This window comes from Dysosmobacter segnis, from assembly GCF_014297285.1.
Lineage (GTDB): Bacteria > Bacillota > Clostridia > Oscillospirales > Oscillospiraceae > Oscillibacter > Oscillibacter segnis.
In genome coordinates, this window is record NZ_JACOQI010000011.1 from 55,918 (window position 1) to 107,749 (window position 51,832).

The 51,832-nt window shown below is 53.6% G+C and carries 48 protein-coding genes (1 of these 48 cut by a window edge); 24 read left to right on the forward strand and 24 right to left on the reverse strand.

The window, feature by feature from the left end; translation table 11 throughout:
- Positions 1 to 454 carry the 3' end of an alkaline phosphatase family protein gene (locus H8Z83_RS11685; RefSeq protein ID WP_187015200.1) on the forward strand. It extends 1,115 nt beyond the left edge of the window, so the window shows 454 of its 1,569 coding nt (coding positions 1,116-1,569); the start codon falls outside the window, past its left edge; it ends in the stop codon at positions 452 to 454.
- A 249-nt stretch (positions 455 to 703) separates the two neighbouring features.
- Here H8Z83_RS11685 and H8Z83_RS11690 read toward each other — a convergent pair whose 3' ends face one another.
- The 9 genes from H8Z83_RS11690 to H8Z83_RS11730 all read right to left on the reverse strand — a co-directional run bounded on the left by H8Z83_RS11690 (position 704) and on the right by H8Z83_RS11730 (position 12,038).
- The gene (locus H8Z83_RS11690) at positions 704 to 1,450 is read right to left on the reverse strand and encodes an HAD family hydrolase (RefSeq protein WP_187015201.1); all 747 of its coding nucleotides are present in this window, start codon (positions 1,448 to 1,450) and stop codon (positions 704 to 706) included.
- A 49-nt stretch (positions 1,451 to 1,499) separates the two neighbouring features.
- Positions 1,500 to 2,006 (reverse strand): hypothetical protein, encoded by a 507-nt coding sequence (locus tag H8Z83_RS11695; RefSeq protein ID WP_187015202.1) that lies wholly within the window; start codon positions 2,004 to 2,006, stop codon positions 1,500 to 1,502.
- Between the two features lie 78 nt (positions 2,007 to 2,084).
- Positions 2,085 to 3,383 (reverse strand): type 2 periplasmic-binding domain-containing protein, encoded by a 1,299-nt coding sequence (locus H8Z83_RS11700; RefSeq protein WP_187015203.1) that lies wholly within the window; start codon positions 3,381 to 3,383, stop codon positions 2,085 to 2,087.
- Between the two features lie 73 nt (positions 3,384 to 3,456).
- Positions 3,457 to 4,578, reverse strand: coding sequence for an ABC transporter ATP-binding protein (locus tag H8Z83_RS11705; RefSeq protein WP_187015204.1), 1,122 nt, complete (start codon positions 4,576 to 4,578; stop codon positions 3,457 to 3,459).
- Positions 4,579 to 4,615: 37 nt separating this feature from the next.
- Positions 4,616 to 6,439, reverse strand: coding sequence for an ABC transporter permease (locus H8Z83_RS11710; protein ID WP_187015205.1), 1,824 nt, complete (start codon positions 6,437 to 6,439; stop codon positions 4,616 to 4,618).
- Between the two features lie 402 nt (positions 6,440 to 6,841).
- Positions 6,842 to 7,594, reverse strand: a complete 753-nt coding sequence (spo0A, locus tag H8Z83_RS11715) for a sporulation transcription factor Spo0A (protein WP_187015206.1) — start codon at positions 7,592 to 7,594, stop codon at positions 6,842 to 6,844.
- 207 nt (positions 7,595 to 7,801) lie between these two features.
- On the reverse strand, positions 7,802 to 8,170 hold the full coding sequence (locus H8Z83_RS11720; RefSeq protein WP_187015207.1) for a sigma-70 family RNA polymerase sigma factor: 369 nt from the start codon (positions 8,168 to 8,170) through the stop codon (positions 7,802 to 7,804).
- A gap of 7 nt (positions 8,171 to 8,177) precedes the next feature.
- Positions 8,178 to 9,887, reverse strand: coding sequence for a recombinase family protein (locus H8Z83_RS11725; RefSeq protein WP_187015208.1), 1,710 nt, complete (start codon positions 9,885 to 9,887; stop codon positions 8,178 to 8,180).
- A gap of 366 nt (positions 9,888 to 10,253) precedes the next feature.
- Entirely contained in the window at positions 10,254 to 12,038 is a 1,785-nt protein-coding gene (locus tag H8Z83_RS11730; protein ID WP_187015209.1) for a DUF6788 family protein, read from the reverse strand.
- 195 nt (positions 12,039 to 12,233) lie between these two features.
- On the opposite strand from H8Z83_RS11730, the gene H8Z83_RS11735 reads away from it, so the two are divergent.
- On the forward strand, positions 12,234 to 12,470 hold the full coding sequence (locus tag H8Z83_RS11735) for a hypothetical protein (protein WP_187015210.1): 237 nt from the start codon (positions 12,234 to 12,236) through the stop codon (positions 12,468 to 12,470).
- A gap of 25 nt (positions 12,471 to 12,495) precedes the next feature.
- Here H8Z83_RS11735 and H8Z83_RS11740 read toward each other — a convergent pair whose 3' ends face one another.
- The 3 genes from H8Z83_RS11740 to H8Z83_RS11750 form a co-directional block, all read right to left on the reverse strand.
- Positions 12,496 to 13,275: a hypothetical protein gene (locus H8Z83_RS11740; RefSeq protein WP_187015211.1), complete on the reverse strand. Its 780-nt coding sequence runs from the start codon at positions 13,273 to 13,275 to the stop codon at positions 12,496 to 12,498.
- A 172-nt stretch (positions 13,276 to 13,447) separates the two neighbouring features.
- Positions 13,448 to 17,758, reverse strand: a complete 4,311-nt coding sequence (locus H8Z83_RS11745; RefSeq protein WP_187015212.1) for an N-6 DNA methylase — start codon at positions 17,756 to 17,758, stop codon at positions 13,448 to 13,450.
- Between the two features lie 69 nt (positions 17,759 to 17,827).
- Positions 17,828 to 19,105 (reverse strand): ATP-binding protein, encoded by a 1,278-nt coding sequence (locus tag H8Z83_RS11750; RefSeq protein WP_187015213.1) that lies wholly within the window; start codon positions 19,103 to 19,105, stop codon positions 17,828 to 17,830.
- 547 nt (positions 19,106 to 19,652) lie between these two features.
- Here H8Z83_RS11750 and H8Z83_RS11755 point away from each other — a divergent pair.
- The 6 genes from H8Z83_RS11755 to H8Z83_RS11780 all read left to right on the forward strand — a co-directional run bounded on the left by H8Z83_RS11755 (position 19,653) and on the right by H8Z83_RS11780 (position 22,798).
- Positions 19,653 to 20,396: a hypothetical protein gene (locus H8Z83_RS11755; RefSeq protein WP_187015214.1), complete on the forward strand. Its 744-nt coding sequence runs from the start codon at positions 19,653 to 19,655 to the stop codon at positions 20,394 to 20,396.
- A gap of 480 nt (positions 20,397 to 20,876) precedes the next feature.
- A complete protein-coding gene (locus H8Z83_RS11760; protein WP_187015215.1) occupies positions 20,877 to 21,143 on the forward strand; it encodes a hypothetical protein in 267 nt (88 codons plus the stop codon).
- A 3-nt stretch (positions 21,144 to 21,146) separates the two neighbouring features.
- Positions 21,147 to 21,476, forward strand: a complete 330-nt coding sequence (locus H8Z83_RS11765; RefSeq protein ID WP_187015216.1) for a plasmid mobilization protein — start codon at positions 21,147 to 21,149, stop codon at positions 21,474 to 21,476.
- A 228-nt stretch (positions 21,477 to 21,704) separates the two neighbouring features.
- The gene (locus tag H8Z83_RS11770) at positions 21,705 to 22,091 is read left to right on the forward strand and encodes a replication initiator protein A (protein ID WP_187015217.1); all 387 of its coding nucleotides are present in this window, start codon (positions 21,705 to 21,707) and stop codon (positions 22,089 to 22,091) included.
- Complete coding sequence (locus tag H8Z83_RS11775; RefSeq protein ID WP_187015218.1) at positions 22,078 to 22,479, forward strand: cysteine-rich VLP protein; 402 nt, start codon at positions 22,078 to 22,080, stop codon at positions 22,477 to 22,479. The genes H8Z83_RS11770 and H8Z83_RS11775 overlap by 14 nt, the downstream gene beginning before the upstream one ends.
- Positions 22,480 to 22,621: 142 nt before the next feature.
- On the forward strand, positions 22,622 to 22,798 hold the full coding sequence (locus H8Z83_RS11780) for a hypothetical protein (protein WP_187015219.1): 177 nt from the start codon (positions 22,622 to 22,624) through the stop codon (positions 22,796 to 22,798).
- A gap of 129 nt (positions 22,799 to 22,927) precedes the next feature.
- Here H8Z83_RS11780 and H8Z83_RS11785 read toward each other — a convergent pair whose 3' ends face one another.
- The 3 genes from H8Z83_RS11785 to H8Z83_RS11795 are packed head-to-tail and all read right to left on the reverse strand — an operon-like array spanning position 22,928 to position 24,130.
- Entirely contained in the window at positions 22,928 to 23,131 is a 204-nt protein-coding gene (locus H8Z83_RS11785; RefSeq protein WP_187015220.1) for a type II toxin-antitoxin system Phd/YefM family antitoxin, read from the reverse strand.
- Positions 23,132 to 23,174: 43 nt separating this feature from the next.
- Complete coding sequence (locus H8Z83_RS11790) at positions 23,175 to 23,777, reverse strand: helix-turn-helix domain-containing protein (RefSeq protein WP_187015221.1); 603 nt, start codon at positions 23,775 to 23,777, stop codon at positions 23,175 to 23,177.
- On the reverse strand, positions 23,723 to 24,130 hold the full coding sequence (locus H8Z83_RS11795) for a sigma-70 family RNA polymerase sigma factor (protein ID WP_187015222.1): 408 nt from the start codon (positions 24,128 to 24,130) through the stop codon (positions 23,723 to 23,725). The genes H8Z83_RS11790 and H8Z83_RS11795 overlap by 55 nt, the downstream gene beginning before the upstream one ends.
- Before the next feature lie 447 nt (positions 24,131 to 24,577).
- Here H8Z83_RS11795 and H8Z83_RS11800 point away from each other — a divergent pair, with 447 nt between their 5' ends.
- The 8 genes from H8Z83_RS11800 to H8Z83_RS11835 all read left to right on the forward strand — a co-directional run bounded on the left by H8Z83_RS11800 (position 24,578) and on the right by H8Z83_RS11835 (position 32,956).
- Positions 24,578 to 25,534 carry an aldo/keto reductase gene (locus tag H8Z83_RS11800; RefSeq protein ID WP_187015223.1) on the forward strand — a complete coding sequence of 319 codons (957 nt, stop codon included), beginning with the start codon at positions 24,578 to 24,580 and terminating at the stop codon, positions 25,532 to 25,534.
- A gap of 506 nt (positions 25,535 to 26,040) precedes the next feature.
- Positions 26,041 to 27,063 carry a LacI family DNA-binding transcriptional regulator gene (locus tag H8Z83_RS11805; protein ID WP_187015224.1) on the forward strand — a complete coding sequence of 341 codons (1,023 nt, stop codon included), beginning with the start codon at positions 26,041 to 26,043 and terminating at the stop codon, positions 27,061 to 27,063.
- Positions 27,064 to 27,171: 108 nt separating this feature from the next.
- Entirely contained in the window at positions 27,172 to 27,696 is a 525-nt protein-coding gene (locus H8Z83_RS11810; RefSeq protein WP_187015225.1) for a tripartite tricarboxylate transporter TctB family protein, read from the forward strand.
- A gap of 94 nt (positions 27,697 to 27,790) precedes the next feature.
- Complete coding sequence (locus H8Z83_RS11815) at positions 27,791 to 28,810, forward strand: Bug family tripartite tricarboxylate transporter substrate binding protein (RefSeq protein ID WP_187015226.1); 1,020 nt, start codon at positions 27,791 to 27,793, stop codon at positions 28,808 to 28,810.
- Between the two features lie 118 nt (positions 28,811 to 28,928).
- Positions 28,929 to 30,416, forward strand: a complete 1,488-nt coding sequence (locus H8Z83_RS11820; RefSeq protein ID WP_243184972.1) for a tripartite tricarboxylate transporter permease — start codon at positions 28,929 to 28,931, stop codon at positions 30,414 to 30,416.
- A gap of 116 nt (positions 30,417 to 30,532) precedes the next feature.
- Positions 30,533 to 31,078, forward strand: a complete 546-nt coding sequence (locus tag H8Z83_RS11825; RefSeq protein WP_187015228.1) for a hypothetical protein — start codon at positions 30,533 to 30,535, stop codon at positions 31,076 to 31,078.
- 70 nt (positions 31,079 to 31,148) lie between these two features.
- Positions 31,149 to 32,150 carry a Gfo/Idh/MocA family protein gene (locus H8Z83_RS11830; protein WP_187015229.1) on the forward strand — a complete coding sequence of 334 codons (1,002 nt, stop codon included), beginning with the start codon at positions 31,149 to 31,151 and terminating at the stop codon, positions 32,148 to 32,150.
- A 38-nt stretch (positions 32,151 to 32,188) separates the two neighbouring features.
- Complete coding sequence (locus H8Z83_RS11835; protein WP_187015230.1) at positions 32,189 to 32,956, forward strand: SDR family NAD(P)-dependent oxidoreductase; 768 nt, start codon at positions 32,189 to 32,191, stop codon at positions 32,954 to 32,956.
- Between the two features lie 190 nt (positions 32,957 to 33,146).
- On the opposite strand, the gene H8Z83_RS11840 is transcribed toward H8Z83_RS11835, so the two are convergent.
- On the reverse strand, positions 33,147 to 33,290 hold the full coding sequence (locus H8Z83_RS11840) for a hypothetical protein (protein WP_187015231.1): 144 nt from the start codon (positions 33,288 to 33,290) through the stop codon (positions 33,147 to 33,149).
- A 156-nt stretch (positions 33,291 to 33,446) separates the two neighbouring features.
- Here H8Z83_RS11840 and H8Z83_RS11845 point away from each other — a divergent pair, with 156 nt between their 5' ends.
- Positions 33,447 to 33,698: a GIY-YIG nuclease family protein gene (locus H8Z83_RS11845; RefSeq protein WP_187015232.1), complete on the forward strand. Its 252-nt coding sequence runs from the start codon at positions 33,447 to 33,449 to the stop codon at positions 33,696 to 33,698.
- A complete protein-coding gene (locus H8Z83_RS11850) occupies positions 33,695 to 34,381 on the forward strand; it encodes a hypothetical protein (RefSeq protein WP_187015233.1) in 687 nt (228 codons plus the stop codon). The genes H8Z83_RS11845 and H8Z83_RS11850 overlap by 4 nt, the downstream gene beginning before the upstream one ends.
- A 93-nt stretch (positions 34,382 to 34,474) precedes the next feature.
- Here H8Z83_RS11850 and H8Z83_RS11855 read toward each other — a convergent pair whose 3' ends face one another.
- The 4 genes from H8Z83_RS11855 to secA form a co-directional block, all read right to left on the reverse strand.
- Positions 34,475 to 35,167 carry a helix-turn-helix transcriptional regulator gene (locus H8Z83_RS11855; protein ID WP_187015234.1) on the reverse strand — a complete coding sequence of 231 codons (693 nt, stop codon included), beginning with the start codon at positions 35,165 to 35,167 and terminating at the stop codon, positions 34,475 to 34,477.
- Between the two features lie 90 nt (positions 35,168 to 35,257).
- Positions 35,258 to 36,781 carry an ABC transporter substrate-binding protein gene (locus H8Z83_RS11860; RefSeq protein ID WP_187015235.1) on the reverse strand — a complete coding sequence of 508 codons (1,524 nt, stop codon included), beginning with the start codon at positions 36,779 to 36,781 and terminating at the stop codon, positions 35,258 to 35,260.
- Positions 36,778 to 37,590, reverse strand: a complete 813-nt coding sequence (gene pgeF, locus H8Z83_RS11865; RefSeq protein WP_187015236.1) for a peptidoglycan editing factor PgeF — start codon at positions 37,588 to 37,590, stop codon at positions 36,778 to 36,780. Before pgeF ends, H8Z83_RS11860 begins: the two co-directional genes overlap by 4 nt.
- Positions 37,591 to 37,743: 153 nt before the next feature.
- Positions 37,744 to 40,500, reverse strand: a complete 2,757-nt coding sequence (gene secA / locus H8Z83_RS11870; protein WP_187015237.1) for a preprotein translocase subunit SecA — start codon at positions 40,498 to 40,500, stop codon at positions 37,744 to 37,746.
- A 459-nt stretch (positions 40,501 to 40,959) separates the two neighbouring features.
- Here secA and H8Z83_RS11875 point away from each other — a divergent pair, with 459 nt between their 5' ends.
- Positions 40,960 to 42,564 carry an MBL fold metallo-hydrolase RNA specificity domain-containing protein gene (locus H8Z83_RS11875; protein ID WP_187015238.1) on the forward strand — a complete coding sequence of 535 codons (1,605 nt, stop codon included), beginning with the start codon at positions 40,960 to 40,962 and terminating at the stop codon, positions 42,562 to 42,564.
- 209 nt (positions 42,565 to 42,773) lie between these two features.
- Positions 42,774 to 44,393: a 23S rRNA (uracil(1939)-C(5))-methyltransferase RlmD gene (rlmD, locus tag H8Z83_RS11880; protein ID WP_187015239.1), complete on the forward strand. Its 1,620-nt coding sequence runs from the start codon at positions 42,774 to 42,776 to the stop codon at positions 44,391 to 44,393.
- A gap of 602 nt (positions 44,394 to 44,995) precedes the next feature.
- On the opposite strand, the gene H8Z83_RS11885 is transcribed toward rlmD, so the two are convergent.
- From H8Z83_RS11885 to H8Z83_RS11895, 4 genes are all read right to left on the reverse strand, one after another.
- On the reverse strand, positions 44,996 to 45,427 hold the full coding sequence (locus H8Z83_RS11885; protein ID WP_187015240.1) for a hypothetical protein: 432 nt from the start codon (positions 45,425 to 45,427) through the stop codon (positions 44,996 to 44,998).
- A 13-nt stretch (positions 45,428 to 45,440) separates the two neighbouring features.
- Complete coding sequence (locus H8Z83_RS19630; protein ID WP_243184965.1) at positions 45,441 to 46,016, reverse strand: recombinase family protein; 576 nt, start codon at positions 46,014 to 46,016, stop codon at positions 45,441 to 45,443.
- A 36-nt stretch (positions 46,017 to 46,052) separates the two neighbouring features.
- Positions 46,053 to 46,640: a recombinase family protein gene (locus tag H8Z83_RS19635; protein WP_243184966.1), complete on the reverse strand. Its 588-nt coding sequence runs from the start codon at positions 46,638 to 46,640 to the stop codon at positions 46,053 to 46,055.
- Between the two features lie 262 nt (positions 46,641 to 46,902).
- Positions 46,903 to 47,556 (reverse strand): hypothetical protein, encoded by a 654-nt coding sequence (locus H8Z83_RS11895; protein ID WP_243184970.1) that lies wholly within the window; start codon positions 47,554 to 47,556, stop codon positions 46,903 to 46,905.
- A gap of 39 nt (positions 47,557 to 47,595) precedes the next feature.
- Between H8Z83_RS11895 and H8Z83_RS11900 the strand changes: the two genes are divergently transcribed.
- The 4 genes from H8Z83_RS11900 to H8Z83_RS11915 all read left to right on the forward strand — a co-directional run bounded on the left by H8Z83_RS11900 (position 47,596) and on the right by H8Z83_RS11915 (position 51,750).
- A complete protein-coding gene (locus tag H8Z83_RS11900; RefSeq protein WP_187015241.1) occupies positions 47,596 to 48,279 on the forward strand; it encodes a response regulator transcription factor in 684 nt (227 codons plus the stop codon).
- Positions 48,276 to 49,337 (forward strand): HAMP domain-containing sensor histidine kinase, encoded by a 1,062-nt coding sequence (locus H8Z83_RS11905; protein ID WP_187015242.1) that lies wholly within the window; start codon positions 48,276 to 48,278, stop codon positions 49,335 to 49,337. The genes H8Z83_RS11900 and H8Z83_RS11905 overlap by 4 nt, the downstream gene beginning before the upstream one ends.
- A 90-nt stretch (positions 49,338 to 49,427) precedes the next feature.
- Positions 49,428 to 50,267 carry a glycosyltransferase family 8 protein gene (locus H8Z83_RS11910; RefSeq protein ID WP_187015243.1) on the forward strand — a complete coding sequence of 280 codons (840 nt, stop codon included), beginning with the start codon at positions 49,428 to 49,430 and terminating at the stop codon, positions 50,265 to 50,267.
- A 1,021-nt stretch (positions 50,268 to 51,288) separates the two neighbouring features.
- Positions 51,289 to 51,750: a hypothetical protein gene (locus tag H8Z83_RS11915; RefSeq protein ID WP_187015244.1), complete on the forward strand. Its 462-nt coding sequence runs from the start codon at positions 51,289 to 51,291 to the stop codon at positions 51,748 to 51,750.
- Positions 51,751 to 51,832 lie beyond the last annotated feature (82 nt).

Below are 51,832 nucleotides of genomic sequence, written 5' to 3' on the forward strand. Positions count from 1 at the left end.
AGGCCACTCCAATCTGGGCGCAGGCCGCTGCGTCATGCAGGATGACGTCCGTCTGGACGCCGCTGTGAAGGACGGCAGCTTCAAGAAGAATCCCATCTTCTTACAGGCCATCGAACACGCCAAAAAGAACGGCACGGCGCTGCATCTGCTGGCATATCTCACTTATAAATCCTCTCACGGCTGCATCGACTACCCGTTGGCCATCTGCGAAATGGCCCGGGATGCCGGACTGGATCAGGTATTCTTCCACATCATCTTTGACGGCCGCTCCACGGAACCCGGCTCCGCACCCAAGCTGCTGGCAGAGCTGGACGAAAAGCTGGATGCCATCGGCGTGGGCCGCATTGTGGATGGTGTGGGCCGCGGCGTGGCGCTAGACCGGGACAAGAACTATGACAAGGTGAAACGGGCCTATGACGCCATGGTGGACGGCGCAGGTACCCGGTATGAGTAAGCCTCCGGCATAAACCGCCCCCCAAAAAAAGAAAACCAAGAGAATGTTAAAAATCCCGCAGAGAGCAAATACTCTCTGCGGGATTTTTGCACGGGAAAAGTGCGAAAAAGCAACAAATCACGGAACAGACATCGAAAACGGGAATATTTGCGTTGGCGGACTGCTGATCTGCACCCCGACTGAAAGCCGCAAAAAGTGCCCGGACCGCCACAGCGGTCCGGGCCTTCTTGTCATACATCAAAACAGGGATCAGCGGGCGTCCTTCAGAATCGTGTAGACCTCATAAATGTCCTTCACGCTGTAAGTGGGCTTCACGTCCGCGGGAACATTGGTGTCCTTCAGCTTGGTGAGGTAGGAGTCGATGTGGAAGGTGGCGCCGAAGCCCATGCGGATGGGGCCGATGACGTCCCGGGAGAGGGTATCGCCCACATAGGCACAGCTGGCGGGGTCAGACTGGACCTGATGGAGGGAGACCAGAAAAATGTTGGGGTCTGGCTTGCGATATCCGGTGACGGAAGAAAGCGTCACATCCTGGAAGTAGTCCCGGATGCCGTAGTCTTTCAGAACGTCAAACACCTGATAGAGACTGGCTGTGTTGCTGATGACGCCCAGCTTCATACCCAGCCCCTTCAGCCCTTCCAGCATTTCCTTCACGTGGGGGCGGAGAGTACGGTGATAGTGGGTGATCTCCCACATGTGGGCCAGCTCCTCGGCGTAGGGACGCACAGAATCTTCATTCAGGCCGAAATCCGTCAAAACGAAGCTGCCCCAGATCTCCTCCGGCTTCAGCTCCCGCTGCCGGGGGTCCCGGTAAGCGCCGTAACGTTCCCAGCCGGCATTGATGCTCTGAGCCGTAGTTTCAAAGTCCATGTTCAGATCGATGCCGTGAGCGCGTAGAATATCCAGCACGCCCTGAATGGAAGAATGGCGGCTTTCATCGTCAACCCAGATGTCCTCCAGAGTGCCACCCATATCGAACAATACAGTATCTATCATAGTTTCACAGCCTTTTTTTAAAGTTGCATACATGGGAAAAAACGGTTATTCAGAGAGAGTTTCTGCGGCGAAGCAGCCACCAGGAGCTTCCAAAACCCATCAGCAGCGGCACAGGGACCATCATACCGAAGAGCTGGAGAAACAGGACCGACGCGCCGTGATCGCCCCGCAGCAGGAGCAGCATGGTCACCAGACTGGCGAGGGCCAGCAGCAAGAGCCAGCCGTATGCAGCCAGAACAGTCTGAGGGTGGCAGATCAGGTGGGTCAGCGCGCAGATTGCTGTCCCGATCAGGGCGGGGAGCAGCGCGCTGACCAGATTTTCTACCGCCCGGGGCGCAAGGGCAAGCCATGCGTGAATGGGATCGGTCAGCAGAAAGAAGGCCGCGCCGTAAACTGCCAGAAAGAGGATGGACAGGCAGAAGGAATTCAGCAGCAGCGTGCTTTTTACATGGCCGTTTTCCGTCAGCCGGAAGGCATCCCAAAAGGATTCCACCCGTCTGGCCTGTTCTTTTTCCCGTTCTGCCCGGCGCAGTTCTTTTTCAAAATCCTGGTTCATGTTATCTCCTATCTGAATGATTCAAAAGGCCCGGGCAGCGGCGGTTGCCGCCGCCCGGGAAAATCGCGGTGCTTGAATTTACTTCATCTTGGGGTTCTTGGACAGCCAGTAAGTCCACATATCCTGCACGTCGGGATAGATGTAATAGATGGCGCTGAGGTCGTTGGCGCGGGCGCCCAGTTCGCTGAGCTTTGCGGGGTTCTTCTTGTCCTCCACGTCGTCGCGGACGGGCCAGTTGCCTTCCTTCTTGAAGGGCTTCATACCTTCGCTCTGGCCGTCGGCACCGCCGGTGATGTAGCGGACGAACAGACGGGCGCCGGCGGGGCTGTTGGTGCCCTTGGCGATGAACAGGGACTCCAGATTCAGCAGGGCGGTGTAAGGCTCCAGATTCAGGCACCAGGCGATGTTGTAGCCGGATTCGTCACGGTTGCCGATCTTGCCGGCGGAGGCCAGGCACAGGGCGGGTTCGTCGGCGGTGGAGTTGTGGACGGCCAGCACCAGCTCATCACCGTCACCGATGAAGGTCATCTCGGCCTGAGAGAAGCGCCACAGGTACTCCACGCCGGCGTTCTTCTCGGGAACTTCAAAGTTGAAATCGGAGGCATCGTAGGTGTATTCCAGATCCTTGCCGTAGGTGTCCTTATAGGACTGCGCCATCTCGTCGGCGTTGTTGATGAAGCTGGCAAACAGGGACAGGTACGCGGACTCCTGACCGATCTCCTTGGTGAACAGGTGGTACTTCTGGGTGCCGTCGTCCTTCTTCTCAATGATCTCCCACCAGCTGTGGATGGGCTGTCCATCGGGGAAGGCGGCGGTGTTGTAGAACCACATGGACTGGGAGGCGTACAGAGGATAGCCATATTTCAGGTTTTCCTCGTCGATGTGAGAGCAGATGTCCTTGGGGAAATAAGGCTCCAGAATGTCCTGATTGTACCACTCGTGGAACACGTTGCCGTTGACATCCTTGGTCTGGAGCACGTCGGCGGTGATGTTGCCGGTGTCGTGCTCGATTTTGGCCTTGGAGAGCACCTCGTCGTTGTCCAGATCGAATACCACCAGATCAAGGCCGGGGTAGGTTTCCTCAAAGCTCTCCTCCACCTTCATCATCTTGGAGGAGGTGGCGTAGACGTTGATGGTGGTGTCCTCCGTCAGGGCTTCTTCATAAAGCTCGTCGTCGGTCTTTTCGCTCCAGTCGTCATAGTAGGGGCCGTAATAATTTTCACCGGTGTTAAGGTCATAGCCAAGGTGCAGGTCGCTGGCGGCAGCTTCGCTGCCGGACTGGGAATCGTCGGAGGGCTGGTCGGTGCTCTTGCCGCCGCAGGCGGCCAGACTCAGCACCATGGAAAGCGCGAGAAGCAGTGCAGAAAACTTCTTCATATTCATCGGGACTCCTTTCATATTTTGACCGCGCCGCAGACACGGCCGAGTGGGGGACCTATCAAAACACGGCTTATACCGCACGTTTGATCAACCGAGTGGTTTCCTTGTTGTAGATGTTGATCTTATCCTGATCGATAATGGCCCAGACCTTCTGATCCAGATCGTAGCGGATCTGGCCGATGTCCTTGGCCAGGAACTCGTCGGTGCCGGCCTTCAGGGTGGTGATGGTTTCAGAGCCGGCGGGCTGGTTGGCGTAAATGGTAACGGGAATGGCGCCCTCCACCGGCTGGGTGGAGATGGCAATCTGCTCGGGACGGATGGCCAGCACGCAGTCGAACTCGCCGCTCTTGGGGAATTCCTCACTGGTAAGGTGCTCGGCGGGGAAGGTGTGGCCGCCCAGATCGCTCTTAACCACCAGCTGGCCGTTGATAACCTCGGCCTTGCCGTCCAGCAGGTTGATGCGGGGATTGCCGATGAAGTCCGCCGCTTCCAGATCAATGGGGTTGTTGTACAGTTCCGTGGGGGTGGCCACCTGATTCAGCTCGCCGGCCTTGAACAGGGCGATCTTGGTGGACATGGTCAATGCCTCGGTCTGGTCGTGGGTCACATAGATGATGGTGGTGCCCAGTTCCTTATGGAGGCGCTGCAGCTCCGCACGCATATCAATGCGCAGCTTGGCGTCCAGGTTGGACAGCGGCTCGTCAAGCAGCAGCAGCTTGGGGCTGGAGGCTACGGCACGGGCGATGGCCACCCGCTGCTGCTGGCCGCCGGACAGCTCGGTGGGATAGCGGTCCTTGTACATGTCAATACGCATCATCCGCAGGGAGTCCATGACCCGGCGGTCGATCTCCGCCTTGCTCATCTTCTGGATCTTCAGGCCGAAGGCGATGTTGTCGTAGACCGTCATGTGGGGCCACAGGGCGTAGGACTGGAACACCAGATTCAGCCCCCGCTTGCTGGGCTCGGCGTAATAGGCGTCGTCTGCGTTGATCATCTCCACGCCGTCGATGGTCATGGTGCCGTTCTGGGGCTTTTCCAGTCCGGAAACCACACGCAGCGTGGTGGTCTTGCCGCAGCCGGAGGGCCCCAGCAGGGTCATGAAGTCGCCGTCCTCAATGGTGAGGTTGATGTCCCGCAGGACGTGGTTGCTGCCGTAAAATTTATCAATGTGCTTCAATTCAATGCGGCTCATATCATTTTTCCTTTCTGTTCTGTCACAATTCCGGGACTTACATACTCTTGTTGAGGTCTGCGCCGAAGCGGTTGGCCACGGTGTAGCACACCAGAATGAAGACCAGCACGCAGACGGATACCGCGTCGGACATCTGGTTGTAGCCCTCCTGCGAGTAGGTAAAGGCCAGATAGGACATGGTCTGGGTGGAGGGAGTCATCATGATGATGACCAGATCCAACTCCTTGGCAATGGAGATGAAGGTCAGCATGAAGCCGGAGATGAAGCCGTTTTTCGCCAGCGGCACGATGATGGAACTCATCCGCTTCCAGAAGCTGGCGCCGGCGATATCTGCCGCCTCCTCCAGCTCCACGCTGATGGAGAGCATATTGGCGGTACCGGACTTGCTGGCGAAGGGGAAGTGCTTGACCACCGAGGTCAGCACGATCAGGGTAAAGGTGCCGTACAGGGAGGGCATCAGTCCGCCGAAATGCGGCCGGGAGAACATGGAGAAATACATGGTGGAGAAAGCAATGCCGCTCATCAGGTAGGGCACGAACACCATCTGCTCCGTCAGGTCGCCGTACCACTTGCCACGGCCCCGGGAACTGATATAGCCCAGGAACTGGCCGCAGATGGCGGTGATGATGGAGCCGATGAGGGTCAGGCGGATGGTGTTCCAGAAGGCACTGAAGAACTTGGGATTCCGGAAGATGCCTTCGTAGTTGGTGTACTTGGCAATTTGGCCGGACTTGCCGATCCAGTTGTAGAGGGTCAGGTTATCCAGCCCGTAGCCGGCGCCGGTGGTGATCTGGAAGGTTTCCATAATCAGCACGAAGAAGGGCACCACCATGGCCAGGAAGAGGAATACCATCAAAAATGCCATCAGAGGCTTCTTGGCCTTGCCCAGAGGCATCAGCGTGGCGCGGCCGCCCTTGCCGCTGACGGTGGCGTAGGACTTCCGGACGCCCACGATCCGCTGGTTGGAGAAGATGATGACGGCAGCCAGCAGCACCAGCACGATGGACATGGCGTAGCCCACGGCCTGGGGACCCTGGTCGATGAAGTTGCGCATCTTGGTGGCCAGCGTATAGTAGCCGATGCGGTTGCCCAGGTTGGCGGGGACGCCGTATGTACCGATGGATTTGCTGATGGTCATGACGGTGGCAGACAGCACGGAGGGCAGGATCAGGGGCAGGGTGATGTGCCGCAGGATCTGGGCCTTGCTGGCGCCCTGGATCTCACCCATCTCCTCCAGCTCGGAGTTGATGGAGCGGAGCGCGCCGGAGACCATGATGTAGGAGAATGCGTAATAGTGCATGGACATGCACAGCACGATGGCAATGGGACCGTAGGCCAGCCAGTCGGGGATGGGGATGCCCATACCGGCCAGAAAGCCGTTGGCGCCGGAGGTGGAGTTGCGGAACATGGCCAGCCAGGCCAGCGCCTTGGTCCACGAAGGGATCATATAGGGCACGGTCACCAGCAGTCCCAGAATTTTCTTGCCGGGGATGTCTGTGCGGATCATCAGCCAGGCCAGCACGGAGCCAAGGGGGACCGATACCAGCACGGTGAAGAAGCCGCAGATAAAGGAGTTCTTCAGTGGCCCCCACAGCACGGCGCCGGACATGGTGCTGGCAAGGATGTATTTCCAGTAGTACAGGGTAAAGTCGCCCACGTGACCCTGGACCCGGCGCAGCTCGCCTTGAGCCAGCGTAAAGGTGCTGGAGATCATGGTCAGCAGAGGGATGATGATGAGGCAGAACAGGATGATGAGACTGACCAGCACCACCATGTTAAAGGGGTTTTTCAGCACATTCAGGATCAGGTTCTTTAAACGCCGCTTGGTCAGGGGTTTTCTGGGTAATCCATTTTTCGACACGATAACACCTCTTTCTGAAGTCTGCCGGGGATTGCAGGGACAGCAGATTGCTCTCTTTTCTCAGTTCTGTGCGCAGTCTGACCGGCGGTGTGCCGTCCTCCGGTCGCAAACGTTTGCACTTCCTTGCTACCATTATAAAGAATTCTTAACGGAATTGTCAAGGAGGATTATGGCTATTTTCCCATGATTTTTTTATTCAATTTCACGTACACTGTGTAAAGTGCACAAATAAAAAGGCCGACCTTTGGTTGTTATTTTTGGAGGAAGAAAAAACGAATTTGACGCGAAAACGTATACGTTTTCGTAAAATGAAACGAACACTCTGATGCTGTCGAATGAAAACGAACGCAAAAAAGGAGACAGGGCGAGCCTGTCTCCTTTTATATAGACTGTGAAAAGCTGTCAGGCTCTGAGAGCTTGATCATCCTCCAGAGTCAGCCGTTCTGCCAGCAGAGCAATGAATTCCGCATTGGAGGGCTTTCCACGCTGACTGCTGACGGTGCAGCCGAAGTATTTGGGGAGTGTCTCCGGCGAAGCCCGGTCCCAGGCGGTCTCTATGGCGCTGCGGATACATCGTTCTACTCGAAGGGCAGTGGTACCGTAACGCCGGGCGATCTCAGGATAGAGGATCTTGGTTACAGCCTTGTTCAGTACACTTGGATCGGCGGCGGTGATCAGGATCGCTTCCCGCAGATACTGGTAGCCGGAGATATTGGCAGGCATACCTGCATCATGAAGCATGTGGGTGACGCGGGCTTTCAGAGAGGGGCGGGTGGCTTTCGGCTTTTCCCAGAACAGGTTCCGCATCCGGTCCAACAGCGTGTCCATCCGAAAGGGTTTTGGCAGAAAATAGGCAGCGCCCAGCTCCGTTGCTTCCGCCAACGTCTGGTCGGAAACAAATGCGGAGGTCAGAATGGTCATGGGAGCGTAGCCAAGCTCCTGCAGCTCCCGCAGAGCGCTGAGACCGTCCAGCCCCGGCAGGATCACATCCATGATCAGAATATCCGGTTCCTGCTCCTGAACTTTTTCCAGAACTTCGTCACCGGTTTGAGCTACATCCACCCAAAATTCTCCTGTTTTTTCCATGGCTTCCCGCAGCAGAATGCGGAATTCCGTGCTGGTATCTGCCAGCAGCACCGTTCTGCGCTGTTCCATGTTCCCACAACTCCTTCCCAATAAGAATGTGCCCGCAGATATCACTGCGGGCATGATCTTGTGTGTATTGTCAAAATATCATAAAATTCCATGTTTTACAAGTTAAAAACTGGAAAACAGGCATAAAATATCCGCAAAGATTTTTGATGGATTGCTGAAAGTCCGCAATTTTTCCGGATGCGTCTCCGAAACTGGCCTGCGGTCCTGCTATTGACCGGCTCCGCTGCCCACAGGCTTTTCCAGTTCTGCCCGCAGCTTTTCCAATGCCCGCTTCTCAATACGCGATACATAGCTCCGGGAAATGCCGAATGTGGAGGCGATCTCCCGTTGGGTCAGGGGGACGGTGCCGCCAAGACCGTACCGCAGACGGATGACCTCTGATTCCCGCTGGGTCAGGCACTCCTTCACCAACCGCCGCAGGCGGAGGGCGCTGTCCCGGTCATAGAGGTCCTCCAGCATGGTGTCATCTACACCGATGACGTCCATTAGCTGTAGGGCATTGCCCTCCCGATCTGATTCGATGGTCTCCGACAGGGATACTTCTCCCTGCAATTTTTTCTGAGACCGGAAATACATTAAAATCTCATTCGCTATCCTCTCCTAACGGATACATAGGATGCTCTATGGGCGGCAAATCAACCTCTCCGTCTACCGTAAAAACGTAAACGTGGGCATTTTCTCCATCCCAGACCAGCTTTTTGACGATAGTGCGCAGAAGGCGGCGTTTTTCCTCCAGCGTGGCAGAATCCACCGCGCTGGCAAACGACTCGATCATTTCCTGATGGAAGGCAAACTCCTCATGGAGCATCCGGCTCTGCTCGGCGAGGGTTTCCAGCTCGGCAAGGCGCAGCTGCTGTGTCTCGCTCTCCTGATGGAGTGCGTCGATCTGCTCCATGACGTACTTCGCAGAGGTGTCGCTGGCAACGGACAGGGAGTCCACCAGCCGTTTGATGCGCTCTTCCGTCTCGGCATGCTTTTCCCGGAGCAGCGCAAGCTCTGCATCGTAACCCTCCTTGCTGCCGCTGATGACCTTCTTGGTCTGCGCCAGCAGCCGGGTAAGGGTCTCCTTGTCGGCGGATAGCTTGCGGATCTCTTCAATGATCTTGGCATCCAGTGTGTTGCCGTTGCAGTTTTTCATAGAGCAGACCGTACCGTGGCTGCGCTCCTTGGTGGAGCACATGTAGGTGTAGATCAGCTCACCGTCCGCTGTGCGGCGGTTGGTCAGCTTCGGGCGCATGTAATCGCCGCATTCGCCGCACCGTAAAAGGCCGGACAGCAGCGCCACATTGCTGCGGGGTCTGCGGTAGCTCTTGGATTTGTTGACATCCAACATAGCCTGCACCCGCACCCAATCGCTGCCTGCGATGATGCCCGGATGCTTGCCCACCGCCACGATCCATTCCTCCATCGGGCGGATCTGGTTTGCCTTGCCGGGGCGCTGGAGCGTGCGGTTGTACGCCATGACACCGTGCTCGCCGTCGAATTCCGAACGCTCGGCAAACAGGTCAACATTGTTTTCTTTCAGATACTGATACGCTGTCTCGTCGGCAATCATATAGACCGGGTTGGTGAGAATGGCCCGGATGGCAAAGCGGGTGAACTGCTTGCCACGCTTCGTGACACAGCGATGCTCCAACAGATACTGATCGGTCTTGCTGAGAGAGCCGGTTTCCATGAACACCTCGAAGATCGTCTTGACCAGCTGGATTTCCTCCGGAATGGGTTTGAGCTTGCAGGCCTTCTTCACCTTGCCGTCCACCGTCACGCTGGACAGGCTTTCCGAGGCGTAGCCCGTGGGTGTTGTGCCGCCCAGCCAGCGTCCGGTCTTGGACAGCTCGTGCATGTTGTCCCGGATGCGCTCAGCGATGGTCTCCCGCTCCAGCTGGGAGAACACGGACGCAATGTACATCATGGCGCGTCCCATGGGCGAAGACGTGTCGAACTGCTCGCGGATGGAGATGAAGTCGATGTGCCGGTCACCCAAATCCTCGATGAGCTTGGCAAAGTCGCCGATGTTGCGGCTGATGCGGTCGAGGCGGTAGACCACGATGGCGGCAAAGGCGATCTTCTGGGAGTCCTTCATCATTTTCTTGAACTGCGGGCGCTCCAGATTGCCGCCGGAAAAGCCCTCGTCCTCGTAGACCAGCACGTTTTCCGCCGCTTCCTCGCCAAAGTGCATGGCGATGTACTGGCGGCAAAGCTCGATCTGGTTCTCGATGCTCTCGCCCTTGCCGGTGAATTTGGACTTACGGGAGTAGATGACATATTGCTTCGGCGTATCTTTCGTTTTCATGGCGGCACCTCGCGTTATTCGTTAGGTTGGTAGATATATTATAACGGATCGGAATCCATTTGAAAAGGTACCCAAGGGAAGAATCTGAAAATTTCTGCGGATAGGCAGAGGTTTTCGCGCGCTGATCGTGCCAGTTCGGAGGGCATCACTCATGTGAACCGAGAAAATGATTGATGGAATGAGTGATGCATGCTATTTAGGACATTATTGTTTTCGTCATCGACTGCATTCGTACAGTCCCGCCGCACGATTTTTGCGCATTTCTACTTGTCATACGTCAAGTTTATTTTGCGTCACAGCTTGTCATATGACAAGCTGCATCATAAAAACCGCCGCCCCGAACAGAAAATTGGGGCGGCGGTTTTATCATGCAAGGCTTCTCAGATATTCTTCTACGTTCTGATACTGAATGCCGTCTATCACTTGGCTTTCCCCGCGATAGAGGACGAACTTTCCGGTGATCGGGCCGTAGCGGTGCTCGGTCTGGGCGCATTTTTGTTCGTCGATCAGATGGCGGTACTGCTGTGGAGCGGCTTCTTCGCTGTGCTTGATCTCGAAAATCCGGCAGGAGCCCGCCTCCGGGTCAAACACCACCATGTCAAATTCGCCCACGGGGAATTGCAGGACAAATACCTGCTTCTTGGGGTTTGCCAGCTTGGTTTCCAGCAGGACAATGTCCTCCAGCATCCGCCCTTTGATCTCGGTCAGGATGCGCTGCTGCACGGCGGTGCGCTCCGCAAGAGACAGGGCACTGAACGTTTCATCCAACAGCAAACTGCGAATCAGCGCGTCCGCCTGCGCATAGCGGAGACCTGGCTGTGCGATCACCGTGCGTCCGGACTTCGTGCTGACATCCGGCAGGTGCAGCATGTCGATCTCCCGCGTCAGGTCCAGCAAATCCAGGTATTCTTTGATCTCCGCCGCATGAACATCGTCCAGTTTTACGGTCTGTTCTGCCTTGTTGCGGATCTCCAGCAGCTTCCGCAGGCTGTCGGTGACAAGCGCAAGGTCGATGCGGTCGAGGATGTCCGTCGGGTTCTTCCGATCCCGGCGCAGGTTGCTGGCGGAAATGCCAAGGTCGTGGGACTTCCAATCCTGCGACAGCACCTCCAGCGTGAAGCGGTGGTTGATGTCCTCCACCACCCGGTTGATGGCGCTGGTCAGCTCGCCCTTCTCGTATAAATCCCGCAGATGGCGAAAATGTCCCTCGTACTGATAGCAACGCAGGGAGTGCTGGATGTTGCGGGCAATGGCGGTGTCCACGTATTCGTCGGTGCTTTCCTTGCTGGCAAAGGTAGAGGTCTCGTTGTAGTGGACGCCGCCGAGACTCATGGTGCCGCCGTAGCGGATATACTCATTGATGCCGTGAACGCCGAGGACGGATTCAAACTCGCGGTAAGGGATGAATGTGGTGTGCAGCAGAATGCAGCGGTCGTAAAGCTGCTCATCCTCGGTGAAGAGGAAGCCCAGCGAGTCCGTGCCGGAGAGCACGATCTTCATGCCGCAGGCCGCAAACACGTCAGAGAACAGCGCTGCGCCCTCAATGAAATCCTCCATCAGCGTCACTTCATCGAGGAACACATAGCGAAAGCCCTGCGCTTCCAGCAGCTTGAGGTCGCGGTTCACATCTGCCAGCGTGTCTTTTGCGGTAATCTGAATGAATGCTGCCTTGGCAAGCTCCGTGTCGCTCATCTCCGCGAAAATCTGGCGGATCATGGTGGTCTTCCCCGTCCGGCGCAGGCCGTAGAGAATGAACACCTTGTTCTGCGGCTCGCCGTAAACAAAGTCGTGCAGCTGCCGGAAGCACTCGCGCCTGCGATAGCCGCGAACAGACGCCGCAAAGGAACGCAGCGCCTCGCCGGTGCGGACATTGGTAGTAAACGCAGAAGGGTTCGCAGATTTCGCCTTGGGCAGCTGCTTTTTCAGCGCTTTCAGCTCCTGTTCCAGTTCCTTCCGCCGCTCGATCTGAGCACGGAAATTCTCCAATTCGTCAGCAGGAATATACTTCTCCCGCCGCTTCTTGTTCTCCGTCCAACGGTGGTAAAAATACTCCATGCCGTTGACGGTTTTCTTCGTAATGGAACCGGCAGGCAAATTTGATATCTGCTGTTCCAACTCCGCCACGCGGGTTTGCATCTCAGATAAGTCCATAGCGCACCTCCTGTGAGATACTATTCTATGCAGAATTATACCCCGTTATACCCAAGAAATCAAGGGTATAATGGGGTATAGCAGAATTATTACTCAGGGTCACAACAGCGCAGATATCATGAGAATGTGTTGCCACAAGTTGCTCGACTTTTGTTAGGAAATACGGTGCTATGGAATTCAAAGAAACCGGAGATTATGAATAAGAAGCAGATGCAAATTGCCAGCCAAATCAGTAAGCGGAAAGCACTCCATCCACCGTGCGCCAAGGACGAGAAGAAGCTTCAACGCTACTACGAGGGCAAGATAGCCGTGCTGCCGGACGTGTTCGATGTGACCACCGCTGTGGACTTTACCGGCTATAACCACCGCACCGTCTGCCAATGGATTCGAGTGGGAAAGCGTCAGCCTCTTTTTGCTGAAAATTATAATTAAATAATGGTAATTTGTGGAGACCAGCCTAGCAAAAATGCTTGACAAGGATGCTTTGAAGTCGTTGGCTGTCCGATAATGCTATTTCTCCATCATTCAATGCATCTGCTATGGCAACTCGTACGCATCCTTTGACCTTCTCATTTTTTGCAATCTGCTCCAATGTATGTGGGTAAAGGTTTAGCAGCCACGAAACATCAAATTTATTGAAATCAAATTTTGTGTATTCACAATAGAAGTCAAACGCCTCACTATTGCCGAGGAACTCCTGGAAGTCCTTTGCTTTGAGAACATTGAGAAGACACCAATAACCGACCTGATCTAATTCTTCATATGGTTGTTTAGTTGGATATACGACTACGCCATTGTTATTTTTATTTTTAGCCGCATCTATTCTTTGCTTAAGGTATACCTTCAGTTGCGTTTTAGCTGCTTTACTAATACGCGCATCACATTGCACAAGCATTTTAAACAAATCAAAGCTAAAATTCATTTGTATTAGTTTGTTAGCCCATGTGATAAGTTTTTTCTGTTGATTCTTTGAAACATATCCGCAGTAGTGCTGAGTTATCTGATAATACATCTGGGACAGATTATTATTTATAATCTGCGAGATTCTCATAGACAGTCTTCGCGAATAGTATTTCTCCTCTGGTGCAGAAATGTAATGGACAAGATTGCAATAATTGATACCCGTGCTTGCTGAGAACAACTCAAACCTCTCGCCCTTTTTTAAGGCAGCAATATGTTTATCCAAATACGAAATCAGAGTATTCTCTACGATTTTGCTCGTTGTTTTGCTGTACATTTTCCTGTGCACCAGTTGGCGATCAAGGAATAGGACCTTATCATTTATCAGTATTTCCCGAAACTCTTGTGCAAGGATGAAGCCGCATATCTTATCAACCAAACCCTGTGAAATGCTAACATATCTGAGTAATGCGAGACAATTCTTGATTTGCGTTTGTAATCCAATAACATCAATGTTGTGTTGATCCAGACTCAATCGCTTTTTGAAGCTTTTGTCCGTCAGTAAAAGCCTCATACGAATATTTATATAGCATATTCGCACTATGAATATCTCTGAGGTTGTCATATATATTTCGGAATTCTACCGGAAGGCGTCTAAACAAGTTTTCAGCCTCTGAGTCATTTGGAGACAATGCTTCGACAGCATCAAGATCATAGCAGCGATACCATGTATTTACATTCTTGATTACTTTCCGTAGGCTGATGCAGTTGGACTCCGCAAAATAGTACAGCAGATAGTCCGAATCCTTAAAAGCTTGCTTTGCGATCTCAGAAAAGTGAAAGAACGCTTCGTCATAACGCCTTAGCCGAGATAGATAAAATGCTTTTTTATAGTTTTTATCCAGTGATTTATATGTCTTTTCTGAAAATGCGTGCATAGCAGAATAATCGAACAGAATACAATTCTTATCTGCAAACGGCACCTCGCCAGCAACAAAACGCCTGTATTTGTGACCATCTTCTACCTCAAGTATTCTCGCTTTTCTGAAGACATTGAGAATGCAATGGTATTTTCCCAATACATCTTTTGTAAGGTTATTCTGTTGAGAATCTGGCATTAGATTAATGGCAAAGAATCTCTTTAACAAAAGATCGTCCCTTTGAGATAAGCCAATAACTCCGTCGTCGCGTATTCTGATATATGGATACAGTCGTTTTGAAACGTCCTCGATTCGAAGGGCATTCAAACGGTCTAACGGTTGAAGCAAATTATACAGGATCTCAAATGCTTCGTCCTCTGATTTCCCCTCCAATGACAACTTAGATTGATTCTTTAGTGCAGCAAAGATCGCATTGTAGCGATCTAAATAATCGTCGGTTGAAGTAATGAGTTTATTCCATTCGACAACTGTGAGCCCCTTCGACTGCTGATAAATAAGCTCAGTATCTGTAAGGGCTGAGCTGCCAACATAAAGGAAGATAGGCTCTCGGAAGCTACCCTTAAGTAGCGTTTTCGTCCAGTTAAGAATCAGTTTAAGCTCTTTGCCCAAAACCCGCTTACCAATAGCAATGCTGAATTTTTCTGTATCAGACAGGCTCAGCCTGTCCCCGCTGGCTGATACAGCAGCATCCAGCTTTGCAAACAGATCCGCTATCTTCTGCCTGTAGGTCTCAATGCTCCTGCGGGCGATATTGTATTCCTCGTCGATTTCAGCGCATGCGTCTACAATCTTCTGCTGAACGGGAATAGGCGGAGTGGGGATCTTAATGTTTTTTATGGTTTCAATAGACAACTCGACTTGTCCGCTTGAACCATCTGCCATCTTCTCAAGCGTTTTGAATCCGACAACTGACGACAGCACCAATAATACAAAAGCGGGTAATACTTCGCTGTTGGGGCGGAATATTGTGATGTGGCTGTCTGCCGCATAATCGCCGTCCAACTCAAAAAGGGTTACGCGGCCTGCCGTTCCAACACCTGTCGAATTGATCAATATATCTCCCTTTTGAAGCTTTCGCTCATCAAGCTCGGTATTCTCAGCAAGATAATATTTCGTTGAAAAGTCAAAATCCAGATACCCACGTGCCTGACCGGATTTAATGATTTGTACTTTCGAATCGCCGTATGTCGGTGACTTTCCGCGCTTTAATAGCACCTGTAATTCATCGATCGTTTTCAGAGGATATTTGCTTTCAATAACAATCTTCTTGTTGACACTCACCCTGATAGATTTATTGAAGCTGACCCTGGAATAATCCAACATGTCTTTTGTGGCAGCAACGGCTCCGTAAACACGCTGGTCCTCACTAAACTGCGGAACGGCTCCTTCAAAGGATGCCTTGACTGCATTTGCAAGGGTTCCTTCCGCCGCGCGATCCGCATCATCATACATCTTGCCACCTGGTGTGATGATTTGAATGCCCTCGTTGCCTTTGCGGTTTGACCAGTCATATCCAAGGAATTCTTTCTGTGCCTTGTTATCTGCCGGAGCCGTAATGATCACAGTTGTCTGCTGATACACCAGCGAGAAATAAAACAGCTTTTCCCGCTCAATGGAGTAAGCGTACGAATACAATTTTTCCAGATACACGGCTGCCTGCTCGTCAGCACTTTTCTGCTGATATGCTTTTGTTTTCAGCAGGTTCTTCGCATCTGCGGAATCGGCAAACGCCGTCACATACATTTTGAAGTATTTGGATCCTTCCAGGTCTGCAACGGAAAGGGATTTATTCAAGAAGGCTCTGTACTCATTCTCACCGACATCAATCTGTGTAAGATATGCCTCGAAAATGTCCTTATCTTTCCATTCAGCAAGCTCTGCACCGCTGAAAACCGCATCCACCGAATCTGCTGACAGGTCAATCTGTTTCGGCGGTTCATTGAATTTTTCCAGAAACATCACAACGGTATTGGTCCCGGTCGCGCCAAAGGTTTTGGAACCAAAGGCGGCAATTCCTCGGATATAGAAATTCTGCAAAAGCTGCTCCCTGGCTCCGGTGTAGCTTGCGCTGTCATTCGAGAGAATAGAACTCGGCAGGATCACCGCCGCGACTCCCTGCGGCTTTAGCAGCTGCGCAATTCGCTCTACAAACAGTGTTTCGATCTCTCCGCCGTTCATACCAATTCGGTCAAGAAGGGTAAAGCTGTTATTCTTAAGTTGTAAATGCTGCTTAAAATCTTTTACTGCATATGGCGGATTAGCCACCAGAATATCAAAAGTGCCGTTCTCGACCCCCTTATCAGGTGCATTTTCCAACCCGTCGCCGAAAATAATGTTGCCCTCTCCCGCGCCGTTCATAAACAGGGATATTTTTGCAACGCGGGCAAGACGATAGTCTTTTTCGATTCCGTAAATGTGATCCCTGGCCCATGCGTTATTTCCATCTGACTGCACGAAATAATTGATCGCTTCGATAGCTTCAGTCAAAAAGTGTCCAGCTCCACAGGCGTAGTCAATGACCTTTGGATAAATGTTTCCTCTATCAGACTTTACCATCCGGTCAACAGGAAGACTATCCCAAATGAAACGGGTTATCGGCATTGGCGTAAAGAATTGTCCTTCATTTTGCTTGAACCCCTTGTTCAGCAGCTGTTCAAAGAGATCGCCCAGGAATTGATGCTTGGACGGATAGACAATTCTGTATTTCTCAAACAACTGCACCATCTCAACGAGGATCTTCCCGTTTTGATAGAATAGTTCTTCATTGTGGACATCTTTGAAGGTAAAATCATTATTCGAATAGAATTTCAAAATACGGATCGTGTTCTGAAGATCCTCAATCGCCTGTTTGCGTTTGGAACCGGTATATGTCGAAAATAGCCGTTCTGGATAATCAGCAGAAATGTAAAAAGTTTTCTCGCGCATGAATTTCTTCATACCGTCTCGATGGAGCCGCTGGAGTCGATCTTGCAGAGTCTCGTATGTATCCGTTCCTTGCTTATACTGGAATTCTACTTCGTCGTCTTCACTCTTTGTGCTTTCATCGACAAGCTTACAAATAAACAGCGCAACAAGTCTGTTGAAAGCATTTTCCTTGTCACTCACATTATTGTGCCGCAGGATTTCTTCAAATTTGTTGACAATCTTATCATCTGGTGTGAAATCGCGAAGGTCCTTTTTCCGAAGCGGTTTTACCCCAATTTGATAGGCAACGGAATCTTCGGAGAAGATCAGATCGTCATGGATCTGACTTCCATAGGTTTCTTTCCATGCTTCATACTTGGCTGATGTGGTATGCGCATCCCGATAGAGCTTTATAGACTTATCCTTTTTTGAAAGCAGGATGATATTTGCATCGTCGGAACAGTCAATCGTAGGTGCTTTATATGCAATACAGCCACTCCTCAAATCAGAGGCATACAAAACCAGCCATTTGCAAGACTGCTCTTGCTGCCAATAGGAGAACAACTGCGCTCCGTCGCTTTTTGTATTATTAAGCGCTTTGTCGTACTCTCTGCCCCAGGTTTTGCACTCGATAATAAAAAGCATATTTCCGTTTGTATCACTTACGCAAATATCGGCGCGTCCGCCTTTGGCGTCGTGCCCAAGATGCCACTCTTTTTCCAGCTCTATATGTTCCGGACGATATCCTTTTGACAAAAGACGGCATACGCATTCAAATACAACGAAGTTCTCTTTCTGATCAAAACCATCGTTGCGCTCTCTGCCCTTTATTTCATTTGGATAAATCAGTCTTTTTGCTTGGAAATCTACTTTCAGGCTGCACCCAATCTCAGAAAATACCTTTTCATATATATCGCCATATGCAACAAATCCCAGAGTTTTTAAGGTGTCTTTCAAATTTGAAACATCTATCATAATCATCTGCTCCTTGCTCGTTCTATAATCCAAGGTACCGAAACACTATCGGCATTATTATAGGCTCCCCTAATTCTTCAGTGCTGTGATGGGCACCACATACACGCCATCCTCGCGCTGGTAGGCATAGGGGGAGGTGCCGGTCAAAACCATTAGGAAGGAGGGTTCTTTCATTTTTGTCGTGTCGATCTTACCAGCGACAATCTTCAGCGTATGCGCACCTTCCTCAATAAGCCTGTCTCCGCCGAGCTTGACCTCTACAAGGCCATAGCTTCCGTTGCGCAGGTGGATAACGGCGTCGCACTCCAAGCCCTCTTTGGTGCGGAAATGATACACGCTGCCGTCCAGTGCTTCCGCGTAGACGCGCAGATCGCGGATGCAAAGCGTTTCAAAGAACAGACCGCAGGTCTCCAGGTCGTTCAGCAGATCACCTGGGCCAATGCCCAGCGCTGCAGTGGCGATAGAAGGATCGACAAAATAGCGTGTGTCGGATGTACGGATCGCTGTCTTGGAGCGAAGATTCGGACTCCAGGCAGGGCAATCCTCTATCACAAAGATCTTTTTCAGCGCATTCGTATAGGATACGACGGTATCCTTACTCAGCTCCATATCGTCACTGACATTAATATCCTCGCAGATCGTGGTGTTCGGTGCCTGTGTTCCCTGATGACGCGCAAGAGAACGCATCAAGAGCCGTGCGCGGGTCTCATTGCGGGAAACGCCGTCCACTCGGCTGATATCGGACTTCACAACTGCATCCAGGTAGTCAAAGGCTTGTACCAGTGCATCGTCGCCATCCAGGAAGGTCGCTTGGGGCCAGCCGCCGCGACAGATGAGAAATGCAATATCCTCCAGTGTAGACTTGTTTTCCGCAAAGATTGGTTTATCATCGGGGGAAAACAACGCACCGAGACTGACTGCGCCGGAGGACTCACCGGACTCATACAGGCTCATGGGCCGCATCTTGATCCACGCAAAGCGGCCGGTACCCGTATGATGCACCTGCTCCATCTCCGCAGGCACAGCGGAACCGGTCAACAGGAAGTGTCCGAAGCCGTCCCGGTGATCCACTTCAAACCGCATAGCATCCCACAGCTTGGGAGCCATTTGCCATTCGTCGATCAGGCGCGGCGTCTCACCCTGGAGGAGGGAACGAGGGCTGATATCCGCCAACTGGAGGTTTTGCTTTACCCGATCCGGGTCGCTCATATACAAAATACTGGAGGCGTGCTGTTCGCAGGTGGTTGTTTTTCCACACCATTTTGCTCCTTCCACAAGGATCGCGCCTTTGTTTCTCAGGCGATTTGCAATAGTCAAGTCAATCACTCTCGGCTTATAACTTGCCATATAGAGTCCCTCCACGCTATAGAATGACTGTATTATAGCAGATCAGCGCGTCCAATTCAAGTAAATCCTGCGATTTGGCGAAAATGTTTTCTGTGATACGGCAATATAATAACCATCGCATCGATGATGATTCGTTCCTCACATCGGCGCTATTAAGCTTGCAAATTGTTTTTCGCACGTTAACCTTTTCTTTCGGGTTACGCTACCATATGGGTGATGATAGAAGCCAACATGGCGAACGCGAAAGGAGGCACGATATGTACAACAGGTTTACGGAAAAGCGCAGGCGGTATCCGTGCAGTGCGGGGACTGTATCTACGCTGGGATGCTTCTTGAGCCGCCTCTCAAGGGGCTTTTCTGCGCAGTTCGACATATATTTCCAATCAGGAATAAGGGCTTGGGATTATCCCAAAATCGCCGCGTGTCCGGACAGCGGCTGTGCTTGCTAATCTACCAAATCCCAGTTTTCTCCGTTCCAACGCCGCTCTTTCTCTCCGCCGAAATCTGTGCTATACTGTAAGAAAATCAGCGGAAGGAGGGCTTTCTTATGGCACTCAAACGGGTATTTGCCGGGTTTTACACGCGGTACGACGGAAAGCCCATCTTCGTTGTTCGGGTGCTCAAGGACATCGACACCGGCGAGTCCATCGTGGTCTGCAAGGATGCCAGCTTTTCCAAAGAAGACAACGAGCATTACTACCTCATTCGGTACACGTCCTTCTGCGAACAGGTCGAGGTGGATGGTGTGCTGCGGGATAAATACGTCCGTCAAACCCGGCGCGAGATCGACGAAGGCACCGTCCGCGAAGTGTATGAGGACGGCTTTCCGGAGCCCAAAAGCAAGCCCTTCACTTATGTTGATGACGAGTACGCGGAGCGCGCCATCCGTTGCAGCAGAACCTACTATGAATACGCCAAGGACATCTGTGAAAACTACCGGATGGATCTGCGGCGATACAAACTCATCCGGGAACGGAAGCAGTACATCGGCGTATCCAACCGCGAGGCATATCAGGCCATGTGTGAGGATCTCGCGTTTGCCCAGCAGTCGCTCAAAACGGTGCTCAACGACTACGCCAATCTCTTCCGGAAACGCTTTTCCGAGGGGCTGTCCATCCGCAAAGCAGCAGATGCCATGCAGCAGAATCGCGGCGTGATCGAGCGTCGGCAGGCCGCACTCTATCGGGCGTTCGCCCAGCTTTTGCAGCAGCGGGATGAGGCAGACGGTGTCTATCGGCTGATGCAAAAAACTGAATACAATCAAAGGGATATAGAGGATTTGCTCGAATAATTGATGCAAATCTAAGCGCTTGTCGTAGTGGCAGGCGCTTCTTTTTTTTGCCCTTGTTATGACAGAACCGTGACAGGCCGCATCATTTTGTCCGTTGGAAAGTAGAAAGGGCAATTTGAAGCAGAACACAGGGCTTGTCTCTCCGTCTCCGAAACTTTTTTGAGAAATCTGGGACAAAACCGATCTCTGATTCACTTAGCTAAGTAGAGGGAGGATCAGAGGCAAGAAAAGTTTTTTGAAAAGGGGGTGCCAAGTTTTTGAGGAAAAATGTCCGTTGTAAAGTAGAGAGGAAAACGTCTGTGAGACAAAATCGTGACACTCTGATTTATTTTGCCCGTTGGTTATATAGAAGGGGAAAATAATTTTCTCTCGACCCCTGTTTTTCTCTTGAAAATTGTCCGTTGTAAAGTGAAAGGCAAACAGCTTCGCTTCCAAGCCGCCCTTCAAACAAAGTTTTTCAAAATTGAAAGGAGAAACATTATGATCACTTACCACAACCGTACCCACATGACCGCTGTCCCCACAGAACTGCTGCAAGACACGCACCTTTCTGTTGAGGCAAAAGGCTTCGCCGCAATCCTCTACGCCCTTGGCGATGAAGGCGTTGAGCTGTCGGAACTGGCCTGTCAGCTGAACATGCCGGAGGAAAGGATTTCCGTTGTTTTAACAGAACTTGCCGACACGGATTACCTGCAAATCCAGAAGGAAGGCGATGATGAGTTCTGTCTGGAACTGAGGGGGAAGTAATACATGCCAGATCGCACGCGACCCATCCGCAAGGAAATCTGCCTGAACGAGCAGGAACTGAATCTCATCCAGCACAAAATGCGCCAGTTGAGGACGCACAACTTCGGCGCTTACGCCCGGAAGATGCTAATCGACGGGTACATCATCAAGGTGGATTACACCGAGCAGAAAAGGTTAGCTGCCGCCGTCAGCCACGTCGCCTCGAACATCAACCAGATTTGCCGCCGTATCAACAGCACCGGGCACGTTTATGAAGATGACGTTGTCGAGCTGAAAGCGCGGCAGGCCGAGATCTGGGAGCTGCTGAAAGTACGGCAAAAGGACGAGCTTTGACCACAACGGGCTTTTCCATGTGTGGGTTTTCCGTCACCGGTTTTTCAGACGGTGGACAAGCTGACGCTCCGGAGCGTTCCGCAACCGGATTTCAGGACGACGGTTTTCGTGCCCTCCATCGGGGCCGAAATTCATCCTCTAACTAATAAGAAATAAATCAACTCTCAAAAGAATCAATCTATCAATCCAATCAATACACCTGATGGGATGGATGGGATAGGAGGTCAGATGAAAACCTTTTGCAAGCTCACGGCGCAGAGCCCGGCGGCGTCCTATGTACCGCTTCCGAGGTTCCTTCTCCAAGACGAAGCCCTGCGGGACATCAGCAACGACGCGAAGGTGCTCTATGCGCTGCTGCTGGATAGAGCCAGCATCTCCCGGCAGAACGGCTACGTCGAGCCGGACGGCACGATTCGGCTGTACTTCACCTTGGAGCAGGCGCAAACCAAGCTCCACCGCAGCCGCCAGAGCGCCACGCGGATCTTCCGGGAACTGGAGTACAGCGGCCTGATTGTTCGGCGCAAGCAGGGCTTGGGCAAGCCCGCCCTCATTACGCTGAACTACCCAGCGGATGCAAAGCTCATCGCAAAGGAGGGTGAAGATGTACAAGCTTGACCCCATCGAACGGCTGCCGGACGGCTCGCTCTTTCGCCTGACGCCGGGGCAGCTCCGCAGCGTGCGCGGCCTTACAAAGCGCTGCTGCAACTTTTCGGGCGGCGACTGTCTGCTGTTGGACGGCGCTTGCCCGCAGTACATCTCCCGCAGCCTGCTTTGCCGGTGGTTTCGCCGCGCCGTGCTGCCCCAGCAGCCAAAGCTGGAACAGGCCATCCTCAGCCCCAAGAAGCTGCGCCGCTGCGAAGTCTGCGGCACGGGCATCCTCGCCCGCTCCGGCAGGACAAAATACTGCCCCGCCTGCGCCAAGGAGGTTCACCGCCAGCAGAAGGCGAAATCCGCCCGCAAACGGCGCTCGGGCGTAGACAATTTGAGGGCGAAAAGCCCTTGAATTACAAGCCTTCCCGCACCGCCAAAGCCACGCGGCAATACGATTTCCCTCGCGTCCGCGAAATCGAGTTCTATTTGTCTACATAAGCGCCGGAACACACGCATAGATTGAAGCAGAAAATGCTCTGGAAAGGAGGGCAGCCATGGAAGTATTTCTGATCTTCCCGAAATCAAAGCAGGCGCAGCAGGAGCTTGGGCAGGAGCTGGCGAAGTTCCAGTCCGAGCAGGTGCTGAAAACTGTCCAGAAGCTGCCCTGCTCCACGGAGCAGAAGCTGGAGCTGGTGGACGCAGCCGTGAAGCACCTGAAAGCGCAGCAATAATACATAGCAAACGAGCAGGCCGGCATTGAACGCCGGTCTGCCCGTTTTTCATATGTTTCTCGCTGAATTTGGCCCCACAAGGTTCATATAGAGCTGCGCGATGGCTTCAAGCTCCCGCTGAGCGCAAGGTCAGTCACGCTGATAGATTGCCTCCAACCGTTTTCTGGATTCCACCAGTGTGTAGGCAGGTGCGCGGGAAAGCCGAGCGGTCTCTGCTGCCTCCAGCTTTGCGCGCAGCTTCAAGGTTTCCTCACGCTGTTCAGCTTTATCATGCGACAAATCAGAGATCATGCCATAGTCGTTGCGCAGCGCGGTCGAAGATTTAATAATCATCGGTCAGCATCTCCTGAATAATTCTACAATAATTCTATCGGAATTATTCGCAGCTTTCAAGGCTCTGTTTGAAATACTTCTCCCAGGTGGATTTGAAAATCTGCTTGCGATTTTGTTCCCACTGCTTGAGATTGCCAAGGCTGACGCCCAGCTTGTCCGCATATTGTCTTTGCGATAGTCCCAGCTTCATTCGGATTGACTTGATCTGATTGCCCTGACCATTTCTCAGAAATAGATTGTAGTCATCCAGAAGAACATCGACCGGCATCTCGAAAAGCTGCGCAATTTTCTCCATCTGTTCCAGCGGGTAGAAATCTTTACCGTATTCTTCATAGCGGACATAGGTACTTCGGTCTATACCGGCGTAGTTCGCTACATCCCTTTGCCGTAGCCCCTTCTGGTATCGGAGCCAGCGGAGCTTGTCCGCTGTTTCGGTGATTTTTGCAAAATCCGAGAACTGCAAATTAAACTTTTCAGCATCCTGAAACTTGTGCGGCAGCATCACAGGAAACTGAAGAATCCTAAGAGGGGCTACTTTTATCGCACCCGATACATTGGAAATCAAAATATAGCAACGGACTCCAACTTTCGCTAGAAGGCGCCATTTTGCCCCAAAAGGCGCCCGTTCCGCCACTTCAGCTGCCATTTGTTCCGCTGTGATAGGATAGCATTTTCAATACATCTTGCTGCGTAAGTAGCTAGCCGGGCACCTTTGGAGGGATCAAAGCTGGAGATCCCCTTGATAAGCCCAATGGTCCCAATGGAGATCAGGTCATCCTGATCGGAACTTTGCGCATAGTATTTCTTCACAATATGTGCCACAAGGCGAAGATTCCGCTCAATGAGGACATTCCGGGCATCCGGGTCCCCCTGAGCCAGACGTTCCAGCCACATCCTTTCCTCACTGGCGGAAAGGGGCCGGGGAAAGGACCCGCTGCGGTCCAGCCGCAGAGAAAATAAAAGCGTATTGGCAAACAGCATCAGCGCGGCAGAGATCATGCGCACCACCTCCTGTTCACCTTTATGACAGGAAGGGAAGTCCCTATGTCTTGCGGCGGCGGGGACGGCGTGTTAAAATGAATGGCAGAGACTGATGGCGGCTGCAGAGAGACTGCTCTGATTTTTTCATGCGGCGGCAGCTGCTCCCGTTGACAGATGACGCCAACAGGTGTAAATTACATACCGGTTTCTATAAAAAAGAGTCCCTAAAACGAAAGTACAGATCACGTGCTCTGGAGATCAGGCTCAGGGTCTTGCTTTTCAGTGCGGCCATGGACCGAAAACTGCGGGGGCATTTTAATTAGGAGCGAACGCAACATGGGTCTGGGAGAATAGGAGCACTGACCTCGGTGCACTGACGGTGCGCCGGCCGGGGGTTCTGTTCTTATTGACCGCGGATGCCTCCGGGCGTGTGCTCGTTGAGAGGCGCAGAAAGGTGGAATGAACATGCGGTATAAGGAGTTTGGAAAGACCGGGATGAAGGTGTCCGAGATGGCGCTGGGAACCTGGGGGATCGGCGGAGCGGGCTGGGATGACAATCCGGAAGAGATCCGTATTGATGCGATCTGCACCGCAGTGGAAAATGGTGTCAATTTTATTGATACCGCCCCGGCCTATAATGCCGGTGCAGCCGAATGTCTGGTGGGGAAGGCGCTCAAGCAGAGCGGAACGCGCCAAAGGGTCATAGTGGCAACAAAGTGCGGAAATTTCTACATGGGAAATGGGACGTATGTTCGTGACGGACACTATGACAAAATCATTCAGCAGTGTGACGATTCCCTCAAAAACCTGCAGACGGATTATATCGACCTGATGCTGATTCATTGGCCGGATGTCAATACCGACTTTGCTGAGACTGCTGACGCACTGAATGCGCTTAAAAAATCCGGTAAGGTTCTTCATATCGGTGTTTCCAACTTTACAAGGGAGCAAATGGAGGAGATCGGGCAGTATTGTACGCTGGAAGCCTATCAGCCGCAGTACTCTATGGTTGTCCGCACAAATGAAGAACAGATGAAGTGGGCGGCTGAACAGGGCATGGGCGTCATGACATACGGTTCTCTGGGCGGCGGGATCTTAACAGGAGCATTCCGGAAGCTGACAACCTTTGAAGCCACGGACAGTCGGAACCGTTTTTATAAGCACTTCCAGGAGCCAATGTTCTCTAAGGTTATGAAGGTCCTGGAAGTCATGGATCGGATCTCCGCTGATCGGGATAACGTGCCCCTGTCTCAAATCGCACTGAACTGGTGCGCACAGAAGGAATTTGTTTCTTCCTGTATTGTCGGTGCACAGAGCAGACGGAAGATCGAAGAAAACTGCGCTGCCTATCAGTGGATGCTGACTTCGGAAGAAATCGCCTTGCTGGACGCGGCAATCGAGCAGTATCTGGTGGAGCAATAAACTGATAGTGAAGAACTGAGGGAGAGGGGGCTTTCGCCCGGTCCGAAAAGCTTGCTTTTAGGGATCGAAACCGTTTGGAAGCCTTCTCTCCTGAACGATATACAAGTGGTACAGCTTTAAAATGCATATTGAGAAATGATGATCATTGCCGCAAACGCTGTGCAAATAGCACAAAAAATGTTAAATATTTATAAAAAATCTCACAATTGAAAAACAAGAAATAGTATGATATTTTAAAAAAGGCTAATTTAGATCGTTTGTGATTTTTTTCGCATTCCAATCCATTACTGTGGCAACCGTCCGGTTTGGCCAGATGCGGCCTGGTCCGCAAGATGGAACGCCATAGATTTTGGTTAAAACATTCTCTTGTACCGGCGCAAAGTCTGTTGAGATTTTGATGTTTTTACATGTTTAAATCAGTGCTCGATTCGGAGCACTCTTTTAACCCCCTGTTTCGTGCACGAACACGGAAATGGCAATGAGATACGATACGTGAGGTCAGTATAATGGTAACCGTTGAAATGGTGGCAAAGATGGCCGGTGTGTCGCGTGGAACCGTTGACCGCGTTCTCCACCATCGGGGAGAGGTCAAGAGCGAAACTGCCGAGAGAGTTCGACAGGTCATGCGCGAGCTGGATTTTCAGCCGAACACATTGGGCCGAGCTTTTTCAATAGCGAAAAAGAGAAACCGGATCGGGATCTTTCTATCAGCGCGTGAACCGGACTTTCAAGAACAGATCAAGCAGGGCATAGAAGACGGTGTCGCCTATGCACAGCAGCATGGAATCGAAGCTGTGATCGAAGTGGTTTCTCCGGATGATGAGCTGCTGTATTTGCAGAAGATCGATGAGATGATCGCTTCCGAGGTTCAAGGGATCGTTTTACGCGGGATCGAGTCCAAGGCGTTTGACGAACGGCTTCAGATCCTGAAGAATCAGGGAATTCCTGTTTTTACGTATAACCAAGATGTGCGGCCGGCACTGAGAAACTGCTATGTGGGCATTGACTCCTGCCGCGCCGGAAAATGTGCGGCGCTTTTGATGCGGCAGATCTCCCCACCTGACGGATACGCCTTGATCGTGGGCGTAACGCCCCAGCATAAGGACAGCGAAAAACGGATAGAGGGATTTCTGGAGCAATGGGGCCTTGCCCCAAAGGCATCGTCAGGATACCGGATCATTTATGGAGAAGGCTATCATGATGTTGCATACGCTCGTACGCGGGATGTCTTGAATGAGATGCCGAACATCACGGGTATCTTCGTCAGCGGCGCGGGCCTGAGCGGCGTAGCGCAGGCGGTATACGAACGAGGGACCGCCGATGTTCAAAAGATTGTGGGGTTTGACGCCACACAGCGAAATATTACCTACATGAAGAATGGTACAGTCCAATTTTTAATCGATCAAAGTCCTTATCAGCAGGGATATAAAGCGGTCCAACTGCTTGTAGATTATCTGTTTGAGGGGCGAGCGCCTGATGTGTCCTGTTATTATCTCGACGCACATATCAAAAATGCTTTCAACTGCTGAGTCCCAAAGGCCTTGGCGGGCAAAGACAGGCTTATAAAGATGCTTTTATAAATGTTACCGCTCCGTGGACAAACCATTGGAGCAAGAGAAGAGAGGAGAAGGAAAACAATGAAATGCATTAAGAAAATGAATGACTTTGTTCTCGGGATTCTTATGATTCTGCTCAGCGCCTTCCTGGTGTTCGGCAAGATCACGGAGACGGAAGTCAAAACCGGCCAGGGCGGCTTCCTGGTGCGATCCGATGTGTGGCTGCGCATGATGGGCGTGTTCCTGGTAATTGTTGCGGTGATCCTCATCATCCGCTCCTTTGGCAAGAAGGAAGGCGAGGAGGCAGAGGGCTTCCACTTTTATCTGGACAGCACGGTTGTGGCTGTGATCGTCTCTCTGATCGTTTACGCACTGGCGCTGCCCAAGGTCGGCTTCATGATCACCACCTTCCTGATGTGCCTGTATCTGGTCATCCTGTTCTCCGTGAAGGAACAGTCTCTGACCTTCCGCACGGTTCCCAAGGCGCTGTGGGGCAAGCTGCTGGTAAAGGGCGTTCTGTCTGCGGCAGTGATGCTGGCGGTGTTCTGGTTTATATTTGGCAAGCTCCTGTCCGTCCAGTTCCCCACGTTCTCCCTGTTTGGCTGAGACTGAATGCGGTGTGTGCACCGCTGAAGTAGGCGGCCGGCTCCGGCTGCTTGATAAAATGCAGAAAATGCAAATTCTTAGGAGGAAAAGATTCATGAAGAAGACCCTTGCACTGCTGCTGTGTGCAGCATCCATGCTGGCCCTTCTCGCCGGTTGCGGCAGCAAGTCCACCGATGATAAGGCCCCCGCTGCCAACGGCGGCGAGACCGCTTCCACCGAGAAGGCTGATTATCCCACCAGCCCCATCACCGTCATCATCCCCTATTCTCCCGGCGGCGGCTCTGATATCCTGACCCGTAAGATCATGGAGTACATTGAGCTCCCCAACAACCAGAAGCTGGTTGCTGTGAACGTGGAAGGCGCTTCCGGCTTCACCGGCGCTATGCAGGCGTTCAACTCCAAGAATGACGGCTATACCATCCTGGCTCACAACCCCATGGATGTTGTTTCCTACTCTCTGAGCGGCACCACCGATGTGGAGCTGTGGGACGAGCTGGAGACCGTCTGCGGTATCGTTGATGACTTCAACGTGTTGGTCACCAACCCCCAGAGCGGCTGGACCACTCTGGAAGAGGCTCTGGAGTACATCAAGGCTAACCCCGGCACCGTGAAGGTCGGCAACACCGGCAGCAACAACTGCAACATGGCTGACTGCCTGCGTACTCTGGACGCTCTGGGCATCCGCGATGATGTTGTCGTTGTCCCCTATGACGGCGGCGCTGAGAACAAGACCGCTCTGATGGGCAACCACGTCCAGCTGAGCGTCAACTCCTGCGCTGATATCCAGTCCGCTATCACCTCCGGCGATCACATCGCTCTGCTGACTGTTGGCGATCGCCGCGCTAAGTTCCTGCCCGACACTCCCTGCACCGCTGAGCTGGGCTATGACGTTGTCACCACGAAGCCCCGCGGCTGGTATGCTCCTGCCGGCATGAGCCAGGAGCAGCAGGCTGTTCTGCAGGAGGCTATCAAGAAGGTCTGCGAAAATCCCGAATTCGAGCAGGACGTCCTGGCCCTGGGCCTGGAAGTCAACTATGTTGACGGTGCTGCTCTGAAGGAGAAGATCAGCGGCTGGGTCGAGGATCTGGCTCCCGTCTTCGAGGAAATGAAGTAAGCCTTATTTCGCAAAACAAATTTTCTGTATCATTGATTGATTTTGCGCAGTTTGCAGCGGGGCCTTGGGCCCCCTGCAAATTGCGTGAGTACGAAAGGAGGCTGAAGCCGTGGAAGCAATGATTGTTGGCTTTCAGGCTATTTTTGGCGACCCGTTTTCTATCGCACTGCTGTTTTTCGGCGTCTTTATGGGAATTGTTTTCGGATGTATTCCCGGATTGACGGCCGTTCTGGGCGTGACTCTGATGATCCCCTTCACTTATACCATGACTCCTGTGCAGGGCCTGACTCTGCTGGTGGCAATTTACGTGGGCGGTATCAGCGGCGGTTTGATCACGGCGACCCTGATCAATATCCCTGGCACCCCGTCTTCTATCTTTACCTGCTATGACGGTTATCCCATGGCTAAAAGCGGCAAACCTGGTACCGCGCTGTCTATCGGCGTTTTCGCCTCCCTGATCGGCGGTACATTCTCCGCCTTGGCCCTGTTCTTCCTGGCACCGCAGTTGTCTAAGGTCTCCCTGATCTTCGGTAACTGGGAGTATTTCGCCGTGGCCCTGGTGGGTCTGGCTGTGGTCATCACCATGGCGTCTAACGATCTGCTCAAGGGTCTGGTTGGCGCGCTGATCGGCATTGTGCTGGGCAGCTTCGGCATTGACTCTATTTCCGGCGTACAGCGCCTGACTTTTGGTAACTGGCAGTTGATGAACGGACTGAACTCCACTGCTTTGATGATGGGTCTGTTCGCGATCAGTGAGATCCTGCATCAGTGCCGCGACCTCAGCAAAGAAAAAAAGAAGATTGAAGTTGGAAAAATGTCCTTCCTGCCTCCTGTCAAGGAGATGGAGGGCTGCATGGTGCCCATCGTGCTGGGATGCCTTATCGGTACCGGCATCGGCATTCTCCCCGGTATCGGTCAGAATGCGTCCACGCTGATCACCTATAACCAGTCTAAGAAGATGTCCAAGCATCCCGAGCGTTTTGGCCATGGTTCTCCTGAGGGCATCTGCGCCTCTGAGACCTCCAACAACGCTGTAAACGGCGGTGCTCTGATCCCCCTGATCACCTTGGGTATTCCCGGCGACCTGGTAACGGCAGCTCTGATCGGCGGCCTGATGATCCACGGCCTGCAGCCGGGCCCCCTGCTGTTCACATCCGATCTGGACGTGGTAGGCGCTGTCATGGTGTCTTATTTCCTGGCCAATATCGTGATGTATGTGATGGAATTGGGCCTGATGAAGGTGTTTGTCCGTGCGGTGAACATTCCTTTCTCCTATCTGTTCCCCGCAATCCTCATGTTCTGCGTGTTGGGCACCTTTGCTCTGAATAATCGTACATTCGATCTGTGGATCCTGATCGTGTGCGGCATTCTGGCTTATGTCCTGACGGAGCTGGGCGTGGATATGGCTCCCGTGATCCTTGGCTACATCCTGGGACCCCTGGTGGAGAAGTATTTCCGCATGGCAATGACTGCCGAGTTGGGTAACTTCGGCGGGATTCTGCAGCGTCCCATTGCTGTGGTGTGCCTGATCGTTGCCATCCTGTTCCTGGTCCTTCCTCTGTTCAGCAAGAAGCTGAGAGATCGGAAGAACGCATTGAACATCTGATTCTGAAAAAGAAAGGCCGTATTCAGTAAGTGCATTTTGCTGAATACGGCCTTTTTGGATAATTACGTGCCTTCGATATTTGGCGCTGGCTGTGTACATGCAGAGGAGGATTTGATGTGCAACTGAATTATACGATTACACAAGAGCATTATGAGGATGTCATCGCATTCCAATTGAAGCTGCAGCGCAGCAAGCGGAGAAGTCTGATCCAATATATTGTCACGAATGCCATTTTCATCATTCTGGCTGTTTACTTTTTAGTGACGCATCCGGAAAGCTCCGTGTGGAGTCGGCTGGGTGTGATGGGGATGGCTGCGGCGATGCTGGTGCTTACCACGGACAGGCGGAGCTGCTCACCGGGCAAGGTGCGGCGCACTTATAAGCGCTACGTCCGGCTCAAGCTGATCCAGGATGGATTTATCGGCCCCCACACTTTACTTGTAGATAAGAACAGCGTCACGCAGAAATTCGGCGATCAGAGCAATACCATAGAAATTAAGCGCTGTGCCTGGGTCAACGGAGAGAACCGCATCAGCATGATCCTGGGCGGAGGCGTGATCTTTGAGATCATTCCCAATGAAGTTCTGGATCAGAATGGGAACCGGGAACGGCTCAGCGCACTGATCGCGGGACATGACGCAGATGGAACGGCGTCAGATTAACTGAAACAATTTTTATATCCCTGGAGAGGGATCAAAATATACTACTTTTTGTTCATGCGAGGTCCTTATTATGGAAAAAAATCGTGTTCGTTGGGGTGTTCTCGGATGCTCCGGGATCGGCAAAAATCGTACCATCCCTGCCATGCTGTCTACATCGAATGCGGAACTCTATGCGATTGCAGGTCGGAATGAAGAAAAGCTGAAGGCCTATGCGGAGCCGTTTGCCCCTAAGAAGCTCTATACGGATTATCAGGCCCTGCTGAATGACGAAAATGTGGATGCCGTATACGTTCCTCTGCCCAACGGGTTGCACATGGAGTGGGCCATCAAGGCGGCCGAAGCGGGAAAACACATTCTCTGTGAAAAGCCCCTCGCCATGAACGAAGAGCAGGTAAAGAAAATGTTTGCCGCTGCAAAGTCCAACCATGTCCTGCTGGAAGAAGCTTATGCGTACCGCCATGCGCAGCTGGCCCAGCGTGTCAAGGAGATCATCGACAGCGGCGAGATCGGCCGGATCCGCTATCTGGAGTCCAAGCACTCCACCTTTGATACGAACCGGGAAGGAATCCGCTATCAGAAGGGGGTCGGTGGCGGCGCGGTGTATGACGTCACCTGCTACAATGTGAGCCTCGCTTCCTATCTTTTCGGGAAAGATCCCACCGAGATCCATGTGTCCTGCAGCTTTGATGAGAAGACTGGCGTGGACTTGGCCGATGCAGTGCTGCTGCGCTATGAAAACAGCGGCGTTGCCTCCCTCTATGCCGGGTTGGATGCCTATCCCCGCGGATGCTTCTCCATCATCGGAGATAGCGGCCGCATTGATGTAGACCATAAGTTCAACAGCCGTGGACTCTGCAAAATCAGAGTCGGTAAAAACGCACGTCCCCAGAATGCTGAGTATGTCGATGAGATCACTACGGAGTATACGATCTGGGTGGATGACAACTACTATATGGAGTTTGAGCAGTTTGGCAACGCCATTTTGCATGGAACACCGTTGACTGTGACCGAAGAGGAATCTCTGCGTACTGCACGGATTTGTGATGCCATTCAGAAAATCGGCGGAATTTAAGCGGCGGGCTGAATCGTGAGATCGAAAGAGGAAGCAGAATGGAACTTGGATTAAACGGCAAGGTGGTTGTTGTTACCGGCGGAGCCACCGGTATCGGCCTTGAAACGGCACGAGCCTTTTTGCAGGAGGGCTGCAAGGTGGCGATCTGCGGACGGAGGATGGAAAAGCTCCAGAAAGCAAAGGAGTTTTTGGGATCAGAGCGAGTATTCGTTTATCAGGCGGATATGACAGATCTGGAACAGGTGGAGACCTTTGCCGCCGCAGTGGCGAAGGAGTACGGTTCCATTGACGTTTGGATCAATAACGCCGGTGCCATGTGGATCAAGCCGCTGCTGGAAATGTCCAGCGAGGAGTTCCGACGGGAGATCGACCTGAACCTTACCACGGTATTTCACGGGGCAAAGGCTGCCTATCCGTACATGAAGGCGCAGGGGGGCGGCGTGATTTTGAACGCTTCTTCCTTCGCAGCACTGGACCCCAATGCGGGGCGGGCAACATACAGTGCCGCAAAGGCTGCCGTGAAAAATCTCAGCGCATCCATGGCGGCAGAGTTTGCGGCCGCCAATATCCGGGTGCTGGCCTATGTGCCGGGTATGATCGCAACAGAGATCGCTGCGGAGAGCATTGAGAAGTACGGTGATGCGCTGTTGGCAGACATCCCGTGCCGCCGCTTCGGTACGCCGGAGGACCTGGGAAAGGTATTGGTGTTTTTGGCCTCGGATGCCGCAGGCTACATGAATGGCTGTCATGTTGAGATCAGCGGCGGAAAGCGCTGTGTGCAGAATCCTCAGTTTTCCTATCAATAAGCGAAACAACATATATAAACGTGTAAGGCAGGCTGTCCGTTTAGGGCAGCCTGCCTCGTTTTTTGCTTGGAATATAGCTCTTGGCGATATACTGACGATCTTAATGACGCAGGAGAATGTTTCACGGAGAAGCGCTTGGTTCTCGTTGCCCCTTATGCTTTTTGTGTCGGAGCGGTTCTGTTCTGCCAAATCAGCCAACCTGCTCCTGTTCCACCACCGCGTCAATCGGTATTTGCTGGGCGACGGGATAGGGCCAGACCGGGCCGTCGATGTCCGCCAGAGCCTCTTCTATAACAGCGGGAAGGTCCTCCGGCTTGGCGTGGATGTTTGCCACCTGAGGCGGGGCTTTCCATTGCCTGAAACTGAGACTCTGCGGCGTCCAGTACCTTCTTGCCGACGATGATGGCGGCCTTTATGACGGGAAGGGAAATCCCTATGTCTTGCGGTAGCGGGGACGGCATGTTAAAATGGCAGAAAAGGGGGTGGGAGAATGGCCTGGTATGTCTATATGCTCCGCTGCGGGGACGGCAGCCTGTACACCGGCTCCACCACCGACGTGGCCCGTCGGCTCCGGGAGCACCAGAACGGGACCGGGGCCAAATACACTCGCGCCCGGCCTCCGGTGTCGCTGGCCTACACAGAGGAGGCTTCGGACCGCTCCGCCGCCCAGCGCCGGGAGGCGGCTATCAAAAAGCTGCCCCGGAAACGGAAATTGGCGCTGATCGAAGGAGGTACACCATGAACCTGAAAAAACGCTTGGCTCTGGGAGTGCTCATCTCCACGCTGTTGGCTTTTTCGGCGTACTATGCGGAATACCTGCCATTTACCGGTAAGTGGATCGCCACTTACCGCATGGACCGGTATGCACAGGAACAGTATCCGGGATTTCACTGTGGAAAGGTGTACTTCAATCCGTGCGGAGCGCCGTATGAAGCGGTTTTGACAGGAGATTCCGGGCAAGAAGTGGAACTGGGGTGCGGCTATGACGGACTGATCGGCGATCCGCTCCGGGCGGAACGCTGGATGCAGAACAATCATATCTCAAAAGTAATGTGGGCACTCAACCGGCTGGAACAGGGAAGCTACGGCAATGTAAGCTGCCAGTGGCGATATGATATGCCGGAGCGGCCGGTGTTTGTATTGAAGGTGCAGATCAGAGAGCCGGAGACCGTTCCATTCCCGGAATCAGAGACGGACCTCCGGGAGAAAATGGTAGCAGCGCTGGCAAGCTATTGGGCCGCATTGCCGGAATCGGCCCAGGCAGATATAACAGATGTAGAGGCAGTGTACAGGCACTATGCCACAAAGCGGGAAGAACAACAGCCCTATGACAACAGCTTTTATATTGTCCATGTTTCCGTGACCAATGGCGTCTTACCGATAGAGCGGATCATGACAGCGGCTATGAAAGAAGAGAAGATATGAGCGCAATGAGGCGAAAGAACCGGGAACTGAGGTGTTCGTCACAGAGCGCAAAAAGCCACGGTGCCGCGAGCAATGCTCATGGCATCGTGGCTTTTATTGAGAAATCTGCTTCTCTACCGGGGCCTTTCGCTTCGACGGAAAGCCCAGAAGACAGAGAAGCGCACCCAAAAGGGAATGGAAAATCGGTTTTTGATTCCACTTTATGATCCGATAGAGAAACGGCCTGAGAACCGAGTATACATTCCCTACATCTACAAAGAAGGCGATACAAACAAAGAGTGAGGACAGGATACCGCAGAGAACAATGGCCAAAAGGCCCCGGCGAAGACAGCGGACCCACGGCTTTTCCGGGAGCTTGACTGCCGCGGCGAGAGACAATACTTGTACCAGCGACCAGCCCAGAAGCAATAAGAATACGGGCCGCACCACATACATCAAAGCTGCGGTCCAACGCGGGTCATAGTGGAAGCTTTGGATATCCTGGGCTGTGGGCAGGAAAAACCGATACAGCAGATAGATGGCCGCAGTCAGCCCGCAGCCTGCCGCAGCTTGGATCAGAGCAGTTTTTCGTCCTTCCGGCACTGGCGGGCCATAGAGGACAGCGTTGGCGTCTGTATCAAAAATTTCCGCTAACCGCAGGATCTGATCCACATCGGGCCGGGTGCGGCCATTTTCATAGTTGGAAACTGTCTGCCGGGTGACAAACAGCTGCTCTGCCAGTTCCTCCTGCGTCAGATGCTTTTGCTGACGCAGATCCCGGATGTTTTTTCCAATGTCACGCATCATGCCTCACCTCACCGTCAGCCTATCAGAAATCGGGAGAAATGTCACGCAAGGAATCTTTTCCATGGTGCACCTTCAATGGAAAAAGTTCTCTCAGTTCGCCCGGAGGTGAATGGAGATATTTTCCAACCCGTAAAATGGCTCGGCGGCGGTGGGGGTCAGCCCCTCCAGCACATCAGACTCGTACAGTGTGGAGACCGTCTTGAAGCAGATGGGCAGGATGGGAGCTTGGCTCTGCAGGTACCGATACAGGCCCCGGAACGCTGCCTCCCGGTTTCCTCCGGAGCGGCAACCCTCCAAAAGCTGATCGCACTGGGGATCGCTCCATCCACCGTAATTGAGACTGCCGCCGGTGGCGAGCAGGGAGGAAACGTCCCAGTCCGCCGTTAGCCGTACCTCACCGTAATAAAGGTCAAAGCGGCCGGCGGCCAGTGCGGCGGTGTATTCCTCCCAAGGCAGCTCCACGGTTTCTGTGGCAGCGCCGGCAGCTGTAAATGCGGCGGCGATCTGCCGGGCCATGGAGACCTTGAAGCTGTTTTCGCTGTTGACCAGCAGGCGCAGCGTGCGGCTGGGCCGGGTCTCACAGGCATTCAGAGCATCGGTGAAGGCCACCACGGAATCTGTCTGCTCCAAGTCTGCCGGATAGAGAGGGGACACCGGAGAAACGGGGAACTGCGCTGCCTTAGCGTGGCCGGAAAGCAAACTGCTCACCAAGGCCCTACGGCTGACGCCCAGAGAAAGGCAGCGGCGGAACGCGGCATCGTCCAGCCCCTTTGCGGAGACATTGATCCCAAGATACTGAAACACGGTGGTGTCGGCATCATCGTAGCTGACGCTGCCGGAAACGGCAACAGGGTCCGTGCCGGTGAGATCTGCCACGATCAGCTGCACATCCCGGGAAGAAAAGCGGTAGAGCATGGACTCCTGATCCGCTGTACCGGTGAGGGAGATCCGCTCCACCGGCTGACTGATGTGCCGCCACCAGTTCTGACTGGCAATCAGACAGTTTTCGCTGCTTTCGTCATAGAGGTAAGGACCGGTTCCCAGAGGGACGCTGTGCTTCTCTGTGCCGGACTTCAGAATGGGAATGTCCAGCAGAGCGGGCAGACCGGTATTGGGGCGGTTGAGGGTCAGGGTCACCGTGCCGTCCCCGGCGGAAATGCTTTTGACATCCGACAGCCGTCTGGCGTAGCGGGCAGAGCTGCGGGCGGCGGTGAGGGTGGCCTTCACGTCGGCGGCGGTGAGGGGAGATCCGTCGGAAAACACCACGCCGTCACGGAGGGTCAGCTTGTAGGTCAGCGTTTCCGAATCGTAGGTGTAGGATGCGCACAGCAGCGGCTGGGGAGTGAAGGTCTGATCCAGCCGGAACAGTCCCTCATAAAGGAGGGAGGCCACCGTCTGCTGAACGCCGTCGGGACAGGTGAGGGGATTCAGAGGCTGCCCCTCTAAATAGGGCAGGGCAAACACGGCGGGCAGACCGCTGTGTTCTTCCTCTACGGGGGTCTCCTCCGACGGAAAGGGCAATTCATCTGCGGAGGATTCGTCGATCTGGGCGCAGCCGGTCAGAAGGGAGAGGGTCAGAGTCAGGACCGCCGCCCAGGCGGTGATTCGTTTCATAGGCCCTCCTTCAGAGAAATGACGGCCACTTGGACGCCTCGCTGATCGCCCATTTTCCGGTGCGACCAGAACAGGTCGGGGCGGCAGGCGGTGCAGATGCCGGAGACCTCGATTCGCTCCGGCAGCAGACCGGCGCGCAGCAGCCATTGGCGGTTCAGCCCAGCCAGATCCACATGGAATTTGGGACCTTTCACTGTGATATAGGCGTTGGCAATCGCTCCCAGCGCGGCCCGCATGGCCTCCGGAACATCCCCATCGGTCTCGAAGCAGCAGGGGCCGATGCAGGGGCCCAGCGCCGCCAGCAGCTCGGCGGGACGGCTCCCATAGGCCGTACCCATGGCTGCCACGGTTTTCTCCACGATCCCGGCGGCGCAGCCCCGCCAACCGGCGTGAACGGCGCCGATGGCCTGATGGACAGGATCGTACAGCAGCACGGTGCCGCAGTCGGCGGAAAAGACCGTCAGGGGCAGACCGGGGACGTTGGTGATGAGAGCATCCACATCTGTGTAGTCCCGGGGACGGAGCAGACCCTTCCCGGCGTCCTCTGCCGTGACGGTGCGGATATTGGCGGTGTGGGTCTGCTGACTGAGGACCGCACGGGTCTCGTCCAGGCCCAGAATGGCGAAAAAGCGGCGGTAATTTTCCCGCAGCTTTTCCGGGCCGTCCCCCTGTCCGGGGCGGAGGTTCAGGCTGTCCCACGGTGCGGGGGACACGCCGCCCTTCCGGGTGGAAAAGCCGTGGGGAATCTCATTCAAAACATCGGCGGTGAACCACACCAGACCGGTTTGCTCATGCTGTTGAAAGGGCATAGTTAACCTCGCTTGTTCTCTTAAAAAATGCCCTCTGGAAAGCCAGAGGGCAGGGATATGATATTTTCTGGAGTTCCCGTTCCCCTTTCGGCAGTGGGAAAGGGAAACGGGGAACTGATCAACGCCGCAGGGCGGCGCGGTTTACACGGGATCTTACAGATCCGGGTGATACTCCTTGCAGGTACACTTCTTCCACTTCTGACCGCTGCCGCAGGGACAGGGATCGTTGCGGCCGATCTTCACGGTCTTTTTCACGGGCTGCTTTTTAGGCGTGGTGCCGTCGCCGCCCACGTTTTCCACGGTGGCCTTGGCCACACGCTCCCGCTTGACCTCCTCGTCCTTCCGCAGACGGACGGAGTACAGGCGGCGGACGGTCTCATCCTGAATGGCAGAGACCATTTCCTCAAACATATCCAAGGATTCCCGCTTGTAGACGTCCACGGGGTTGTTGTTGCCGTAGCCCTGGAGCCGGACGCCCTGCTTCAGATCGTCCATGGCGTCGATGTGATCCATCCAGTATTCGTCTACCACCCGGAGCATGATGACACGCTCCAGCTCCCGCATGATGGGCGTGGTGACCTCCTGCTCCTTGGCCTCGTAGGTCTTTTCGGCGGCGGCGATGAACGCCTCGTCAAAGTCCTCCTGGGTCTTGGAGGGGATTTCCTCGTCGGAGAATTCCACGGCACCCTTGGCGAAGTAGATACCCTCCATGCCCTTGAGCATCTCGTGATACTGGGCGGCATCCAGATGCTGATTTTCACCGAAGGCCAGCGCCACATGGTTGCTGACGGAGGTGTGCATCATGTTCAGCACGGTCTCCTTGATGTCCAGACCGTCCAACACCTGACGGCGCTGGGCGTAGATGATCTCACGCTGCTTGTTCATGACGTCGTCGTATTCCAGAACGGACTTACGGGACTGGAAGTTGCGGCTCTCCACGGTGGTCTGGGCGTTTTCGATGGCACGGGTCAGCATCTTGTTTTCGATGGGGGTGTCCTCGTCCAGATCGAATTTCTCCATCATGTTCTGGATGCGGTCGCCGCCGAACAGACGCATGAGGTCATCTTCCAGAGAAATATAGAACCGGGTCTCACCGGGGTCGCCCTGACGGCCGGCACGGCCACGGAGCTGATTGTCGATCCGGCGGGATTCGTGGCGCTCGGTGCCGATGATGAACAGGCCGCCGGCCGCCCGGACCCTTTCGGCCTCCTCCTTGATGATGGCCTTGTGGTAGGCCATCCGCTCGGCAAACAGCTTCCGGGCGGCCAGAATATCGGCGTTGTCGGTCTCGGCGTAGCCGGTGGCGTCCACGATGACCTCCTCGGAGTAACCGGCCTTCACCAGGTCGGCCCGGGAGAGGTACTCGGCGTTGCCGCCCAGCATGATATCGGTACCACGGCCTGCCATGTTGGTGGCCACGGTGACGGCGCCCAGCTTACCGGCCTGAGCCACAATCTCGGCTTCCTTCTCGTGGTTTTTGGCGTTCAGCAGATTGTGTTGAATGCCTTCCCGCTGGAGCAGGTGGCTCAGCAGCTCGTTCTTCTCAATGGACACGGTACCCACCAGAACGGGCTGGCCTTTCTCGTGGCACTCCTTCACCTGCTGGATGACCGCCCGGAACTTGCCTGCCTCGGTCTTATACACAACGTCGTGGTGGTCTACGCGCTGGTTGGGACGGTTGGTGGGGATCTCCACAATGTCCAGATTGTAGATGGTGCCGAATTCCTCCGCCTCAGTCATGGCGGTACCGGTCATACCGGACAGTTTATCGTACAGACGGAAGTAGTTCTGGAAGGTGATGGTAGCCAGGGTCTTGTTTTCACTGTTGACGTTGACGTGCTCCTTGGCTTCGATGGCCTGATGGAGGCCGTTGGAGTACCGGCGGCCAAACATGAGACGGCCGGTGAACTCGTCCACGATGATGACCTCGCCGTCCTTCACCACGTAGTCAATATCCCGCTTCATGGTGCCGTGGGCCTTCAACGCCTGATTGATGTGGTGGTTCAGCGTGGCGTTGGAGGGATCGGACAGGTTCTCCACATGGAAGAATTCCTCCGCCTTGGCAATGCCGGAGGCGGTGAGGGTGGCTGTCTTGGCCTTTTCGTCCACAATATAGTCGGCATCGATGTGGGAGTCCTCTTCCTCCTTATCGTCCACCTGCACAACTACCTTTTTCTTCAGGCGGGAGACGAACATCTCCGCCATATCGTACATCTGGGTGGACTTTTCGCCCTGACCGGAAATAATCAGGGGGGTACGGGCCTCATCGATCAGGATGGAGTCCACCTCGTCCACGATGGCGAAGCTGTGGCCCCGCTGCACCAGCTCGCTGGAATAGATGCACATATTGTCGCGGAGGTAGTCGAAGCCCATCTCGTTGTTGGTGCCGTAGGTGATGTCGGCGGCGTAGGCGTCCTTGCGCTGCTGAGCGGTGAGGCCGTGGATGATGAGGCCTACCTTCAGACCCAGGAAGCGGTGGACCTTGCCCATCCACTCGGAGTCACGCTTGGCCAGATAGTCATTGACGGTGACAACATGGACGCCCTTGCCCGTCAGCGCATTCAGATAGGCGGGGAGGGTGGCTACCAGGGTCTTGCCTTCACCGGTCTTCATCTCGGCGATCCGGCCCTGATGCAGCACGATGCCGCCCACCAGCTGCACCCGGTAGGGACGCATGCCCAATACACGGTCCGCGGCCTCCCGCACGGTGGCAAAAGCCTCCGGCAGAATGTCATCCAGGGTCTCGCCGTTGGCAAGACGCTCCTTGAACTCCGGGGTCTTGGCTTGAAGCTCTGCATCGGTGAGGGCCTTGTATTCGTCGCCCAGCGCCTCGATCTTATCCACAATGGGGTAGATGGATTTCAGCTCCCGGGAGCTATAATCGCCAAAGATGGATTTCAAAAGTCCCATAGGTTATAAAACATCCTTTCACGCTTCCGCCCGGCTCTGGGCGGGAAGAGAATATACCATATAAAATGAGCGGGAACATAGCCGCCCACAATAAAACAAGCATACTATATCATATTCGCTCCGGGATTGCAAAGAAAAATGGGAAAGATACGAAAAAAGTTTACAAAGTGTGGACCGTTCAGCGGGGATACGGAGTTTGCCAGAGAGAAGTTTTCAATTTTCTTCTTGAATCGACATCCATCAATGGCGGACTACGGGACCGTGCCGCAGCCACACTATCCTGTTTTTTGTGCAGAAAGGTGAGAACGGCCGGGAAAACGCCGGCATATTCCGGCAAACCCGGCAAAATGACCGGAGAAGTTCACGAAACCTTTCTTGTGCTTTCCGGGGCCTTGTGTTAAGATGATCTTAACAGGAAACAACGCGGAAAACCCGGACGAAAAAAGAAGGAGGCCCATTATGAAGCTGAGCTTTTACGGCGCTGACCAGTGCGTGACCGGCAGCTGTCACTGTCTGGAGGTCAACGGCAAAAACATCCTGATCGACTGCGGCTTGCAGCAAGGGCGTGACGAGGTGAACAACGAAGCCCTGCCCTTCCATCCCGGCAGCATCGACTTCGTGCTCATCACCCATGCCCATATCGACCATACCGGCCGGGTGCCCATGCTGGTGAAGCAGGGCTTCCGGGGCCGCATCCTCACCACCCGTGTGACGGCCAACCTCATGGATATCATGCTGCTGGACTCCGCCCACATTCAGGAGTCCGATGCCGAGTGGAAGAACCGCAAGGCAGCCCGTTCCGGCGCCCCCAAGGTGGAGCCGCTGTACACCATTGAGGATGCGGAAAATGTGAAGCAGTACGTCACCACCTGCGAATACGGCGAGGATGTGGAACTGTGCGAGGGCGTCAGCGTCCGCTTTGCCGACGCAGGGCATCTGCTGGGCAGCGCCTGCATTACCGTCACCGCCACGGAAAACGGCGTCACCAAAAAGCTGATTTTTTCAGGCGATCTGGGCAATGTGGATCAGCCCATCATCCGGAATCCCAGCCACTTTGCCGGGGCGGACTATGTGGTGATGGAGTCCACCTACGGCAACCGCAACCACACGGAGGTGTGGAGCTACACCGAGAACCTGGCGAAGATCATCGACGATACCATGGCCCGGGGCGGCAACGTGGTGATCCCGGCCTTCGCCGTGGGCCGTACCCAGGAGCTTTTGTACTTCATCCGGGAGATCAAGGACAAGGGCCTTGTGAAGTCCAACCCGGATTTTCCGGTTTACATCGACTCGCCTCTGGCCCGCCGTGCCACCACCATCTTCACCGGGAATCTGGACGGCTATCTGGATGCCGACGCTCTGGCGCTGGTGCAGGACGGCACCCACATGTTCAACTTCTCCAACCTCCGCATGACGGAGACGGTGGAGGAATCCAAGGGGCTGAACGAGGACGGTATCCCCAAGGTCATCATCTCCGCCTCCGGTATGTGCGACGCGGGCCGTATCCGTCACCACCTGAAGCACAACCTCTGGAAGCCGGAGTGCACCATCGTGTTCGTGGGCTATCAGGGGGAGGGCACCTTGGGCCGCTCCCTGCTGGAGGGCGTCAGAAGTGTGAAGCTCTTCGGCGAAGAGATCGCCGTTCACGCCAAGATCGTGAACTTCCAGGGCCTTTCCTCCCATGCCGACCGGGATCACCTGCTGGCGTGGATCGCGGACATCAAGGCCCCCAAGCCCCAGCACGTGTTCATCGTCCACGGCGACCGGGAGGTGGCTCCCTATTTCGCCGAGAGCGTGGAAAAGCTGGGCTTCACCGCCCACGCCCCCCAGTACACCGAGGTCTATGATCTGATCGAGGATCAGATCGTGGCTCCCGGCTATCTGCCGGAGCGAAAGGCCAAGGCTGTGGGCGGCCAGCGGGTCAGCTCTGCTTACGAGCGTCTGGTGGCGCTGGGTCAGCGGATGGTAGACGTCATCCGCCGCTCCAAGGGCCGGGACAACAAGACCCTTGGCCGCTGGGCGGATCAGCTCCGGCAGCTTCTGGACAAGTGGGAGGAATCCTGATAGAATATACCTACCCGCAGGGTACGCCGCACGGCAGCGGGGGCGATGCTCCCCGCTGCCGTGCGTTTTCGAGACTTGTAAGCCACCAAAAACGGATTGGTTCAAGTGGTGCAGGAAACCCAAACAGGTCTTTCCCGTACACATCCATCCCTGCCGCTGCGGAATCGAGAACCATCTGAATTCAATTGAGAATAAAAGGGATAAAAGCCATGGAAGCATTGGAAAAAGGCAGCGTCTATACCGCCGTCATTGACGGCTATTCCAGCGAGGGACTGGGAATCGCCCGGGTAAATGGGGCTGTGGTGTTCGTGCCCCACGCCGTCCGGGGGGAGGAGATCGACCTCCGGATCACCAAGGTGATGAAAACTTCCTGCACCGGTGAGATCGTAAAGATCCATAATCCGTCTCCCGAACGCATGGAGCCGGAGTGCCCCTATGCCGGGAAGTGCGGCGGCTGCGCCTACCGCCACCTCACCTATCCGGAGGAGCTGTGGGCCAAGCGCCAGCGGGTGCAGGACGCTTTGACCCGCATCGGCGGGCTGGATCTGACTGTGGAGGAAATTCTGGGGGCGAAAAATCCGGAGCATTACCGCAACAAGAGCCAGTACCCCGTGGGGGCTGACGGTTCCATCGGCTTTTTTCAGGCTCGGACCCACAAGGTTGTGCCCATCCGCCGCTGTCTGATCCAGACGGAGGCCGCCGACCGCACCGCCCAAGCGGTGGGGGAGTGGATGCGCCGCTACAAGATCTCCACCTACGATGAGACCACCGGAAAGGGCCTCGTGCGCCATGTCTGCGTCCGGGTGAACCGGAAAGGCGAAAGCCTTTGCTGCGTGGTGGTCAACGGCAATAAGGTGCCGCGGGAGCCGGAGCTGGCGGCCTATGTCACCGCCGCTGTGCCCCATACCGTAGGCGTCCTGCTGAACAGCAACACCCGCCGGGGCAATGTGGTCTTAGGAGACAAATATCGGACGCTGTTCGGCCGGAATTATCTGATGGACACCCTCTGCGGCCTGGAATTCAAGCTGTCCATGCCATCCTTCTATCAGGTGAACCGGGATCAGGCGGAGGTGCTGTACGGCAAGGCACTGAAATTCGCGGGCCTCACCGGAAACGAAACGGTATTAGACCTCTACTGCGGTATCGGTACCATTACCCTGTGTCTCGCGAAGGCAGCCAAACGGGTCATCGGCGCGGAGATCGTGCCCCCCGCCATCCGGGACGCCAAGGAGAATGCCCTCCGCAACCACATTGAAAACGCGGAGTTTTTCTGCGGAGACGCGGCGGACATCGCTGCCAAGCTGGAGAGCGACGGCCTGCGCCCGGATGTAGTGACGGTGGATCCGCCTCGGAAGGGACTGGCTCCGGAGGTCATCGCCTCCGTGGCAGCCATGGGGCCGGAGAAGGTGGTCTATGTCTCCTGCGACCCGGCAACGCTGGGCCGGGACGTGAAGATCTTCCGGGAGTTCGGCTACGAAGCCAAGCGGGCCGCCGCCGTGGATATGTTCCCCGGCACCGCCCATGTGGAGACGGTAGTCCTCTTGTCACGGGAAACAAATCCACTGACGGTTGAGGTCAGAATGGAAGTGGAAACCGGAGAGGTTAAGGAGCATCCGACCTATAAACGCATTCAGGAGTATGTGCAGGAAAAGTATGGCTTCAAAGTTCATACGGCATATATTGTCGAGGTCAAGCGCATGGTTGGACTGGATATGCACAAAGCCCCGAATGCTGTTGAACAGAAAAAGCATGAGTATCATCCCTGCCCGCCCGAAAAGGTCGAGGCAATCAAGGATGCGCTGCGGCATTTTGGCTTAATTTCAGAGTAAATCGACTGTGAGGGCAGTAAAAACGCCGTGCTAAAATCGAGTGTAGTGAAAACAGTAAAGTTCTTTCTCCCTGCACGAAAAAAGCACATCGGAAAGTAAAGCACGATGGAGTGTACACGGTACACTTCTGCGCGTGAGATTTTGCGAAACAGTACATTCCTACGCCATGCAGCAAAATGCGAAAGAGCTATCTGCAAGCAGAGCATTGCTTCACCCGCTGAAAATCGCTGTAATCAGGAACAGCCCAGCATCACGTCAAACGGCGTGGTGCTGGGCTTCTTTTATGTTGCGTTTCGGGGCTTTTTTGAGGATAAAATCGCCTATGTGCCGTTCGTTTTTCTATGCCGTATTGACATACTGCGCTCTACCCATCACGGTAACTGCGCGCTCTTGGAGTAAAAATGAACACTTTTCTCTGTATAGGGAGAAAGCCAGAGAGGAAAAAGAGGGTAAGCACAGGCTTTGGGAACGGTGTGTAAACCGCTTGCGGTTTTCCGCGGTTTCCATAGCAGCAGCGAGGGAGAAAAGGGAGGGGGGGCTTTTTCGCTCAGGCGGCTTGCCGCCGCTCTTTTGCTCTCCCTTTTCTCCCTGAATATCAGGGATTATTCTGCATCATTGTTCGGCGTAACAGGGCGAAAGTCCTCCTGTACCCCTTCATTAAGGTCAAAGCACATGGTTTTTGCATCGGCAACCCAGAACCCGCGCACCCTGTAACGCTTGCCGGGAATCCAGTCCTCGCCGGTGACAGCGCGAAGCGGGTCAAGCAGATTCTTGTTGGAAATCGTAACAACACCTTTCTGTTCGCCTCTTGGCTTGGAGAACTTGAAGCCCTTCGGCTCGTTGCTCTTGCAGGAACGGATCGCAAATACTCTTGCTTTCGCATCCAGCAGACACAAAACAAAGGCGGGATAACCCAAGTCCTCAAGCACTTTCTTGGTGAAAGTCACGCCATTCTGATTCAGGAACATGTCCGGGTAGGCGTTGATGTTGGAGTCGATGGTTTCAAAGTTCAAAGCGGAAAAATCGAAGTTCATAGTAAAAATCCTTTCATTTCATAGTGTTTTGCGCCTCATCCACGATTTTCATAAACTCCTGACGTTCCATAAAAGACCAGCGGGAATCCATGATCAGATAGCCCTTGAAAAGACCATCCTTTACACGGTATGCGACGAAGTGATTGCTCAAACGGCGCAATGTAGCTCGTTTTGCTGTGCTGTGCCGCTCTGACAGCAGCTTTTGTACCTTGATCCAATCCTCTTTTTTGATAATCGCTGTGTGGTGATTTTCCTTGAAATACATATTCAAATCTGTATTTTTGACGGATTTATGGGTGCGAAAATCCTTGGTATAGGTTTTCTGCATCAAAGCATCACCGCAGTATTTCTCATTTCGGAGGATGCTGCGGACAGTACCGGCAGACCAGAGATCGTTCCCCATTGGAGACTTGATACCCTGTTCTGTCAGTGCGGCGGCGATTTCTGCCGGGGTTGCGCTCTCCAAGCAGCTTTCATAGATGTACTCAACAATTCTTGCCTCGGTCGGCTCAATGACAAGCCGCCCGAAATGATCACGATAGAAGCCAAGCGTATTCTGAACGGAGAATTTGTAGATACCCTCTGCCATCCGCCAGCGGATACCAGCCTTAATTGCCTCGCTCTTTTACTGGGACTCCATTTCAGCCAGAGCTGCCAGCAATGAGATCAGCAGATTATTCCGCCCATCGCCGGTATAGGTGATTCCCTCTGTCTCAAACTCAACGGAAACGGGCGGGTTCAGCGCAGAAAGCGTTTGCAGATTGTCCAGAATATCCACGATATTTCTACCAAAACGGCTGATGCTTTTGGTGAGAATCAGGTCAATCTTCCCGTCAACTGCGTCGGCAATCATTTCCTGAAAGCCAAGACGTTTTTCAACGGTAGTTGCGCTGATGCCCTCGTCTTGATAAATCTCAACCAGCTCCCATTGCGGATTTGCCTCAATCCTCTTGGTAAAATGGTGAATCTGCATATCGAAGCTGCCGACCTGCTGTTCCTCCTGTGTGCTGACGCGGCAGTACGCCGCAACACGGAGTTTGGACGGCTCCTCTGCAAGTTCCCGCCGTTTCTGCGGTGGAATAATAACACCATTTCCACGCTGGTTATAAGAAATCTCGTCCTGCATCTGGCGGCGTTTCTGTTCCCGGCGTTCAGCTCGGCTGCTGGTTTGCCGCTCTGCCTCTATCGCTTTGGGGTCAAGCGGTTTCGCCATATTCTGCCTCCTGCATCAGAATCCGTCTGCGTTTTCTGCTTTGCATCGGCGCACCATCTCCTTTGAACGGTTTTCAATTTCATTACTACCACGCTCCTTTTCGGAAAATTATGACAATCCGCATACGCGAGGTAAACGGAATAGTCACCCAAAGAAAAAGGCAGCAGAATTGCTCCTGCTGCCTGAAACTGTATAAACTTGTGCATTTACATCGATCAAACATGGGGGTAGAAATTATAGACCCCTGCGAATGAGAGACGTTTTACAGCGCCTTAACCGTGTCGATAAACTGGCTCATGCTCATTGCACCCGGCAAGAGGTTTTCCTCATTTTCAAACACCATGTAATAGCGGAAATCCTTGCCCGCCGCTGTACGCCACGCTTGACCCAGCGCGATTTTCTCCCGGCTATCGTCGTTTTTCAGGTGTTCGCCCTTGGTTTCCGCACAGATGAGCTTGCCGCTTTGGGTCATAATCAGAATATCGGGGTAGTGCTTGATAAAGCCGTTGATTGCAAACCCTTGACGCGCAATATTTCTGTGCCGCCAGCGGACATTCGGCAGGGCGGTCAACTCTACAATCAGCTTCTGTTCCAGCTTGTTCATGTCGCCGTCCTCCGCCGTGTACAGCGAACGGGCGTATATGGCGGTATTGCTGGCGGGATGAATAGATGTGGGCAGACGGAACGAGGGCATACAGACGATACGTTCCGTTTCCAGCCATTTATCAAAAGTTTCCCGATAGTGGGCTTCCAGCAGCGTTTCGATCTTGTCACGGATCTTCGCCGCATAGCCCAGCGGGGCTTTCTCCATCGCGGCGAGCTGTGCCTTGTCCATATCGTCCACGATACGGTTTATGTAGGCTTTCAATTCGGCAGCGTCTACCATGTTCAGCTTATTAAGCTGACTGAACATCATATGATAAAGTTTTGAAGCGCGGCGAAAAAGGAGGCTCCTATGGCAACGATTTTACTGGCAGAGGACAACGAGGCCGTCCGCCTGCTGACCCAGGCCAAGCTCCGCCATCAATTTACAGTGGTGACGGCGGCGAACGGCCGGGAGGCTCTGGATATCCTGAACCGGCAGCATGTGGATCTGATCGTGGCGGATGTGATGATGCCGGTGATGGACGGCTACCAGCTGGTGCGGACGCTGCGGGCGGAGGGCAACGAGATCCCCGTGCTGTTCCTCACCGCTCTGCAATCCATGGACAGCAAGCGGGAGGGCTTTTCTTCCGGCATTGACGATTATCTCACCAAGCCTGTGGATTACGAGGAGCTGATCTGGCGCATCCAGGCCCTGCTGCGGCGGGCCCACATCGCCAGCGAACAGCAGATCCTTGTGGGAAACACCCGACTGGATTCCGCATCCTACACCGTGACCTGCCGCGGGCAGACCCTGGAGCTGCCAAAGAAGGAATTTGACCTTCTTTATAAGCTGCTGTCCTATCCGGGGCAGATCTTTACTCGCAGTCAGCTGCTGGACGATGTGTGGGGGTATGTATCAGAGAGCGGGGAGGACACGGACAAGACCCATATCAGCCGTCTGCGGAACCGGCTGAAGGACGTGGACGACTTTCAGATCATCACCATCAAGGGACTGGGATATAAGGCGGAGCTTGTGAAGGAGAAAGAGCAGTGAAAAGGAAACATTCCAAATACCGGAAAATATGGCTGCTGTGGGTGGCGTTGGAAGGGCTGGTAGCTACCTTCGCCATTATGAGTTCATTTCTGCTGCTGCGTTATCTCTATTTTTCCAACGGCACCGCCATACCGGAAGCGTCTGTCAGTACTGCCGGATCTGTGCTCTCCGCCGTGTACCTGCCGCTTTTGATCACACTGATCCTGACAACCGGGTTTCTGGAGCATAAGCTCAGCGCCAATGTGACAAACTTGATGGACGGACTTCGCGCCGTGGCGGGAGGAGACTATTCCGTCCGGCTGAAAACAGATAAGCATCAGCTGTTGGACGATCTGTGTGAGGATTTCAACCGCATGACGGAGGAATTGCAAAGCGTCCGCACCTTGCGGGAGGACTTTGTCAACAGCTATTCCCATGAATTCAAGACGCCGATCACCGCCATCAAGGGCTTTGCGGAGCTACTTTCCGAGCCGGATCTTACCGAGGAGGAGCGGCAGCAGTATCTGCGGATCATTCAGGACGAGTCCGCCCGTCTGGCGGAATTGACCAACCGGACGCTGCTGCTGACAAAATTGCAGTCCCAGCGGTTTTTGCCGGATCAAACCACGTTTTCTCTGGATGAGCAGATCCGTCGGTGCGCCATCCTCTGTGCCCATAGCTGGGAGGAAAAGCGCCTGACCTTTTCCGCAGAGCTGGAAAGCGTGGATTGTACCAGCAATGAGGAACTTTTGCGGCAGGTATGGATCAATCTCTTGAATAATGCGATCCGCTATACCCCGCCGGGCGGCGAGATCGGTGTGGAGCTGCGACAGGTCGGCGGGGAGGCCGTTGTCCGGGTCTGGGATACCGGATCAGGCATGACGCCGGAGGTCCAGTCCCACATTTTTGAAAAATACTATCAGGGCGCGGCGGAGGATAAAAAGCACGGCCTGGGCCTGGGGCTTTCTATCGTCCATCGGATCATAGAATTGACGGAAGGACGCATTGAGGTGGATAGCCAGCCGCAGCAGGGGAGCAGCTTTACCGTTTATCTGCCGCTGAACCAAAAGGGAGCGTGACGCGGTGGGCCTGCCATGCAGAACGCTTATTTTTCTTTCCGTATTGACTGAAAACAGCGCAGCCCAGCAAAACTCCAAGGGAGGACGATCATGATCGAAAACCAAAACTCATATCCCATGAACCTGCTTGTCACGCTGGATCGGAATTACGTTCCTCAGATGAATGTCATGTTGTTTTCCGCGCTCCAAAGTGACCCCGCCGCATTTTTTGACGTATATATCCTGCATGACGAGGGGCTGTCAGCCTCCGATTTAACGGCGACCCGGGCGCTGCTGGGGCAGCGGGGCGGGCTGCATCTGATCCGTGTGGACGAAAGCGGGCTGACGGACGCGCCAACGTCGGACCGGTATCCGAAGGCAATCTACTACCGGATATTTGCCGCGAAATATCTGCCGCATACGCTGGACCGGGTACTATATCTCGACCCGGATCTTATTGTGCGGAAAAGTCTGCGGACGTTATATGGAATGCCTATGGGCGCAGCCTTCTTTGCCGCGGCCTCCCACATCAGGGCTTTTCTGCACCGTTTCAACGAACTGCGTCTCGGCATGGGAGAGGATGATCCCTATATCAACTCCGGCGTCATGCTGATGAATCTGGAAGCCTTGCGGGCAAAGCAGGACACACAGGCGGTATTTGACTATATGGAACGCCACAAAGGACGGCTCATGCTGCCGGATCAGGACATCATCAGCGCCTTGTACGGACAAAGCATCATCCCGCTGGACTCGATCCAATATAACATGACGGAAAAGCTATTCACCCTTCACCGGTTCAACGGGGATGGCATGACGCTGGACGATGTGCGGCAGCGCTCGTCTGTCATCCACTACTGCGGGCGGAATAAGCCGTGGAAGCCCGGATACGTCGGTGAATTGGACGTGTTCTACAACGAAACCGTTTCTCAAATGGAGAAGGACTTGCCATAAAAGTATCAGCAGCCTTACCGGTGTTCCGGCGAGGCTGCTGTTGGCTATATTTGATTGGAGCATCGTCACGCAGATAAACTTTGGATCAAAGGAAAATAAGTCGAGGAAAATTCCCTCGACTTATTTTCCGTGCCCTGTACCGTCCGGCTTGCCCCATAGATTACATTGTGTACCTATGAACATAAAGCGTTGTGGTTTTAAGGTTTTTGGCGGAGAAATTTTCCCGCGCGTTCAACACAAATTCAACACAAAAGCGACTTTGTGCAATTTGCCATATATAAGAAAAAACCTCGAAACCATTATGGTTTCAAGGTTTTCCTTGGTGGAGAATAGCGGGATCGAACCGCTGACCTCTTGACTGCCAGAATTTAACTTTTCCCGGTGTGTGCATAATGTACAGCTTTTTTAAAAAATATAGAAGAAAAAATCGGACCAAAACAGAGAAAATATTTCTATATTTTCTGAGTAGTATTTTCTGTTTCAACATGACCGATTGTATACCGTGCTTTCTGATTTATAAGGAGTTTAAATCAAGACCGCTTTTTGAGAGAGACCTTCTGTAAAATCATAGTAATTCCAGACTTTTCGGGTATTCCGTATTGTCAAAACTTGTGATTTCGTCATGCAGAATGCACGAACCAAAACTGTGATTTCGGATACTACTGTGTAGGGGCAAAAGCTGTGATTTCGTTGCCGTGAGTGCTCGACGAAACCTGTGATTCTGTCATGTAGAATGCGGACTTTTTCTGGATAAAACCTGTGATTCTGTCATATAGAATGCAAGCTTTTTGAGGGATGAAACCTGTGATTCCGTTATTCGACTGTCACGGAAAATGTAAGGAAAAAGTGGGGTGGTACCTGTGATTTCGCAACTTTTGTGCGCACAGCTTTCTGTCTAATCATACCTGTTCTTTAAAATCTAATTTTTGCCCTCACCGATCCTGCAAGCAGGAAGAACGTTGGAACAACTGAACCGACGAAGAAGGAGGGTGAGGAGAGAAACTGAACAGACGAGTCGGTTATGGCAGACGCCATCTACGGCGGCGCAACCATAGAAGCCACCCAAAATGATATGGTGAGACAGCTGCAAAGCACCATGAAAGGGTATCAGCGGCAGTTGTTTCATGACGGCGTGTATGCCGTGGTGACACTCATGGCAAACGATGATTCGCAGCGAGAGAATCCCGGTCAGGAAGATGGCGAGGAAGGAACTCTTGAAAAGACGGAACAGCCGAGAAAATGCTACATTTTCTGCCCGGAAAGAGACCGTGTGCGGTTATTTGAGGAGTTGGATCACAAAACGGCGGCGCCACTCATTCCCGCGTTTCAGGACTATGTACTTGCTTCGCTCCAAAAGCGAGGCAATCTCCGGCAGTTGGAGGTCATCTCGCAAAAGGAGCAGATCGACGCATGGACGCTGGATCTGGAACCGGATGATAAGAATGTCATGATGCCGGGGTCAAAACAAGCCTTTTATGTATGACCAATAGCAAAGAGCTGGAAAAATAGCGCTGAAATGAGCACCCAGAGGAAATGGCCTTTTGAGGCTGTCTCTCTGGGTGCTT

What these genes read in the sequence shown, in the direction of transcription:
- H8Z83_RS11690 (WP_187015201.1), bottom strand. Translation starts at nt 1,450, where the DNA reads ATGATAGATACTGTATTGTTCGATATGGGTGGCACTCTGGAGGACATC.
- H8Z83_RS11695 (WP_187015202.1), bottom strand. Translation starts at nt 2,006, where the DNA reads ATGAACCAGGATTTTGAAAAAGAACTGCGCCGGGCAGAACGGGAAAAA.
- H8Z83_RS11700 (WP_187015203.1), bottom strand. Translation starts at nt 3,383, where the DNA reads ATGAAGAAGTTTTCTGCACTGCTTCTCGCGCTTTCCATGGTGCTGAGT.
- H8Z83_RS11705 (WP_187015204.1), bottom strand. Translation starts at nt 4,578, where the DNA reads ATGAGCCGCATTGAATTGAAGCACATTGATAAATTTTACGGCAGCAAC.
- spo0A (WP_187015206.1), bottom strand. Translation starts at nt 7,594, where the DNA reads ATGGAACAGCGCAGAACGGTGCTGCTGGCAGATACCAGCACGGAATTC.
- H8Z83_RS11720 (WP_187015207.1), bottom strand. Translation starts at nt 8,170, where the DNA reads ATGTATTTCCGGTCTCAGAAAAAATTGCAGGGAGAAGTATCCCTGTCG.
- H8Z83_RS11725 (WP_187015208.1), bottom strand. Translation starts at nt 9,887, where the DNA reads ATGAAAACGAAAGATACGCCGAAGCAATATGTCATCTACTCCCGTAAG.
- H8Z83_RS11730 (WP_187015209.1), bottom strand. Translation starts at nt 12,038, where the DNA reads ATGGACTTATCTGAGATGCAAACCCGCGTGGCGGAGTTGGAACAGCAG.
- H8Z83_RS11735 (WP_187015210.1), top strand. Translation starts at nt 12,234, where the DNA reads ATGAATAAGAAGCAGATGCAAATTGCCAGCCAAATCAGTAAGCGGAAA.
- H8Z83_RS11740 (WP_187015211.1), bottom strand. Translation starts at nt 13,275, where the DNA reads ATGTACAGCAAAACAACGAGCAAAATCGTAGAGAATACTCTGATTTCG.
- H8Z83_RS11745 (WP_187015212.1), bottom strand. Translation starts at nt 17,758, where the DNA reads ATGATAGATGTTTCAAATTTGAAAGACACCTTAAAAACTCTGGGATTT.
- H8Z83_RS11750 (WP_187015213.1), bottom strand. Translation starts at nt 19,105, where the DNA reads ATGGCAAGTTATAAGCCGAGAGTGATTGACTTGACTATTGCAAATCGC.
- H8Z83_RS11755 (WP_187015214.1), top strand. Translation starts at nt 19,653, where the DNA reads ATGGCACTCAAACGGGTATTTGCCGGGTTTTACACGCGGTACGACGGA.
- H8Z83_RS11760 (WP_187015215.1), top strand. Translation starts at nt 20,877, where the DNA reads ATGATCACTTACCACAACCGTACCCACATGACCGCTGTCCCCACAGAA.
- H8Z83_RS11765 (WP_187015216.1), top strand. Translation starts at nt 21,147, where the DNA reads ATGCCAGATCGCACGCGACCCATCCGCAAGGAAATCTGCCTGAACGAG.
- H8Z83_RS11770 (WP_187015217.1), top strand. Translation starts at nt 21,705, where the DNA reads ATGAAAACCTTTTGCAAGCTCACGGCGCAGAGCCCGGCGGCGTCCTAT.
- H8Z83_RS11775 (WP_187015218.1), top strand. Translation starts at nt 22,078, where the DNA reads ATGTACAAGCTTGACCCCATCGAACGGCTGCCGGACGGCTCGCTCTTT.
- H8Z83_RS11780 (WP_187015219.1), top strand. Translation starts at nt 22,622, where the DNA reads ATGGAAGTATTTCTGATCTTCCCGAAATCAAAGCAGGCGCAGCAGGAG.
- H8Z83_RS11785 (WP_187015220.1), bottom strand. Translation starts at nt 23,131, where the DNA reads ATGATTATTAAATCTTCGACCGCGCTGCGCAACGACTATGGCATGATC.
- H8Z83_RS11790 (WP_187015221.1), bottom strand. Translation starts at nt 23,777, where the DNA reads ATGGCAGCTGAAGTGGCGGAACGGGCGCCTTTTGGGGCAAAATGGCGC.
- H8Z83_RS11795 (WP_187015222.1), bottom strand. Translation starts at nt 24,130, where the DNA reads ATGATCTCTGCCGCGCTGATGCTGTTTGCCAATACGCTTTTATTTTCT.
- H8Z83_RS11800 (WP_187015223.1), top strand. Translation starts at nt 24,578, where the DNA reads ATGCGGTATAAGGAGTTTGGAAAGACCGGGATGAAGGTGTCCGAGATG.
- H8Z83_RS11805 (WP_187015224.1), top strand. Translation starts at nt 26,041, where the DNA reads ATGGTAACCGTTGAAATGGTGGCAAAGATGGCCGGTGTGTCGCGTGGA.
- H8Z83_RS11810 (WP_187015225.1), top strand. Translation starts at nt 27,172, where the DNA reads ATGAAATGCATTAAGAAAATGAATGACTTTGTTCTCGGGATTCTTATG.
- H8Z83_RS11815 (WP_187015226.1), top strand. Translation starts at nt 27,791, where the DNA reads ATGAAGAAGACCCTTGCACTGCTGCTGTGTGCAGCATCCATGCTGGCC.
- H8Z83_RS11820 (WP_243184972.1), top strand. Translation starts at nt 28,929, where the DNA reads ATGATTGTTGGCTTTCAGGCTATTTTTGGCGACCCGTTTTCTATCGCA.
- H8Z83_RS11830 (WP_187015229.1), top strand. Translation starts at nt 31,149, where the DNA reads ATGGAAAAAAATCGTGTTCGTTGGGGTGTTCTCGGATGCTCCGGGATC.
- H8Z83_RS11835 (WP_187015230.1), top strand. Translation starts at nt 32,189, where the DNA reads ATGGAACTTGGATTAAACGGCAAGGTGGTTGTTGTTACCGGCGGAGCC.
- H8Z83_RS11845 (WP_187015232.1), top strand. Translation starts at nt 33,447, where the DNA reads ATGGCCTGGTATGTCTATATGCTCCGCTGCGGGGACGGCAGCCTGTAC.
- H8Z83_RS11850 (WP_187015233.1), top strand. Translation starts at nt 33,695, where the DNA reads ATGAACCTGAAAAAACGCTTGGCTCTGGGAGTGCTCATCTCCACGCTG.
- H8Z83_RS11855 (WP_187015234.1), bottom strand. Translation starts at nt 35,167, where the DNA reads ATGATGCGTGACATTGGAAAAAACATCCGGGATCTGCGTCAGCAAAAG.
- H8Z83_RS11860 (WP_187015235.1), bottom strand. Translation starts at nt 36,781, where the DNA reads ATGAAACGAATCACCGCCTGGGCGGCGGTCCTGACTCTGACCCTCTCC.
- pgeF (WP_187015236.1), bottom strand. Translation starts at nt 37,590, where the DNA reads ATGCCCTTTCAACAGCATGAGCAAACCGGTCTGGTGTGGTTCACCGCC.
- secA (WP_187015237.1), bottom strand. Translation starts at nt 40,500, where the DNA reads ATGGGACTTTTGAAATCCATCTTTGGCGATTATAGCTCCCGGGAGCTG.
- H8Z83_RS11875 (WP_187015238.1), top strand. Translation starts at nt 40,960, where the DNA reads ATGAAGCTGAGCTTTTACGGCGCTGACCAGTGCGTGACCGGCAGCTGT.
- rlmD (WP_187015239.1), top strand. Translation starts at nt 42,774, where the DNA reads ATGGAAGCATTGGAAAAAGGCAGCGTCTATACCGCCGTCATTGACGGC.
- H8Z83_RS11885 (WP_187015240.1), bottom strand. Translation starts at nt 45,427, where the DNA reads ATGAACTTCGATTTTTCCGCTTTGAACTTTGAAACCATCGACTCCAAC.
- H8Z83_RS19630 (WP_243184965.1), bottom strand. Translation starts at nt 46,016, where the DNA reads ATGGCAGAGGGTATCTACAAATTCTCCGTTCAGAATACGCTTGGCTTC.
- H8Z83_RS19635 (WP_243184966.1), bottom strand. Translation starts at nt 46,640, where the DNA reads ATGGCGAAACCGCTTGACCCCAAAGCGATAGAGGCAGAGCGGCAAACC.
- H8Z83_RS11895 (WP_243184970.1), bottom strand. Translation starts at nt 47,556, where the DNA reads ATGATGTTCAGTCAGCTTAATAAGCTGAACATGGTAGACGCTGCCGAA.
- H8Z83_RS11900 (WP_187015241.1), top strand. Translation starts at nt 47,596, where the DNA reads ATGGCAACGATTTTACTGGCAGAGGACAACGAGGCCGTCCGCCTGCTG.
- H8Z83_RS11910 (WP_187015243.1), top strand. Translation starts at nt 49,428, where the DNA reads ATGATCGAAAACCAAAACTCATATCCCATGAACCTGCTTGTCACGCTG.
- H8Z83_RS11915 (WP_187015244.1), top strand. Translation starts at nt 51,289, where the DNA reads ATGGCAGACGCCATCTACGGCGGCGCAACCATAGAAGCCACCCAAAAT.